The organism is Shewanella sp. 553 (assembly GCF_059338375.1).
On record NZ_CM181701.1, the window covers coordinates 3,920,168 to 3,977,838 of the forward strand.

Below are 57,671 nucleotides of genomic sequence, written 5' to 3' on the forward strand. Positions count from 1 at the left end.
CGGCCACAGAAAATGCCGGGGGTCAACTAACGGCGGTTAGTCATACAGATATTTGGTAAACAACATATTGACCACCAAAGGCTTACCCACCTCTTGTTGCAAGAGACGATTAACAGCCTCATAGCACTCACGGCGGATCTCTTCTTTGCCCACTAATGATTTCACCTTGTCTTCTGTTTGGGCACCTAATATTTCCAAAATTGCCGCGCGCAGTAAGGGATCATGATGTTGCAACACCACTAGGTCCTCAGGAGCTTGAACCATCAGCTCGACGCTAATTTTTACAAAGCCGAGTTTCTTTCGATTGGAGATGTAATTGGTGACGATATCGGGGGTAAAGCCGTAATAAGCATAAGTATCGACGACATCATCTTTGGCGGCAAAAGCGCCATGGCTCATGCTACAGCTCGCCAACAGTAACAGTAGCAATGCAAACTTTTTCATTTTTGGTGGGTACTCCCTAATTATTTAAGCTCGCCATTGTTAGCTTAAGCGGTTTCATATTGATTCAATTGATACTCAATTATCGCCACCTTGTGCCAATACTTTAATTACCGACATCATAGTAACAGCATGATAAACTGCAGGCGTTTGCGAGTATAGTACCGAGAATTTAATGAGCGTAACGAAATTAAGCTTTCCCTATGGTGAATCTCTTCACTGGTATGAAGCGGATCAGATACCGCAGCTACCACCGTCTCCCCTCAAGGATTGGCTACTCGCCCCAGGTAGTTTAACCCAAAAGCTTAAGTCTCACTGTGGTCAATTTGAAGTAAAGGTCTTGGGTGAAGATATTCTTAGCCCCTTTGCCAATGAGATGCCACAACAAAAACAGGCCTGGATTAGAGAAGTACTATTGTGCCTCGATGGTCTGCCTTGGGTCTTTGCCCGTACGTTAGTGCCCGGCAGCATGCTCGACAATGCTCAGTCAGACTTTTTAACCTTGGGTAATCGCCCCCTTGGCGAACTGCTGTTCAACAGTGGCGAGTTCATCCCAGGCAAAATTGAAGTGGGCCAGTTTAACGCCTGCAGCACCTTAGCCAAGCTTATCGAATCCTTACACCAAAGCAGTGAGCAGACGCTCTGGGGCAGAAGGCGTTATTTTAGCCATAACGAGCAGCAGCTTATCGTCAGCGAAATCTTTTTACCGGCGGCGCAGCGACTTATCGAACAACATCAACTCGAATGACCCTTATTGCTGCTTATGCCAACGAAGACGATGATAACCGAGCAAGAATAACAACGACAGCGTCATCCAGCCCACACTACCACCACCGCCAGAGTCTGAGCTTGTGTCAAGATCACGGGTCGTGGCTACGATAACCGTTTGCGTCGCGCTCGATTGCGTATTGCTGCCATCGGTGACCGTTAATGTCACCAGGTAACGCCCAGCATTGGCGTAGGTGTGAGTTGGCGAAATGTCGCTACTGCTACTGCCATCACCAAAGGTCCACACATAGCTAAACGGCCCGCTCCCTCCCGATGTGGTATTGCTAAACGCGACCCTTAACTCGGTCGCCACATAATCAAAATTAGCACTGGGCAGATTGACCGATTCACTGCGGTATTCAAACCGCACCGTAGCAACGCTAGAATCCGCTTGCTGCTCTATAACCTCCATAGTGAGCCCTAATACTGGTAGCAATACACCTGATTGTGGTTGTAAGGGCGCACTGTAATCACGGCGATCATCGAACAAACTGATAGCCGATAGGTGATTGTCATTAAAATAGCGTGATTGATTAAACATGCTGAAAGTCGCATCGCGGATCTGCACTTGCGTGGCGGCGTTGCCAATTAAGTTTTGATCAGCGTCCACCACACCAATCAAGCCTCTGCCCGGATGATTGCTGACGTTGTTATCGACCTCACTCAAGTTTTCCAACCATAACAATACACCGGGCTCATAATCGCGGCTGGCCAAGCCGGCATCGAGACCGTTATGGCTGCGTAGCTGCACTAAGTAACGGCGCTCACCACCGGGACGATTGTTATCAATTCGCACAAAACCACCGGTTAACTGCATCACTCCGGCAGCTTCTGCGCCATCGAAATAGAGGCGATTATTACCATCAAATAGGCCAATGTCGTCAACCACCAAACCATATCCACCCACCGCCTCATCGGTGCGGTACACAATACTCAGCTGCCTGCCCGTAGTGCCAGCGTATCCAGAAACATCAAACGTTAAGTCGACCCAATTATCCACGCCCTCGGCTGCGCCAATATCCGCCGACGTGCCAGTGATAATATTGGTGGCACCATTAACGCCATTACTGGCTCGAGTGTAATTGCCCTTAAGCACCACACCATCGAGCATCACCTGAGCATAATCATAATTGAGTTCAATATCCCAATGCGCCTTCATCTTAAGGGTCAAATTATTGCTTGCTGGAAAATCGATATTCACCGCTGCCGCGGTACTCAGTAAATTGCCTTGATTGGAATAGTATTGATAAGCGCCAGAATAGGGCGCCTTAAAGGCAATATCGACCGAGGGTAATCTCAGGGACAGTTGATTGACTTGGTCATAATTAACTGCCTCGACAAGGCGCACCTCTTGGCCGCCAATAGGGATACGGTCGAGATCGACTTGTAACTCTCTCACCCAATTCCCCCGATATTTACCCTGTAGATAAGAGCGAGCATAGGGACTAAACCCCACCGGTTGGGTACCAGCAAGTTCACCCGACCAGCTGCCGCTAGACATAATCGACCAATCTCCCACTGGCGAACCATCGCCGCGGTTGGTGGTGTCATATTCATCTGGCAAACCCAGTGCATGGCCAAACTCATGCACCACAACGCCAGCGGCGGCATCTATGGGCTGAATAGTGTAGCCAAACACTTTCTTGTTAGTGCCCGCAATAGCGTATCCTGGAACACCGTCTTGATAGACAAAATAACGATGCGACCAAATGGCATCGCGCCCCAGCACACCACCACCCGCCTCTTCACCAATACTGGAATGAAACAGCATCACATGGTCGATATCACCATCGGCTTCATTCACATTACCATCGCCATCGAGATCGTAAGGGTCTTCCACGTCATAGGTGTCGATTTCGGCTTGAGTCATATTAGCTAAGGCTTGCGTCACCGCCTCTTTAACCAGTTCGGGCACGGCTTGATCGTCATCACTGTTATTAGGGTTATTTTCACCATAGTAAGCCGCATTTTGGCTAGCGGTATACCAGCCCTTAACGTTACCCGTAAAAAATAAACTGCCGCCAGAAGCCGCTTGATAATATTGATAAGCACTGATGAGGTTTTGCCCCTGCGGCCCAGCAAAGCCCGAGGTGGAAAACATCAGATCTTGATAATGAGCGCGCGGATAACTGGGATAATACATGCTGGTATCGCCAGCAGATAAGCGATTGTTGTCGTGGGGTAGATCGGGGAAATCAATTAAGATAGCCAGCACCTTAACAGTTTTACTGATATCGGCGTCGGCGCGGGCGGCGGCAAAACTCATGGTGCGAGTGGACGGCAGACTCTTAGCCCGCAATCTTTGCTGGCGCTCAAGGCGGCTCAAGATAATAGCCGTATTCTGCGGGTAGCCCTTAGCTCTGGCGGTAAAGGCCGCAAGCGCATCACGACGCTCGGTGTCGCTGGCATCACTGGCCAGTTCGCCTCGTTTGACCAACCAATAGAGTATACGCTGCTGATTAATCACCCCCGCATCGGCAAATCCACCTGGTTCATCACGCGTTAGGGGGGCGGCGAAAGCACTTGAAACCAGCCAAAGCCCTGACAATAGCAACGCCAATAGCCTTGTTGCAACACATTGATATTTCATCGTTCACCCTCATACGATCCAGTATCAAAACTGCCGTACTCAACACTTACTACACGTCAGCAGATACGTCATATCGATTGGTCTATAGTGTTTATTCTAGTCTGCTAAGCACTAAAAGGATCACTATCACAGTCGAACCACCACAGTCACGCGGCGGCATGAACAAGAGGAATAAATAGACAAATGAGGGGGGGTAAAATAGTCAGAACGATCACGATAGCCTTTAACACAAGGCTTACCACATTTGCTGGTAAGCCTTGATACTACAACTAGTTCGCTTGCCCCGTGTGCGCCATATAGTTGGCGATGCCATCGAGGAACATCTGCACCGAAATCATCACCAGTACCATTCCCATCAGGCGCTCTACGGCTGTTAAGCCTTTGTCACCCAATAGCTTAGTAAACCCTTTATAGAAGAGTAAGATAACGGCACTGGCGCCCCAAGCACCTAACAAGGCGAGCGTCCAATCCATCATACGGGTGCTATCGGTATGGGCTAACAAAATTAAGGCCGCTAATATCGACGGCCCAGCCATAAGTGGAATCGCCATTGGCACGATAAATGGCTCTTCACCCGCTGCCAATCCCACCACGCCACCGGGTTGGGGGAAAATCATTCGAATGGCTATCAAAAATAAGATGATGCCGCCAGCGATGCTGACCGACTCAGAACGCAAGTTAAGGAAGTTCAATATGGCTTCGCCTGCATACAGAAACAGCAGCATGATGATCAGGGCGAAGAGTAGCTCTCTGATCAAGACTCGGCGCCGCTTCTTCGGCTCAATATGACGCAAGATAGAGGCGAAAATTGGCAGATTGCCAAGCGGATCCATAATCAGAAACAACATTACCGCAGCAGAAAATATGTCCATAACTCAAATATTGGTCAAAAATGTAGGCGTTATTGTACAACTTATTCTCAATATTTATCAGTCAATAGCACAACAAATGCCGGTTTTAAACAACATCTTTACCCCATGAGCTGCGACGCTTATCGCCTTGGCAATGTAAATTAAATGATGCTGCGTGCTAATTATTCGATTGGACAGCATAACACTGGTATACTATCTGGCTTTCTAGACTCCCTTGTTAACACTAAATATGTACTATCTCGTCGCCAGTTGTATTGCACTCCTGCTAGGCCCACTGTTCTACCGTTTCTTTACCACGGGAACAGGCCTGCAAAAAGGCTTAGATGGATTTATCTTTGTCTCGCTAGGTGGCTTAGTGTTAATCCATATTTTGCCTGAACTATTAGAGCACGGTGGTTTCTTAGCCATAGTGTTTGTGATCATAGGCTTGTGGGGCCCTACCCTGAGTGAGCGCCTCTTCCATCGCTATTCTGAAGTAACCCATAACCTCACCCTAACGCTGGGGATCACCGGTCTATTACTGCACACGATGACTGATGGTGGCGCCATGGTATTAGCCCAACAAGAGGGCAACTCGGCGCTACTGGCCCTAGGCGTGATACTGCATCGGCTGCCAGTCGGTTTGGCCATATGGTGGTTACTCAAACCCCAAGTCGGCAACCGCTGGGCCATGGCGGTATTGGCTAGCATGATGCTACTCACGGGTATCGGCTACTTCGCCGGTGAACAACTGCTTAATCACCTCAGCCTAGATAACACTGTTTACCTGCAAGCCTTTGTCACCGGCTCAATTTTACATGTGGTACTGCATCAGCCTCATGGCAACAATATCAGTGATAAACAAGGTAAATATGAATACCAGGCCGGCATTGGCAGCCTGCTCGGCATTGCCTTGCTGTTTATTCTGCTCGCCATGGATTCGGGTGGACACGAGCATCATGAGCACAGCCACAGCACAGAACAACTGATGCAATGGTTACTGACCTTAGCGCCAGTGCTTATTCTGGCCTATGTTATCGCCACCGTGCGCTATCTGTTTGGTTTATCGCCACAGCATCCTCAGCTAGGTAAACGCTGGCTGCAACGACTGGCAGGCCCAGAAGCACTAGTGATCACCCTGTTATTGCTGGGGCCAAGCTTGGCAATGATCCAACTGATCGGCCTAACCCTTATCGGCCTATTGCTCACGCTAACCAGAGTACAACTGACCGATCCTCATCAAGGGCTGCCTATCTCAGCATGGCGTTTTGGCTTCGCCCATTTAGTGGATAGAAGCGCGCCGTGGATCATCCTCAGTTTAATTTTGGCCAACCTTATCGGCCATCCATCAGTGCCGCTAGAAAGCCCATTGGTGCAAGTGATGGTGCTAATGGCGCTGTTTTTACCTATGCGTTTTTGTAATCTTGGCGGCGCCGTCTTAGCCTTATCGCTGGCCTACAGTGGCTGGAGTATCGAGGCTGTCATGGTCGCACTGCTCGCCGCACCGGTATTTAATCTAGCGCAGCTAAAGCTGATGAACTGGACCCAAAGGTTACTATTAGCCGGGCTCATTATTATCTGCCTGTTGGGCACCCATTGGCTTATCCCACAGTGGAGCACCATTATTGCCCTGCCGCAAAACCTGAATACCGCAGCCTTAGCCGTTATTGCCTTCCTGTTTGGCGCCAGCTTACTTAGGTTAGGGCCACGTAAATTTATGGCGCGCATCACCTTGTGGACACCAAAAGTTCACGACCATCATCACCATGATGATACGGCTCATGCACACACTGATGACGCCATAACCGCAAAACCTGAGCAGCACACTCACAAACATCATCACCATTAGTCAGACGATGATGCCCATTTAGATGGCTTTTATGACGCGACAAAGCTAAATTAAAGCCATCATTTACCCTGTGAGTTTGAGCTAATGTGCATTCTCTTTGTCGCGCTCGACGTACATCCTGACCATCCGGTTATCATCTGTGCTAACCGCGACGAGTTCCATGTGCGCCCCACAGACCCCGCCCACCTCTGGCCGAGTAAGTATCATGTGCTGGCAGGTAAAGATCTCCAAGCAGGAGGCAGTTGGTTAGGCGTCAATCAACAGGGTGATATTGCGGCGCTGACCAATATTCGTGCGCCAGAGCAACTGCATGCCGATAGCCGCAGCCGCGGAGAATTAGTGATCAAAGCGTTAAATGACCCAGGCAGCATTACCCATGAGTGGCTGAATGAGCATTATCAGCGCTACAACCCATTCAACCTATTGTTTGGCCGCCACAACCAACTCTATTGTTACCACAGCTTAGATAACAGCCTTAAGCAACTCACGCCCGGCTTTCATGCCATCAGTAATGGGGCGTTAGATGATATTTGGCCAAAAATGGCTAAAGGTACCCGCGCCTTAGAGCAACAACTGTCGCAAACGACGCCCCCAGATATCGATGCCCTGCTCACCATCATGACCGACCAAAGCCAAGCTCAAGACAGCGAGCTGCCACAAACTGGCATCGCATTAGAGTGGGAAAGATTACTGTCGTCTATCTATATTAAACACCCAGAATATGGCACGCGCTCGACCTCGATTATCTTGCAAGATAGCCAAGGCAATAGCGAGTTTATCGAGGTGCGTTACGATGGCAAGGGGCGCAACCTAGGGCGGCAGCGCTTTACCCTAAGCCCAGAGAAAAGCGCTTAATCGGAGGTATGATCGTGGGTAATCACCCACTTATCATCAATTTTTTCGACTAACAGAGTAAACACACCATTAGGCTGATCTTTCGCCCGCGTCAACTCCCAGCGCCCGACCACTAAGGCCGCATAATTGCTGAGCATTTTGATCTCCTTGATGGTGAATTTTAGCGTGCCTAATGTCGCCTTGTCTGGGTAGTTTTTCTTATAGGCCGCCAATGTCTCTTCCCAGCCATAGCGAAATTTATTACCCGAGACAAACCGCACCTTGTCATTGTGCCAATAACCCTGCATATACGCATCTAAGTCGGCGCGATTCCATGCATCTTGCTGCTCGGTGATCACCTTGGTGATCTCATCGGTTGGCACTGCCTGCGCCGGAAAGACCAACAGCAGTACCAGCATTAACCATCCATTTTTAATCATGATGTACTCCAGCGGGAGAAATTAAGGTGTAGTATATAATAAACCACTGTAAGACATTATCGGTTAACTAAAAAAACACCCAACTGCATTATTAAAAGAGCTTAAATTATGCTGCAAACCCTGTGTAAAACACTACTCAAGTTAATGGGCTGGAAAATTGATGGCGCCTTACCGACCACGCCGCAATACCTTGCCATTGTGGCGCCCCACACCAGTAACTGGGACTTTATTATCGGTGTATTGGCCCGTGGTGCTCTGGGACACAACATCCACTTCCTCGGAAAACATCAGCTCTTTATTCCACCTTGGGGCTGGTTGTTCAAGGCCATTGGTGGCACACCAGTGGATCGACGCAAGAGTAACAATCTGGTGGATGCCGTGGCGCAACTGTTTAAGGCCGATGCCCACTTTAAACTGGCCTTAGCACCCGAAGGCACCCGTAGCCCTGTCACGCGCTGGAAAACTGGCTTCTACCATATTGCACTGGCTGCCGATGTCCCTATTGTGACGGTCGCATTGGATTTTGCCCATAAAACCGTGGTGATCCCACCCGCCATAAAAGTCAGTGGTGACATAGCACAAGAGATGGGGGCCATCTTAGATTTCTACCGCACCATCAAAGGACGCCACCCTAAAACCATTCCCAATTACAGCGCGCAAAAATAGCCGCTAGCGGGTTTGCCAAAGCCGGTCGCACTGGTTATAGTGCGGCCACCGCCCATTTTATCTACCTGCTTTTTTTATGACTTTAGATACCTGGTTACTGTACCTGTTTGCCGTCTTATTGATTGCCATTTCACCTGGCACCATGGCGGTACTGTCGATGAGCCATGGTATCCATTTCGGGAAGAGCCGCAGCTTGGCAACGGCGTTAGGCAGTGTCAGTTCGGCGCTGCTGTTGATGTTAGCTTCCGCCGCGGGGCTGGGCGCACTACTCAGTGCCACCGAGCATGGGTTCGCGCTACTGAAATACTGCGGCGCCGCTTATCTGTTGTTTCTTGGCGTTAAGCTCATCATGACCAAAGCCAGCGCCCAAGGGCTGGATCTGCAATATATCAAAGGTAAAGGCTCGCCTAAGCAAATGTTTAAAGAGGCATTTTTAGTGGGGATCAGTAACCCCAAAGATCTGCTCTTCTTCGGCGCACTGTTTCCACAGTTTATCGACATCAGTCAGCCCCAAATCCCCCAACTGGCGATATTGGCGCTCACTTGGGCGGTGATCGATTTTAGCTTTGTGATGATCTACGCCAGCATGGCCAACATGTTGGCTCCCAAACTCAAATCCAGTAACCGACTGCATTGGTTTGACAGAGTCAGTGGCGGCGTGTTTCTTAGCCTCGCCGCTATTTTAGTCACCAGAGAGTGAGCTTGAGAGCTAACTTTCAACCGCTCTCAAGCCGTCCCCTTAACGCTAATGCTCGCCCTTAAGGCTGCGAATATCGCCTCCGGTAGGTGATTGGAACGCTCGCAGATTGAATTGCGGTAGTACAGCATAAATATGATCGAATATATCCGCTTGAATATCTTCATAAATAGCCCAGCGGGTATCGTTAGTGAAAATGTACACCTCTATCGGTAACCCCTCAGTTGTCGGCGCCAATTGACGCACTAACAGTGTCATATCTTGATGCACTTTTGGGTGCTTGTGCATATATTCCAGCAGATAAGCCCTAAAGGTCCCCACATTAGTTAGATTACGACTGTTGACTGGCATATCGCCATCTTCGACTTGGGCATTAAATTCAGTAATTTCAGCCTCCTTGCGAGCCAGATATGCTTTTAGTAAATTAATTTTACCCAAGCGTTGCTTCTGCTCTTCGCTAAGAAAGGCTATCGAGTCGATATCGATATTCACTGCGCGCTTAATCCGCCGTCCACCCGACTCTTGCATGCCGCGCCAGTTTTTAAAGGCATCAGACACCAACGCATAAGCGGGGATCATGGTGAGTGTGTGGTCCCAATTACGCACCTTAACCGTGGTTAATGACACCTCCTCGACCGCGCCATCGGCGCCATATTTGTCCATCTGGATCCAATCACCCGGGCTCACCATACGGTTAGCGGCAAGTTGGATACCCGCGACAAAGCCTAAAATGGTGTCACGGAACACCAACATCACCAAACCGGTGGCCACACCTAAACCGCTGAGAAAATACACCGGAGACTGCTGCGCCAACACCGAGATTGAGATGATGATGGCCACAAAGAACATGAACAGTTTTAACAGCTGCACAAAGCTCTTAATGGGTAAGCGGCGACTGATAAGGTTTACATCGGCAATCTCATTCAGCGCATCCAGCGCACAATATACCCCGCGCACAAATAAAATGACGATAGCCACATCAAGCAGGCGATCGACCAAACTCCCCAGTAGAGGGTGCCCCACCAATGCCAGTGGCAGCAAGATATTTAAAGCCAACGCCGGCACCAGTAACGCAAATTTTTCCAGCACCTGATGGCGCATAAAAATGTCATCCCAGGTCACTTTGGAACGCTGGATCACTAGGTTCATAGCACGCACGACACCACGCTTAACAATAAGATAGCCAATAAGCGCAATCACTAGGCTGACCAGCAACATGATCCCAGTAGAAACGCCATCGGCGGGGGTATCGATACCAAAGTGTGCCAGCCATTGCGACACCTGTGCGCGTAATTCTTGATCCAAAATATTTATCTCCTGAGGCGAAATCACTCGCGCCACTAAACCATCGACATCGCCATCACAGTGGCCAGTCACTTGCCCATATCAACTTACCTACAAACACATGACAAATCGTTATTTTTACAGCTTTTTTAACCAGATTGCTCGACTGTAATATAAAGCCAAACAACAATCCATTTATCAGCCATAAGAATTGATCCCTCTGACCAAAAACTTACTTTCATCGCTTATCAAATCGATGATACTGGTTAATTACGGCGATTATCACCTCGCTTTACCCCAGCGAGCGCTCCCACCTTGCGACAAACATCCAATGTGGGCCGATTGGTATATGAATTATCTTTCAGTTTGTCTATGCTAACCAACTTGGCAACTCTAATGAATCGGTTTAACTCCATGTATAAAGCACTACCCTATTATGCCGCCTTGGCCATGATGCTGATATCGCTATCGACGCTGGCTAAGGATGTGGCGCCAGAACCTGTGGCCATTGTCACCCTTGAAAATGGCGCTAGCGTCAAACTCAACGATGACTTTACCTGGGAATATCTGTTTCTAGACAGCCAACCCACAGCACAAGCCGCAAAAGATACGCCTCTAAGCCCCGCATCGAGTGCGCCAGTGGTCATTGCCGCTGCACAAGGGGAAGGTGCTGTCGCCGTTACCACCACCGCCGCCGAGGTTGCCAATAGCTTAAGCCGTCGCGCCATTGAGCAGTCAGAACTGCTTAAGTCTACGGCTAAAAATGGGGTTAAAATTAGCTACCTGAATAGTCAATGGGACAGTAAGGGACGGCTAGGGCTTAGCTTCGAGCTTAGCAGTACCAGCCCAGAAAGTTATGTGATGATCGAGCTAGAAATAGGCTTATTTGCCGACTCTGGACAGCAACTCAAGAAGGAAACAGTTGAAGTGTGGCAGGCCATTTTCAGAATGCCAGAGACCTACCTTCGCCAAGGCCAGATCCGCAAGAGCGACACGTTTTGGATTGAAGGGGTAGACAAAGCCCAGTGGAGCAAACAGTTACTAACACTCAACATTAAAGAGATGGATTCACGCTAAGCCCGGCTTGTTAACGCTCCCATTAACATCACAGGACTCGTTGTTGATAAGAGCAAAGTGGCGCAATCATCCGTGATTGAGGCACTTTGGTTAGCACTTCACATTAAGATGCGATACTGCCAGTCATTGACTTCATGGTGTCGGGCATCTTAACCGCCACCATATGACCTCTAGCACAAAGGATCCCACCAGCAGACAGTGAAATATCGACCACCACTTTGCGCGGTTTCACCTCTTTAATCTCGCCCACAAGCACGAGTTCTACCCCCATTGGCGTTGGGGATAAGTAATCGATATTCAGCGCTGCGGTGACAAATCTTGGTGGTTCTTCATCCGAATCCCCCGCCTGTTGCATTGCTCGCTGCGCCGCTGCACTGGCACTGCCGGTACCATGGCAATCGATAAGCGAGGCAATAAGCCCGCCGTAGACAAAGCCTGGGATTGCAGTATGAAACGGCTCGGGCATAAAGTGGGCGACGGTCTCCTCCCCACGCCAGTAGCTCTTAAGCTGATGCCCCTGACTATTATTACGCCCACAGCCATAACAGTGACTTAAATCATCAGGATAGACATCCTGAAACGCGACTCCTTGCAGCATCTACACATCCTCTATCAATTATGGCAAGTTACCACGCTATATCGATTCCCCCCCTTGAACAATACCAACTTAAGACTTAATCCTAACTACCTATTGTCACCAGTTTCGATGCTCACAAGTGCAGATGTTCAAAGAGTATGAAGGCGTATTGACTGCTTCCAACTAAACGCCATCCAATAAAAAAGGGCCATTAGGCCCTTTCTGCGACAACTAAAGCGATACCATTAAAAGCTTGGCATAGTGCCCGCTGGCAGGTAAGCATTGAAGCTTGCGGTCAATAGCAAGCCTGTCGCCGCTTCGATATCTGGGCCAAAGAAACGGTCTTTATCGTAGTAAGTGACTAACTCACGCAGTTCCGCCTTGGCTTTGGCTACCGCGACACTGGGCTGCAATGGCGCTCTGAAATCAAGTCCCTGCGCCGCAGCGAGTAACTCAACTGCCAACACACCACGGGTGTTCTCTGACATATCACGCAGACGACGGGCCGCAAACGTTGCCATCGATACATGATCTTCTTGGTTAGCCGACGTCGGTAAGCTGTCAACAGACGCCGGATGCGCGTAAGTCTTGTTCTCTGAAGCCAACGCCGCTGCTGTCACTTGCGCTATCATAAAGCCAGAGTTTACGCCGCCATTCTCAACGAGGAATGGCGGGAGTTTTGACAGGTTTGAGTCGATCAGCAGCGCAATACGGCGCTCGGCAATCGACCCAAGCTCAGCAATCGCTATCGCCAAGTTATCGGCAGCCATTGCCACAGGTTCGGCGTGGAAGTTACCGCCAGAGATAATGTCGCCGGTATCTTGGAACACTAACGGGTTATCGGTCACGCCATTAGCCTCAACCGCCAGCACATCGGCAGCATGTCGAATTTGGGTCAAACAGGCACCTAATACCTGCGGCTGACAACGCAGAGAGTAAGGATCTTGCACCTTCTCACAGTTGACGTGATCTAGACTGATCTCCGACTCATCACCTAATAGATGACGGAAAATTGCTGCCGAATCGATCTGGCCTTTTTGGCCACGCGCCGCATGAATACGAGGATCGAACGGACTACGACTGCCCATTGCCGCTTCGACACTCATGGCACCAATCACCGAGCTAGCGGCAAATAGATCTTCTGCGTTAAACAACCCTTCCAGTGCTAATGCGGTCGACGCCTGTGTTCCATTGAGTAGCGCCAAGCCTTCTTTGGCCGCCAACTCAATGGGTTTAAGACCTGCGATTTCAAGACCTTCAGCAGCTGAAATCAGCTCACCACGATAACTCATCTTGCCTTCACCAAGCAGCGGCAGACACATGTGTGACAGTGGCGCTAAATCGCCAGATGCCCCCACCGAGCCTTTCTCAGGCACACAGGGGTAAACTTCGGCATTGACCAAGGCGATAAGAAAGTTAATCACCTCAAGTCGGATACCAGAAAAGCCACGGCTAAGGGAATTAATTTTGAGCACCATCATCAAGCGCACAGTCGCATCGCACATAGGTTGGCCGGTACCCGCTGCATGAGACAGCACGATAGAACGCTGCAACAACTGCAGATCATCATTACCTATTTTGGTGTTGGCCAGCAGACCAAAACCTGTGTTGATACCATAGACAGTGCGACCTTCATCGACAACTTGCTGCACCAGACTGGCACTGGTATTGATATCGGCAATGGCACTTGGACACAGCTCAAGGCTCACTTTGCTGCGGCTAATTTCGCGCAGTTGTTCTAGGCTAAGGGTGCCCGGTTTTAATACTAAATGATGCATAAATACGCTCTCTTATTATTGTTATTATTTATTTGCTGTGGTGAGCATGGGCAGATCTAAGCCCTGCTCGGCGGCGCATTGCTTAGCAATATCGTAGCCGGCATCGGCATGACGCATCACCCCTGTTGCAGGGTCATTCCACAATACACGGCCTAAACGCACGGCGGCATCATCGCTACCATCGGCCACAATCACCACACCCGAGTGCTGACTAAAGCCCATGCCGACACCACCACCATGATGCAAGGAGACCCAAGTGGCGCCACTCGCTGTATTGAGCAATGCATTCATCAAGGACCTAATCCGATACCGCATCGCTGCCATCAAGCATAGATTCGGTTTCACGGTTAGGGCTGGCAACAGAGCCTGAATCTAAGTGATCGCGACCAATCACAATTGGCGCCGATAGCTCACCATTTTTAACCATCTCGTTGAACGCTAACGCTAAACGCGCACGGTCTTTTAATCCCACCCAACAGATACGCGCAGGCAAACCTTGAAACGCAATGCGCTCGCGCGCCATATCCAGCCAGTTATGCAGCTGCGGGTTATCAGGAATAAGCTCTTTGACCTTGGCATCGGTTTTATAGATATCTTCTGGATCGCCAGACAGTGCCGCCCAACGGAATGGGCCAATACCTTCACAAAACAGCGGACGCACATAGGCAGGCACGAAACCGGGGAAATCAAATGCGTTCGCTACGCCCTCTTCGAACGCCATCTGACGAATATTATTGCCGTAATCGGTCGTCGCAGCACCTGCCGCTTGCAGCGCTAACATGGCCTTAACTTGTACCGCCATCGATTGCTTAGCCGCCTTAACTACCGCAGCTTCATCTTTTTGACGCATCTTAGCAGCCTGTTCTAGAGTCCAGCCTTGGGGTAGATAGCCGTTAAGTGGGTCATGGGCAGAGGTTTGATCGGTCACCACATCAGGGGTAATGCCGCGCTCGACCAACTCGGCAAACACATCGGCAGCATTAGCAAGTAAGCCGACTGATACGGGAGTGCCCGCTTTGTTCGCTGCATCGATCATAGCTAACGCTTCATCTAGGTTAGTGGCCTTTTTATCGACGTAGCGGGTACGTAGGCGGAAATCGATACGCGTCTCATCAACCTCACAAGCCAGCACCGAATAGCCCGCCATGGTGCCAGCTAAAGGTTGGGCTCCGCCCATGCCGCCAAGGCCGCCAGTTAAGATCCATTTACCCTTAGCGTCACCGCCAAAGTGCTGCTTAGCCATAGCAACGAAGGTTTCATAGGTGCCCTGCACTATGCCTTGGGAGCCTATATAGATCCAAGACCCCGCGGTCATCTGGCCGTACATAGCCAAACCTTTTTTATCTAGCTCGTTAAAGTGTTCCCAGTTAGCCCAATGCGGTACTAGATTTGAGTTGGCGATGATCACGCGAGGCGCGTTGCTGTGGGTCTTAAATACGCCCACTGGCTTACCAGACTGCACCAACAAGGTTTCATCATCTTCTAGCCTCTGCAGTACTTCGATGATCTTGTCATAACACTCCCAGTCACGCGCCGCTCGGCCAATGCCACCATAGACCACGAGGTCTTCTGGACGTTCGGCCACATCGGGATGCAGGTTGTTCATCAACATGCGCATCGGCGCTTCGGTAAGCCAACTCTTACAGCTTAATGTTGTGCCGTGGGGCGCGATAATGCGACGGCTTGGGTCGTGTCTATTGGTCATGGGTTTTCCTCAATTTGTGTTATCTCATCGCTTAACGCGATTGTTATATTTAATATTTTTGGTATTACGCTCATTTCATCAGGCAGGCGTTAACGGTTAAAGGTCAAATGACCACCTAAACGGAAACGACTACCGGGGTGGATAAGCCGCGCAAAACTCACCACACCTTGGCGTGACCAGGTGCGACGTAAGATCTGCAAGCAGGGCTCACTGCCTTCAATCTGCAATTGTTGTTGCTGTGACGGATTGGCAAGGATCGCCTCGATGGTGTGACGTGCCTCGGTCAAGGGCGCCACAAATGACAGGTACTCATGAGGCGTTTGCAAAGTGTAATCTTGCTCAAGGTAATCAGGCGCCAGTTGCGGATTAACATAGCGCTCCTCAATTTGCAGCGGCAGCGCCTGCTCGCAGTGCACTAACAGTGAGTAAAACACAGGGCTACCCTCTTCGAGCCCCAAGGCTATCGCGGTCTGCGCTTGCGCCTGAATCTGTTTTAGTTCAAGTTGCTGCACGCTATAGCCATGACCGCGGTCTTTGATCTCATCGGCGATATTGCGAATCGCCAGCATCGACGACTGCGACTTTAGCCCAGCCACAAAAGTGCCTAGCCCTTGAGAGCGCTCGAGCACGCCCGATTCAGTGAGCTCTGTTAACGCCCGTCTGGCCGTCATGCGACTACACTCAAACAGCTCGGCTAACTGATTTTCAGACGGCACGCGGCTATGTTGTTGCCACTCACCGGTTTCAACCTTGGTCAGAATGAATTGTTTAATCTCAGCAAACTTAGGCGTAGCCATCTAAGCTCCTTAGGCTTATGGTGATGACCCCATCATCTTGATGCAGACTGTGATAGGGCAATATCACTTTAAAAGTGATTAAATTAACCGCTATAATCCTAGCTTGTATATACAAGCAAGCACAAGCTAGCTCACACAAATTAATGATCGCGACATGTTTAGGTCGCACCTTGAGGGAAATATTATGTCTTGGGATCAGGTTTGGATTGACGTCAACATTGCGACAATGGATCCAGATATTTCAGTGCCTTACGGTGCAATCACCGATGCGGCTCTGGCGGTAAAAGAGGGCAAAATTGCTTGGGTTGGCCCACGCAGTGAGTTGCCACAATTTGACGTATTGTCAACGCCAGTTTACAGAGGTAAAGGCGGCTGGCTGACCCCGGGCATTATCGATGCCCACACTCATTTAGTGTTCGCGGGTAATCGTGCCAATGAGTTTGAACTGCGCCTGCAAGGCGCCAGCTACGAAGAGATTGCGCGGGCGGGCGGCGGTATCATCTCGACAGTCAAAGCCTGCCGTGACGCATCAGAAGCCGAGTTATTTGACCTTGCAAGGCAACGTCTCAATGCCCTAGCTAAAGAGGGAGTAACCACGGTCGAGATAAAATCAGGCTATGGGCTGGATACCGACACCGAACTCAAACTGCTGCGCGTTGCTCGTGAGCTTGGCAAGCATCATCATGTGGATGTAAAAACCACGTTTTTAGGCGCCCATGCGATCCCGCCAGAGTATAAAAATAATAGCGACGCTTATGTGGATCTCGTTATCGACGAGATGCTACCCGCGGTGATAGCTGAAAACCTTGCCGATGCCGTCGATGTGTTTTGCGAAAATATCGCCTTTAGCCTAGCGCAAACGGAGCGCGTACTCAGCGCCGCCAAAGCGGCTGGGCTGGATATCAAGCTTCATGCCGAGCAGTTATCTAATTTAGGCGGCTCGGCTATGGCCGCCAAGCTGGGCGCTAAATCGGTGGATCATATCGAATACTTAGATGAAGCAGGTGTAAAAGCCCTCAGTGAAAGCGGTACCTGTGCCACCCTGCTCCCCGGCGCATACTACTTCCTGCGTGAAACCCAGATGCCCCCCATCGACTTGTTGCGCCAATATCAAGTGCCTATGGTGCTCGCCAGCGATTACAACCCCGGCTCATCACCGCTGTGTTCGAGCCTATTGATGCTCAACATGGGTTGCACCCTGTTCCGCTTAACGCCAGAAGAAGCCTTAGCCGGCATGACACGCAATGCCGCCAAGGCGCTGGGTATTGAAGAGAGTGTCGGCGTATTGCGCGCTGGCATGCAAGCCGACTTCTGTCACTGGGATATCACCACCCCAGCCGCACTGGCCTATAGCTATGGGGTTAATGTGTGTAAGGATGTGGTGAAAAAAGGCCGATTAGTGCATCAATAGCCTTGGCTTAGCCTAAGCGATGAGGCTAATTCATCGTTTAGGTTTGTTTACCCCAAAGGGATTTGATACTTAACCTGCGAATTTAATTACCATAGTTTTATGGTGTTCAATTGCTTGCCGCAGGTGCAGTATAGGGACATACCAATGTCGTGATCACATGGACGTGAAAGAACGACCTCATGCGCAGATACCGCCTCGACACGGTGAGAGAAGCGCAGCTTCTAGCTCACGAACGAGAGGCATGGATGCCGAACTGGCAGTTAAACAGGGACGTTGTTCAAGCCCTTCCCTAGGCACTCTGCGGTGGCATCTGATGTGGATTCACAAATGCAGCGATGACATGGATGTCAAGGAGCTGCCATGCCACCGAAGGCCAAAAGCGTGCTTACACCTAGTCATCAATCTCTTCGATTGGACTCTTTGTTCAGCACACAGCTATTTCGTATACTTAACACCACTTGAATGACTTAATGATTAACTCAACTCATCAATTTTGACTCTTTGGCGAATATGAGTATGTGCTGCCTCTGAAATATCGCACCCTATCGACTTCCGCCCCAAATTTTTTGCAGCGATTAAAGCAGAACCAGAACCAAAAAATGGGTCGGCGATTAACTCATTGGGGAGAGAACTTTGCTTTATCAAAATTTCTATCAGCTCGACAGGCTTTTCAGTCGGGTAGCCCCGATGCACTCTTTTACATTCCAAAACATCGGGTATGCCGAGATCGTTTAACTTACGCTTACCCTTCTCAAAAAAAAGAATAAACTCATATTTAGCTCGATAGTGATAGCCCATACCAATCGCGAGCTTATTCCAAACTATTGGTTTCCAGAATTTAAAACCAACTTTCTCAGCTATTGGCTTCACATAAAACATAGTTTCTTGATCGCAAAACAGATAAAAATGAGCGTTTTTCTTTAATACACGATAAATTTCAGTGAACAGCTCCTCAAAGCGTTGATTAGGAAAAATATCAAACCATTGGTTACTCGAACCATTACTGACTTTTAAACGAGTCGTGGTCCCTATTTTCCTATGTTTTTCAAGAGACTCATATGGTGGGTCAGTCACCATAAGATCAACGCTCGCATCGGCGAGCGTTGATAACCAACTTATAGCGTCATCACGAAATAACTGCATTAATACCTGCTAAAAAGTACTACAAGAACGTCCATGCGAGTGTACTGTTGAAACAATGCCTTTGTCTAACCCCCGACAATCAATGCAATAACTTTGATGTCCATCAGGATTTCTTGCCGTTACACGAGCAGGAGTTTTGCCAAATTGAGCAGGATATGGATGAAACACATGCTCCTCCCATTGGCAGCCGAACAGTGCGGGCATGACTTAAATTTTTGACCAGTGTTGAAATCAATTTTAGTCAACATGCCACTATTTAACTTAGATCCACAGCAAGCACATCCCATATAAAACTCCTTTTTATATTGAACTTTTAAATTATTAAATCAACGTGATACAGCGAATCGCATAACGATAAGAAAAACGCAGATTGCATGTATCTATACATAAACCTGTTCACTATTTAGGCTGGCAGTAAGATTGAGACCAAAAAAGAATCAATGGAAATGATTTCTAACGTCGACACTGATTTTTATGAAATTTCTGCTAGTGCTTTTTAACAAACCAACTTTCTCGACCTCAACGCCCCTTGATCTCACGAAACAGAATATAGAATAAAATAAGATAAATTAGTCGGTTATCTATAAACACAAAGGCTCATAACCAATATATCTAGCTTCGCCGATACATTGACATGCACTGATACCCACAATATTTATTTGGCGGCATTAACCCAAAAAGGTTAATCGAAGAGACGTTGGACATACCTGCACATAAGCCCGCTACAGGCGATTAACCTCGATGAAGGAAAGACCCGCATACATCTAAGCCAATATTATTGCAGTCAGGTATGTCTAAAAGTGTTGAGAGTCAGCCCACTCCTTCGCGGCCTATTACCTCACAGCAATCAGACCGCAACTAACAACTGAACAACTGAGTCTGTTAGCCTTTTCCCTGACAACAGCCGCTACCTTGCTGAATCGGCGGACACTTCACTGTGCCGTAAGAGCAGAACACGCAGCAATCACCCGCAAGCGGCTTAAGCAGTTGGTGACAAGCGGTGCACTCATAGAAAAACTGACAGGCATCGGTTGGCATGATTTCTTGTGCATGCTTACCACAGTAAGGGCAGGTTATTTCAGAAACTAACGCTATTGGGCTTGGTATCGGGTTCATCATGCCTCCACTTTTTATAGCGCACATATAGCTCACATCGGTGTCGATAAGGTAAAACCCTATTCGAGTAAACTAAATGGCTTAGTTAAGGTGATTCGAGCTGTGCTGGGTAGGTTTGCCTACCGACTAAGCAGCCTCATTTGCCGCAGCGCTCGAGGCTAACTCATCATTACGATCTTGAATAAAATCTTCCATAAACCAAGCACAGAAGGTGTGGCGACCATCGACATCGGCCTTGCTGTAAATAGAGGAAGCCTGCTGGCGTACGGTTTTCTCTTTGGTTTGCCGCACCTCGGCAATCTCTTTAAAACTTAAGCCTTTTAACAAGAGAAAAGCAACCTGTTGCTCGCTCTTAGTGAACCCCCAGGTCGTAAACTGACTAGAGACTGCCTGGCTATATTCTTGCCGAGCGGAGCGCATCTGGCTGGTCATGTTATCTATCTGCTTATCGGCTTTGGCTAGCCGCTGGGCTAAGGTTTTCACCTGCCGCGAACGGCGCATCAAGTCATGACTTAAATAAACGGTCGCGATGACAGTAAGCAACACTAAAATCCCCTCTTGAGCTATATGCCAAGCAGGGATATCAAGCTGAACGTCGGCGACAATATCAAGCAATTTAAACAGCATGATCAGCACCAACAACACAATAATGACGACATCCTTTTTCATGGGAACTTCTACTCCATCAGCAAGATCAATGACACCTAATAAGTTGATTTGATATCACATCTATTTAGGCTCTATTTCGCTACGAGCTATACAACTTTCAACCTACCAGCAGCATAATGAGGCCTATGATGATAACCAAGCGCCTTATCGATGCAATTTGGGCACCACAAGGAAAAACAAATAAAATCATAAAATTAACTTATGGGGCATATGTACCATAAGCGTTTTTATGATACATCTCCCCCAAGACATCAGTGTACCAAGCCTTAGACTAACAGCACACTTTAAAAGCAAAGAAATCGCGTATGTCTGTTGTAAAGTCTTGTATCAAGATATGTCTGTTAAGCGTGTTAAGTTGCACGAGTATTCTCGGCCATACGGCCACAGGCGACACCCCACCCGAGCGCCCATTGTCCCCTCTGCTCCAGTTAAGCCAAACCAGATTACAAGCGTCACAGCTCAATAGCACAACGCTTAATGATGAGCGCGCACTTGAATTAAGCGCATCTTCTTGGCTAAGCGGCCTACCTAGCATCAGCTTGAGCCATTTGGGCAGCCTAGATAATGGTAACAGTTACGAGCAAGAAGTGTCGCTCAACTTACCCCTTAAATCACCGGGGCAACACGGAAGTGATAAACGCTTAACGCAGCTGAGCCAAGCGATTCAGAGCCAGCAATCAGCCTTACAAAGTTTGTACCTATCGGGATTACTCAGGCAAAGCCTGTGGGCGCATCGCATTGCCTCTGTAAAGCTTAAGCAGTTAGCGCGAAAAACAAACTTACTGCAAAAGTTACACGCCCAGCAAAAACGGCTTACCGATGTGGGCGAGTTACCGCTGGCGAATCTGCTACTGCTTGAGCGCGAGCTGGTTGATATTGAGCTTGAGCAAATTGATATTCAGCAGCAACAAGATGAAGCCCATGCCCTCTATCGCCAACTGACAGGACAAGATGAGGTTCCCACCCAGATAGCCGAAAGCCAGCGCCCACTAGCCAATGGCAATTCAGATTTAGCCCAGCATCCTCTATGGCAACTGCAAACGTTACAACAGCAGCAACAGCTGTTGATCATCAAAAGCCAGCAAGCGGGTGAACAAGACCCTTGGACTGTGTCGCTTACGGCAAAAAACACGTCTGACGCTCAAGTCGATGACCAGCAATTGGGGTTAGGTATTACAGTGCCACTGGGCTTTAGTTCGGCGCTGTCACAAGGTGAGCTATCACAATGGCAGCAAGCACACACAGAGCAAAATCTGGCTCGCGATCGCACCTACCTAGAGTTAACGACCCAAATCGACAAGCTCACCCAGCAGCAAGGTAATTTACACCAGCAACACGCCCTTTTAAGCCGTGGCTTGTCATTAAGCCGCACCATTACCGAAGAGCGAGCCAAAGTAAAAGACCAAGATCAGGTGAGCTACGAGATCTGGCTGCGCCGTTATGTGGACGCTCTCGATACTGAGTCACGCTTAACGCTCAACCAAGTGATGCAACAACAACTTCATTCTCAGCAACTGCAAGCCTTAGGAATTTCATTATGATCGCCAAGTATGGCGCAAGCCTGTTATGTTTATCTGCCTGCCTATCCACCAGCTTGGTACAAGCCGAATCGTTAGCCCTAGCGGCTTTAGGCAACTTAGAACTGAGCTATACCCAACCGCAAAAGGTCGCGAGCTATGAAGGTAGCCCGCTACCGGCACAAGTTGACCGTTTACCGGGTAACGATTACTGGGTGAGCACCCCTGAAAATATCCAACAGGTCACTTTCTTGGTCGGTCAGGGACAGATTGTCACCAAAGGACAAGAGATTGTCAGGTTAACAGGGCCAGAAGTGTTTCATTATCTTGCACAATTTGAGGCCACCAGCAGTCTGTATCAGTTGGCTAAGCAGCGCTATGACCGTAATAAGCCGCTATTAAAAAATGGCAGTATCAGCGCCGAAAAGTGGCGTGAGATCAGCCAAGATTACTTTAGCAGCCACCTCGAATTTGAGCATATGCAACACTTTATGGAGATGGTGCACAGTAAAGATGCCACTACCGAGTCGTTAGTGATCAGCGCCCCCGTGGCCGGTATCGTTAAACTAAACACACTCAACAGTCCCTATATGGCTGACTCACAGCTGTTTTCACTGGTGCCAGCAGACAGCATTCGTGTACAAGTTAATGTACCGATGAGCCAGTCGACGTCACTCTCGGCCATCAATATTAACCAGTGCCATATCGCCATCGATTCGATGTCAGCCATCGCCGACGGTGCATTTGTGGGCGCATGGTCAATGCCGGTACCAACAGAGTGTAACCTGCTGTTAGGCCAACAAATCACTGTGATACCCGAGTATCAAAAAGCGGTATATTTACTGCCGAAAAACAGCGTATTTAGCTGGCAGCAAGAGACCCAAGTGTTTACTCAAACCGCAGAGACACTCACGGCCATCAATATCGATATATTAGGCTCAACCCCACAGCAATACATAGTCGCCAGCGACCAAGACTTGAGCCAAATCCAAGTGTTATCTCAGTCGGTTGCCGCAGTAAAAGGCATAATGCTCGGCCTAGGAGGCGAATAATATGCTGACCTCTGTGATCCGTTTTTCGCTGACTCAGCGCCTGTTTGTGCTGATTGTGGCGCTGATCTTAATGTTAGCCGGTGCTCGCGCCTGGTTTGCCATTCCGCTCGATGCTTTTCCCGATATCTCGCCGACCCAGGTCAAAATAATCCTCAAAGCGCCAGGCATGACGCCTGAGGAGATAGAAGCCCAGATCACCGTGCCCATTGAAACCGAGTTATTGGGTATTCCTAATCAGGCGATCTTACGTTCGACCACCAAATATGCCATCAGCGATATCACCCTAGATTTCACCGAAGGTACCGATATCTACTGGGCACGCCAACAGGTGAGCGAGCGCCTTGCCGCGGTATGGGACAGCTTTCCCGAAGGCGTCTCTGGCGGCGTAGCGCCTATGAGCACCCCGCTGAGCGAGATTTTTATGTTCTCGCTAGAAAATCCGAATCTGTCGCTGATGGAACGCCGACAACTGCTTGAGTGGGAAGTGCGTCCGCTACTGCGCACTGTGGCAGGCGTGGCCGATGTGAATATTCTGGGCGGATATGCTAAAAGCTTTAGCGTCAACCCCAATCCTGCGGCGATGGCAGCAGCAGGAGTCAGCTTTGCCGCCCTGCAGCAGGCGATTATCGATAACAACCATAATGAAGGTGCGGGTAAGCTTACCATAGGCACAGACACCATTATTGTGCGTGCCGAAGGGCGTATCGACGATATCGACGAACTGGCACAACTGGTGATTAAGGCCGACGATGCCAAGGTTTATCGCCTACAGGATTTAGCCGATATTCAGATAGGTCACCTTGCCCGCTATGGCGCAGTGACCAAAGATGGTGAAGAAACGGCAGAAGCGCTGATCATCGCGCTAAAAGACACTAACACCGCCGACGTGGTCAACAATATCAAAGCGAAGCTGGAGCAGATCAGTGCCAGCTTGCCCGAAGGGAGCGAGATCAACACCTTCTATGATCGCGCCAACCTGATCAACACCGCTATCGATACCATTTCTAACGCACTGTTCGAGGCGGTCATTTTAGTGATTGTGTTGCTGGCGCTATTTTTAGGTAATGTGCGCGCCGCGCTTGTTGTGTCGCTATCTTTGCCACTTGCGGCTTTAATGACCTTCTTGATGATGGACTTTTTCAACCTATCAGCCAATCTAATGAGTTTAGGCGGCTTAGTGATCGCCATCGGTATGTTAGTCGACTCCTCTGTGGTCGTGGTCGAAAACATGGTCAACCTTATCGCCACCAAACAGCGTTTACCTCGGCTGCACCTCATCTTTCGTGCCACCAAAGATGTGGCGATCCCAGTGGTGTCAGGAACGGTTATCGTGATGATCGTCTTCTCGCCGCTGCTCACTCTTACGGGGCTTGAAGGTAAACTCTTCACTCCAGTGGCTATCACCATAGTGTTTGCCATGCTCTCGGCGCTGGTCTTGTCGCTCACAGTGATCCCGGTTATCGCCTCTTACTTAGTTAACGAAAAAGCGGCGCAGGAGCCCAAGGCGATCGAAAAGCTCAAAGCGGCTTATCTTGCCAGCCTTAAGAGCACGATTGTCTACCAAAAGCCCTTTATGATTGTCGCTTTTAGCTTACTCATCATCAGCCTAGGTCTATTTAGTCTGGTGGGTAAAACCTTTATGCCAACCTTAGATGAGGGTGACATCATCTTACAGTTAGAAAAATCACCGTCGATTTCGCTCGAGGCCTCTATCAATATCGATAAACAGATAGAGCACACCCTGCTAGCCAAGGTGCCCGAGATCAAGCAGATGGTGGCCCGTACTGGTGCCGATGAGATAGGTTTGGACCCTATGGGGCTTAACGAGACCGATGTGTTTTTAGAGCTAGCGCCGCGTAGCGAGTGGCGCTTTGACACCAAAGAGCAACTTATTGATGCTATTCGCAGCGAACTACTCAATTACCCAGGGGTAAACTTTAACTTTACCCAGCCCATTCAGATGCGGGTATCTGAAATGCTGACCGGCAGCATTGGCGATGTGGCAATTAAGGTCTTTGGCAGTGATATCGACACACTTGGCCAGCTAACCGGTCAAATTGAGCAGTTAGTCAGCGCCACCAACGGCAGCATAGATGTCAAAATGTCGATGATTGAGGGCAGCCCCTTTATCAACCTGACCTTAGACAACGAATTGGCCCGAGGCTTCGGCATGAGCACCATGGAGTTTGCGCGCTACCTTAAGAGCCAGCTCGAGGGCGTTATCGTGACCGAAGTGCTGCAAGGTAAAAAACGCACTCCAGTGTTGATGGCCAATAATCAAAGCAGTTTAAGCAGCATTAATGAGTTGCAAAATCAGCTATTGGTGATGCCAGATCATTCGCTTAGACGCCTGACCGATGTGGCGACACTAAGTTACAAAGAGGGGCCCATTTTAATTGAACGCGAGCAAGGCGATCGCTTTTCGGTGATTACCACCAATGTACAAGGTCGCGATATTGTCAGCTTTGTCGAAGAGCTGGACGCTAAAATCGCCGAACAGGTTAAACTTCCCAGCGGCTACAGCGTCAACTTTGGTGGTGAGTTTGAAAACCAGCAACGTGCCACCAACAACTTATTACTGGTGATCCCCATTGCAATCGCCTTGATCACCTTAATTTTATTTACCACCTTTGGCTCATTGGCAAAATCGGGCTTGATCCTCGCTAACGTGCCGTTTGCCATGATGGGCGGTATTGTCAGCCTGTATCTGTCGGGTGAATACCTGTCGGTACCCGCCTCGGTTGGCTTTATCGCACTGCTGGGGGTGGCGGTGCTCAACGGGGTCGTGATGGTCAGTTATTATGAGCAAACCAAACACCAATTTAGCAGTCTGTTAGTGCGAGTAGAGCAAGGCGCAGCGCGGCGCTTACGCCCGATCTTGATGACAGCAACGACTGCTATGTTTGGCTTAATGCCATTAGTGTTTGCCTCTGGGCCCGGCGCTGAAATTCAAAAACCCTTAGCCATAGTGGTGATTGGTGGCTTGCTCACCTCGACGATCACCACCTTATACCTATTACCAATCCTCTATTACTGGCTGGAGAAACGTCAATGAGCCCGAAGCAGATGTTAGTGCTGATCGCCCAAAACGAGATAAAAGACGATATCGTTGATACCTTGATTGAACTCGATTTTTTATCCGGTTTTAGTTTGGGCACTATCTGCGGTTTTAGTCGCGAACACAGCCACTTTAATATTAAGGAGCAGGTGGAAGGTTATCGGGAGTTTTGTAAGTTTGAAATTATGCATCCCAACGAGCAACAAGAGGCACTATTGGCGGCTATTACCTTGGTATGCAAACACAATCCATGCCGCTACTGGATAATGCCCATAACGCACACGGGCACCCTGTGCTAAACCAAGCTCGCCGCCCACGTCAGCTTAACAAAGCCTGCGTGGGCGGCAAGTCCCCAACTCACTAAACACTATGTGTTGCCAGCTTAACGTTAACAACGCTTAAGGCTTAGCGCTACCTTGCTTGAGCAATAGCTCGGCCTTAGCCCCTAGGTACACATAAATCCCCAGCCCCACCAGCAAACCAACCACAGCAAACATCATCCAGATAGCGGGTTGAACATATTTCATCTCACCCAACGATGCCTTAAACATGGTCAGCAAGGCCTCGATAGAAATAGCAATTAAGATGGTGGAGATAAAACGGGTGATGGTGCGCCGCGTCGAGCTATGACGGAAGATATCTTTGTGCATCAACACCTCCTCTTCCAATATGGTTTTGCCCAAATCAAATACCGCCAGCGCCAAGGTGATAAAGATAATAATGCCAAAGGGTTTAATTGAGCCACTGGGCACTCGCCCGTCAGCTAACAGCGAGGCAATGTCCACCGCAGCCATACTGATCAGCACCATCACCATAATAAACAGTCCCAGCACTAGGGCGCAGTAGACACTTTTAAATAAAGGGGTCGCCTTACGACGAGCGCTATCGCCCATCATAAATTCGATCAATTGAGTCAGATTCACATCGACCACGATATAACCTTGCTCGCCATTATCGCCAATTCGGTAGGAGGCCGACAAACATAATTTACCACTGGCATTCGACAAGTAAGGATGGGTGATATTCAGCGTCTGGAGTGGTTGCGCCTTTGAAAAATAGGGCCGATGACTGCGGTTTAAGTTACGCCCCACGGGAATAGCCTCCACGACTCGATTAACAATGGCGACGTTATCACTGATCTGTACCCCATCGGCATCTAAGATATACAGCAACTCGATAAAGGGGTAGCTGTTGGCCATTTCGGCCATAGCCCGCACCCGCATCCGCATCCCAGGGTCCGACAGCATCACAGGATCGCTAATCCCCACTAAAATCGACTCCAGCAGCTCTTTCACCAACTGCTCATGTTCATGGTATCGCTCTATTACACTCAAATAGCTCATGGCTGCCATAGGTTGCTCCAATAATGACCACAAGCAAGGCCTTTGCAACTATGACGCCAATGACAAAGCGTCGACCATAACCATATGCGATCGTCAGCGCCCCCCCCCAACAGGGGCGCTAGGCAGAGGGCCGCCAATCATCAGACCCAACCAATAAGGCAGCTAATCGCGCCGATACTACTCCTCGAAACGCACCGACTGAGCTCGTGCGCACCAAAATAGAGCATGGTTAATAGATGCAGCCTCGCTGACCACTAAGAGAAAAATGAGCAATTAACGCCGAGCACAGTTCAAAGGTTTGGTCGCTGCGAACTAAGTGGGTCAATGACTTACACTGCAAGCTGATTTTACCTCTTGGACTCGCAGCGCTGGCCAAATAAGCTAGCCAAATTGGGGAAATCAGCTTAGGATCGGGGTAGCTATTGAGGCGATTAATTTTAATGCAATGTGGAGTAAGCCAACATTATGGGTATTAGAGCCATAGTTGTAGATACCGCGGGTACAACAACCGATCTTAACTTTATTAAAGACATCCTTTTCTCTTATTCTGCGAAGGCGCTTCCCGATTTTATTAAAGAAAATCAAAACAATGTGTTAGTTGATAACTGCATTAGCGATGTAAAAGATATCGCCTTAGAACCAGAAGCATCTCTGGATCGTGTCGTCGAAATTTTACAGCAATGGATAGATGAAGACCGTAAAGCAACGCCACTAAAAACCCTGCAAGGCTTAATCTGGAAACAGGGTTACGATAAAGGCGAGTTTAAGGGCCATATATTCCCTGACTTTATCGACGCCATTAAGCAATTTAAAGCCGAAAACCTGCGCGTTTACAGCTTCTCCTCTGCCTCGGTAGATGCACAGAAATTGCTTTTTAGTCATAGTGATGGCGGCGATCTGACCGAATATTTCAATGGCCATTTCGACACTCGTACAGGCCATAAGCTCTTTAAGCAGGCCTATAGCAATATCATCAACACCATCAGCTTAAAACCCAAGCAAGTGCTGTTTATCTCTGACTTGTTAGAGGAGTTAAAAGCCGCCGAACAAGCGGGGCTTCGCACGGTACAGATGGTACGCGACACCACCCAGCGCACTGGTGAGTACCCACAAATCACCAGCTTTGCCGAGCTAAAACTGCAAGACTAAACAGTGATTTTACCCAGCAAAAGGCATCGTTAACGATGCCTTTTTTGATCCACTCACTCCCCCTTGTTGCTGACTAAACATGCTGTTATGCTCAATTAAACGAGCGTTTTAATTTGAGTCCCAATAACAGCAACAGGAAGTAAGCCAAGTGGAACAATTTATCAAACAGTACCCCATTCGCAGTCAAATCAATGTCGCCTGGGGAGAGATGGATGCCCTACAACACGTTAATAATGTCGTTTATTTCCGTTATTTCGAAACCGCTCGAATTAACTTCTTTAATCGCTTTTTTCCGCTCGATGAGATGTATAAATCGGGGGTTGGACCTGTGATCAGCGACAATAGCGCACGCTATAAGCGGCCGGTGACCTTTCCCGACACCTTGCATGTTGGTGTGAGCATTAGCGATATACAAAGCGATAGATTTACCATGCATTACCATATTTACAGCGAGCAACAACAAGCGATTACGACTACTGGATCTTCAGTCGCTGTGATGTTTAATTTTCATAGTCAAACTAAAGCCGAGCTCACCCCTGAGTTACTTGCCGTGTTGCGTGAGCACCAACAAGACGCATAACACAACCACAGGCGCCTCAGTCGCAGCGTTAGTTTCATTTTCACAAACTAAAGCCGAGCTCAAGTTAAGCGAGCCCCTGAGTTACTTGCTGTATTGCATGAACATCAACAAGACGCATAACACAACCACAGGCGCCTCGGTCACGATGTTGATTAGGCGCCCCGCGTGTAAATGAGCCGTTGATATTCATCCCATTTGGTCAGTGATTCATGTATTGAGACTCACAATATGGTGGGTTTATAACGGCTCGTTAAACAGCAATATCAAGCCACCACCACTTAAGCCACTGTTAATATTAAGTGTGATGCCTAAACCGATATTATCGACCCAAGCCGCCAGTGACGGGGTTTCGATTATCCAGCCAGCCCCCAGCTCATAGTAATAACGCGTGCCCATTGGGTCGACCACATCACCACTTAAGTCAACCCGCTTAACCTGCAACACCAGTTCATTACGACGCGACCATACACTGGGTAATCCATAATGGAACACCAGTGTATTGCTAAAACGACTCACCTCGGGTGACACTGACTGCGCGCCATTATCGGTCAATACTGTGCGGCCATAGGCATAACGAAACGCACTGATAAACTCCCATTTGTGGCCAAATAAGTCACTGGTGTAAGTCAATTCAACATTGGGGTCGACCATCACCGCGCCATAACGGGTATTCACTATCACGCCATCCAACTGCGACCGCTGTGCGGCCAAGATAGGATCGCGATACTCTAAACGGTTTTCTAACCACAATAACTGTCCACCTACACCGAATACCACCTGCCAACGAGGCGTGAACAGATATTGCCAGCGGTACTCGGCCGCTAATAGATAACTGGTATCCTCTAGGGGACTCATTAACGACTTATCATCAATACCCAAAATATCTTCTGTGGCGTTAACATAGGAGAGTCGCACCGCACTCGATACCTGCCAGTCGCGATTAAACTCACTGGGCTTGCTTTCCCAGGGCAGAGAATAGTTGCGCAACTGACTGCGCCGGCGCAGAGAATCGGCATCACCGGCATTAATATCGCCAATCCCCCCTAAATCGATAAATGCATTAGGATCGAAGTCGACAATACCTAAGGTGATCAAATTCGCATCGGTGAGCACAATTGCGCTAGTGACATCGCCTTTGACCTTGGTTTCGACAGCCTGTCGCAATGCATCCTCAACCGCCGATACAGGGAGACTCCATCCGATCAAAACCAAACCGAGCGCCGATAAATAACGCAACATAATGCCCCCAGTTAACCATCGATGAATCAATTGCACCTCGCTAACTCTAACGCCATATAACTTTCTATTGATGAGATATTGCTCTCAGGCTCATACTTAATGAACCTGCACCATGGTAAGAGATAGCATAACCTTAGATAAAGTAGCCGCTGTGCAGTGATGACATCTCAAACTTGTCCTTGATGTTATTAACAAGGCAAACTCACACACAAGTAAACAGTGCATTTTACTTTTAATACAAAAGGTTAAGTATTGATGACAGCTATTTGAGATACCTTGGTTATCCTGAGTTCAGATTACATAGCCCGATCGCTAAATACAACCAAGGCTCCCATGAAAAGGGATCGCCCAGATTGATAAGCACAACACAGGCATCACAGCACTAAACGTGCTAACGTCAGCAGAGCCAAGATATCAAGGGAATACACATGAGCCAGTCAACCATTTTACATCAGGCCGATAAACAGAGATTTGTGATTTTAATCGATGACCAGCAAGCACTGCTTGAATACCAGATTGAGGACGATCATATCGATTTTAATCGCACTTACGTACCCGATGCATTGAGAGGGCGAGGACTAGCCGAACGTTTAGTGCGCCATGGGCTAAAGTGGGCCAAGGCACAACCACTCACCATCAGTGCAAGTTGCTGGTATGTACAAAAATTCTTGCGCTAACCTAATGATGATAAATCGCCGTCGTGACCGCATAACCCCACTCGCAACGGCTATTTAAATCGCTTAGTCTCCAGTGCGCTGCGCTAAGGCCCTGCTTAACCATGTCGGGGATCGGCACGCTCTGATTAGCGCCATAATCATAATGCACCAAGGTGGTTTGAGCCTCAGCGGTCATTTTCCCCGCCTGCCAGCACTGCTGCGTCACCTCAAAGCTACTGTTACCAATACGGCTCACCCACGTTTTGACCTCAACAGGCTGACCAAAGAAGGTGGGCGAGGTATAGGCAATGGTGAACCCTGCCACAATCAAGTTCCACTCATCAAGATTCAGGCTAGGATTAAACAAGCTAAAAATAGGCTCACGCCCCACCTCAAACCAAATGGGGATCACGGTATTGTTGATATGCCCCAAGCCATCGGTTTCATTGAAACGTGGGTTAAGGGTTGTGCTAAAAAATGTCTCAGCCACTGAAGTATCCTTGTAAAGGTACGCTTATTATTGTGCTGCTGACGTTAACTGAGAAGATTGAACGATGCAATATGAACTTTAGGCTTGAGGGCTTGAGGGCTTGAGGGCTTGAGTAAGATTATCACCTCAACCTTGCATCAAGCCCCTCTTTCGCACAAAGTCTTTAGCTATTTACCGTACATGGCATTAATTTCGGTAGAGTATTTATGATAAATCATCTTACGGCGTAGTTTCATGGTGGGGGTAATAAGCCCTGCTTCCATAGAAAATGCCTCGGGTAACAAAGTGAACTTTTTGATCTGCTCAAACCCTGCCAACTCAACCTGCAAATGCTTTAACCTTTGTTCAAAATGCTCAATCACATGACTATGACGCAACAGTTCAATAGGCGACTCATAATGCAACCCTTTGTCTTTGGCCCAAGCTTCGAGCGAGGCAAATGCCGGCACGATTAAGGCGGTCACATAGTTTTTAGCATCGGCAATAATGGCCACCTGTTCGATATAAGGACAACAGCCCACCTTACCTTCGACACGTTGCGGCGCAATATATTTACCATTTGAGGTTTTCATCAACTCTTTAATGCGATCGGTAATAAACAGATTACCTTGCTCGTCGATATAACCTGCGTCTCCGGTTTTTAACCAACCATCTTCAAAGCTGGCTTCAGTCTCTTGCGGGCGGTTGTAATAGCCACGCATCACAGTATCACCGCGAACTAAGATCTCATCATCTTTACCTAACTTGATCTCCACTTCAGGTAGCACCTTACCGTTGGAGCCCGCTAAGCGATTGGCCAAGGTATTACAGGTGACGGTTGCCGTGGTTTCTGTCATGCCATAGCCACATAAAACAGGAATATCAATAGCATGGAAAAAGCTCGCCACCGTTTTGTCGAGTGCCGCGCCACCACAAGGCATAAACTTTAAGCGCCCACCCAGTACTTGCTGCAACTTGCTAAACACTAATTTGTGCGCCAGTTTATGCTGTAAACCTAACCACACCGTGCCTTTAGCGCGCCCTTGGCTGACTTCAAACTGACGCTCACCGACTGACATCGCCCACGCAAACAGTTTTTGCCTTGCCGCTGGCGCCTTCGCCACTTTATCTTGCACTGCGCTATAGACTTTTTCGAGGAAACGCGGCACCACACACAGGGTATGGGGCTTCACGTCGGCAATGGCTTCCTTGACCATCATAGGGTTTTGCAGGTAAACGTTGTGACCGCCACGGCATAGCACGTAGAAGCTCCAGCCACGCTCAAATACATGACTTAATGGTAAAAAGGCCAGTGACACATCGCCGGGAGTAAAAGGCAAAATGGTGTCATGTTGACGGATAACCGAGGCGATATTGCGATAATCGAGCATCACCCCTTTAGGGTCCCCCGTTGTGCCTGAGGTATAGATTAGGGTTAATAGATCATCGAGACTGGTCTGGCTCAGTCGTTGCAATAACTCAACTTCAATCGCGGGATCTACCGCCGGATTAAGCAAGCTATCGAAATGATAATGCGCTGGGTCAATCAGGGTCACATCTGAATCAAACACCACTATATGGGTCAGCGTGGCACAGCGCTTGGTGAGCTCGCAAGCCATCAGGTATTGCGCCGCATCCCCCACAAAAATCAGTTTTGCCTGCGCATCATCTATGATGTAAGCCGCTTGTTCTATTGTACTAGTGGGATATATAGGCACCACAACCGTTTTGGCTTTTAAGGCTCCCACATCGGCGCAAGTCCATTGTGGAGAATTTTGTGACAGGATAACGACTCTATCTTGTAGCGCTAAATCGAAACGGATCAGCGCCTTAGCTATAGCATCACTGATATTATCAAATGCAGACCAGCTGATCTGATGCCAAGGTGCTGCACTACCATAGCCCTCGAGCGCAATGGCATCGCCGCGTTTAAGGCTCTGCTCCTGGATCAGGCGTATTGGATGATATTGCTCGAGTGACATAAGTTTTATAACCTTTTTAGCGTACAGGTGTACCTCTTTTAGCGCATTTTACTTTAACCTTGCCTAAAAAATAAGAGCTTTTGCTCCAACACTGTTAATTGGCGCACAAAACGGTAGCAAATGACACATGACTCACCCACTGTGATTATATTATTTTTATTTTATTACAGTAAGTTAGACGTAAAAACCAGACTCATCAGACCTCTTATAGATAACATAATTTAATTGAGCTTCATTCCATAGGCTGGCTGCTATAACGAATCAGTCTGTTGACACAATGTCGTTCTCGCATTAGCCTTTCAGCAGCTTATTAACCTATTGATAAAAAACTGAATTAACATTGTCGCAATATGCGCATTCAAGGGATGAATATCATGCCACAAGCCAACATTATGCACACGGCAAGCGATAAGGAACGTCAGACTCAGTTAGCACTGTGGCTGTTACTGCCGCTGGCTGCCATGCTATTTTCTCTTACCAGCCATGCCGAGACAGAGACCGCGCCCACCAACGACACTTGTTATGTCGACGGTCTGCCAGATAGGCTGCGCTGCGGCTTTGTCACAGTGCCTGAAAATTACGCTCACCCCGAAGGTCGGCAGCTCAACATCCATTACTCGGTACTGCCAGCAATAAAACCGAGCTTTACTAACGAAGCCTTGCTCGCCATTGCCGGCGGCCCAGGGCAATCGGCAATTGAAAACGCGCCGACGTTCGATCGCATGTTAAGTAAAGTCCGCCAGCAGCGCGATATTCTGCTGATAGACCAAAGAGGTACAGGGCAGTCCAACCTATTACAATGCGAGGGCGAAGGCTTTGAAGGGGCGTTATCACTCAACGAGGATGATTTAGATATTGCGAGCGAAACTCAAAAGTGCCTCGACGGACTCGATGCCGATGTCAGCCAATATGGCAGTGAAATAGCGTTAAAAGATTTCGAAGCAGTTCGAGCCCACTTAGGTTACGACAAACTCCATGTCTATGGCATTTCATACGGTACGCGTATGGCGCAACTGTACATGCGTCATTACCCGCAAGTCTTGGCCACAGTCACATTAGACGGCGTAGTGCCGATGCAGCAAAGTGTGTTGCATATTGGTGATGCGATAGACAGAGCCATCAGCTTACTGATCGATGACTGCAGCAGTAATGCCTTATGCCATGGGCAGTTTGCCGACCTTGAACAGGACTTGCAGCAGGTGAATACGCGCCTCGCCCAAGCCCCAGTGAGTAGCCAAGTTCGCGACCCGTTAACCAACGAGCCGCTCACGCTTGTGATGACCCGCGCTAAGTTTATGGGGGCGCTGCGTATGGCCATGTACACCCCGAATATCAGAGCGCTATTGCCCCACGCGATTCATCAAGCCGCGCAAGATAACTTCCAAGCCATTATGGGCTTATATGCTCTGACGATAGACAGCACAGGCATTGCGACTGGCATGCACTCATCAGTGGTGTGTGGTGAAGATTGGCAGCGCTTTAGCCAAATCGAGCGCCAGCAAGCCGAGCAAAGCTACTTCACCCGCGAAATGGTCAATGCCTTCGATCTTTACTGCCCGATTTGGAATGTACCCGCTGTTGACGCCGAGTTTTCAGCCCCGATTGCCAGTAATATTCCCACCTTGGTGTTATCGGGACAGTTAGATCCCGCGACGCCTCCGAGCTGGGGCGAGATGGCGATGGCGCAACTGAGCAATGCCAAGCATTTTATCGCCCCCTATGCCACCCACGGAGTAGCCTACCAATCCTGTGGCAACGATCTCATCGCCCAGCTTGTCAGCAGCAACAGCCTTGATGACATATCCGATGAATGCCTAAGCAAAGATGTTAGCCGTAATTTTTACCTCAACGCGAATACTGTCGAAGCGCTCCCTGCAGCCAAACAAGCCCGTTCATCGACATCCCATACTAAGGCACAAGGAGTGCGTCATGATTAAAGTAGCTAATCTTTCTAAGCGTATTGGTGACGTACAGGCGCTTAATGACCTGAGTTTTGAGGCGCTCGATGGCCAAATAACCGGACTGCTCGGCCCCAATGGTGCGGGTAAAACCACCTGTTTGCGTACCGTGTTTGGTTTACTTAAACCCGATAATGGCATCGCCGAAATTGACGGTATCGATGTGGCTAAGTTTCCGGTCAAAGCCAAGCAGCAACTGGGGTTATTTCCCGATCCCTTTGGCCTGTATGAACGCCTTACCCCCAGAGAATACGTGAGCTATTTTGCCGAGCTCAACGGGTTACCGCGTGCACAGGCCAAAGCAGCGGCGGCAAGCGTGCTCAACAAATTACATATGGATGATATTGCCGACCGCAAATGCAAAGGCTTTTCTCAGGGACAACGAATGAAAACCGCCCTAGCCCAGGCCATAGTGCACGAACCTACCAACATCATTCTCGATGAGCCCACCCGAGGCCTAGATGTGATGAGCACGCGAGTACTGCGCGATCTGCTAAAAGACCTTAAAGCGGCCGGCCACTGCGTGTTGTTTTCTAGCCATGTGATGCAAGAGGTCGCCGCTCTGTGCGATAGGGTGATAGTGATGGCACAAGGCAAGGTGGTTGCCATCGGCAGCCCAGAGCAGTTGTGCCAACAAACAGGCAAGGCCTCATTAGAAGATGCCTTTATCGCATTAATTGGCACCGATGAGGGGATTGCAGCATGATCAGCACCATTATAGCCATGGTTCGAAAAGAGCTGATCGATGCCGCCCGCGATAAACGCTCGGTCATGGCCGGCCTCTATTATGCTATCGGCGCGCCGCTGATGATGTGCGGCATGTTTATGCTGCTGATAGGCCAAATAACCAGCCCCGAAGCACTTAATATTACCATCACCCATGGCGAACGCGCCCCCGATCTGGTTAAGTTTCTTGCCAGTAACGATATTAGCCAAGGCGATAAAGCCGAGCGCAAAGAGATAGAGCTGATAATTAGCCAAGATTATGCCAGCAATATGGCCAAAAGCCGCACGGCCGAATTAACCCTTATTGCCGATAATTCCAATGAAAAGTTGCAATCCTCTATTCGGCGCATTGAAAAAAGCTTGCAAGAATACAGCGCCGAAATGGGTAGCCTACGCCTAATAGCCAGAGGGATTGACCCTAAAGTGGTGCAGCCGATAAAAGTGACGGTAGAAGATCAAGCCACCAGCGATTCTAAAGGCGGCATGATCTTAGGTATTGCGATATTTATGATGGTGTATGCGGTATTTATCTCGGGCATGAACCTAGCCATCGACACCAGCGCTGGAGAGCGCGAACGCAACTCGCTGGCGTTGCTGCTGAGCCATCCGGTATCGACGCGTGACATAGTGCTCGCCAAGGTCGCCGCGGTCACCATATTTGCCATGCTGGGATTAGTGTTGACCTTACTCATCTCAAAAATTGCCTACGGCTTTGTACCTTGGCAAGAGCTGGGCTTTAGCGTCAATATCACCCCTGATTTTATTGGGTTAATGCTGGTTATCGGCCTGCCGATCGCACTTATGGCCGCTTCATTGCAGTTATTTGTGTCATTTATGGCAAAGTCATTTAAAGAGGCACAGTCTTACCTAACGATAGTGCTCATAGTGCCCATGATGCTGTCAATGGCGGCCAGTTACAACATAGCGCCAGACACCTTACAGTGGCTACCCGTGTCCGGACAGATGCAGGCACTTATCGCCTTTATTAAAGGCAAAGAGATACCGCTAATGCAGCTGCTACTGTCGAGTGCTACAACCTTAGCCATCACCTTTGCCCTAATGCTGGGCATGGAGCGCTCCCTCAAGAGTGAAAAGATTGTCTTTGGCTTGTAACGCCAAAAGGCGCTGAATGCATAGGCTGTAAAGCGCTGGTCAAAGGTGCTTTACTGTTTAACACCGCGCTGAGTATTTGCCATTAAAAAGAGCGCCTAATATGCGCTCTTTTTACATCAGTAAAAGGTCGACTGATATGGCTTATTTAGCTTTGGGTCTAAATGGCTTAATCACAGCTTCATCACACTCTAAGAAAGGCCCGTCCATCAAATCGATACAATAAGGGATAGCAGGGAATACCGCATCGAGACATTCACGAATCGATTTTGGCTTGCCGGGTAAATTAACTATCAATGAGTCACCGCGCAGGCCAGCGGTTTGACGCGATAAAATGGCGGTGGGCACAAATTTTAATGATTCGGCGCGCATCAGCTCACCAAAACCAGGCATCATGCGATCGCACACCGCTTCGGTGGCTTCTGGCGTCACATCGCGCTTTGCAGGGCCTGTACCGCCAGTCGTGACGATAAGGCTACAATTTTGCTCATCGGCCATCTTAATTAAGGTCGCTTCAATCACATCCTGCTCGTCAGGGATCACCTCGTAAACCGGTTGCCACTCAGAGGTCAGGTATTGGTTTAGCACCTCAATAATGGCCTTACCAGAAATATCTTCATACACGCCCGCACTCGCTCGGTCACTTACGGTCACTATGCCAATTTTTGCTATTGCCATTACACTTTCCTCTTTTAGCGCAGTCGATTGAGAGAATGCTAACCACTCTCGTTTAGCCGCTAAAATAACACATTTTACCTTGAGCTTGGCATCTATCGCACCAAATTGAGACAGCGGATGTAAGCCTCTGTCCCGCTAAGCCTGACATAAGCTTGCTCTGCGCATGCTAAAGAGCAAAAACACACTTAAGGGCATGATACGGTTGGAGTAAATGGAATGACGTAGCCTGATAATAGGCCTGTGACATAAAAATGAACCACCTGCGTAGGACAATACCTATGCACCTTAGCCAACGGTAATGTATTGACCGTCATCATAATAGACAAGGCAATTACGCCCATCAGCTTTGGCTTTATAAACGGCTTCTTCGGCTAATACCAACAGATGAGAAAAGTCGGTCATTTGCGCATTGGCGACCAGTAAGCCAAAACTTCCGGTCACCATTATCCCCATCGGCTTTAGCTGCTGTAGACGTTGGCGCACACTTTCAGCTTTCTCACGAGCCTCTGTCATGCCAGACTCCATCAAAATAATAAACTCTTCACCGCCCATCCGCGCCACCATATCCTCCTTGCGAAAGCTATCTTGCAGTAGCTTAGACACGGCCTGTAATATTTTATCGCCAACATGGTGACCATTAAAGTCATTAATTTTTTTGAAGTTATCCAAATCTAACATCACCACAGACAGTTCTGTTTGGTGGCGAGCCATACTCGACAGACTCTGAGCTGCCCACTCGGCCAAGAAGTGACGATTGTAGAGACCGGTCAACTGATCGTGCAACGCCATAAACTGTAACTTGTCGCTATGCTGTTTTAATTGCAAATGAGTCGCGACTCGAGCACGGACAATCGCAGGGTGAATAGGCTTGTTAATGTAGTCGACGGCACCTAACGCTAAGCCTTTTTGCTCATTATCATCGGCATCTTTAGCGGTAACAAAAATAACCGGAATATGGGCCGTGTCGGTATCAGCCTTCAACTGCCGACACACCTCATAACCGTCCATATCGGGCATGTCTATCGTTAACAAAATCAAGTCGGGTTGCTGCTTAGCCAAAGCTAAACACTCTTTGCCGCTTGCTGCGGCCCAAATTTGATATTGCCCTTTTAAACATTGCCTCATGATGAGCACATTGGTTTTTACATCATCAACCACCAGCACAACAGAAAGCGCTTCCATACTTTCCCCTAGCTTTCATCAGTCAATTAGATACAACTATTCAAATGGATAGCCTCAATTTAACAGTGTAGCAGATGCACCACCATTCAAAGGGTTGGGTAAAAAGTACAATAAAAACAACAATAAAAAATAATATCGTGCGATAGCAATCACCTTAATATCCATTTAAATGGCACTAGAGACAAGTTGAGATGAGAAACCGTGTAAACTAACATCCTTGTTCACCGCTACCAACAAGATAGCCGTGTGCAATACAAGATGATTGTCGTGATGCAGCAGAGACTCTAGATATACCAGTAACAGGAACAACCCATGCCTAATATCGGCTCGCCGACTGATACCAGCTTTGACGATTTTATCGCACCTAAGTGCGATGATGTGGTCACGATTTTATATCAAGATGATGATATCTTATTGATCAATAAGCCCAGTGGTTTACTGAGCTTGTCAGGCAAACATCCCCTTAACCAAGATTCAGTACACTACCGCTTAGTCCATGGTCAGGCAGGAGTTAGCCCTGCATTTCCTGAGGCCAAATTGCCACATCGATTAGACTTTGGCACATCGGGCATCATGGTTGTGGGGCTGCATGCAGAGTCGACCCGACACCTCAATAAACAGTTTCAAGCGCACACCATTAACAAGCGCTACATGGCACTACTACAAGGTTGGGTTACAGATGATAATGGCCAGATCACCGCGCCAATAGCAAAAGATAGGGATCACTTTCCACGAGTCAAAATTTGCTCCACCACAGGCAAGCCGGCCATCAGTGAATACATTGTCTTACAGCGCCTTGAGCAGCCCTGTCGCACCTTAGTGCAATTTACCCCAGTTACCGGCCGTACGCATCAACTGCGAATACACAGCTTGACCATGGGCCACCCCATTCTTGGGTGCGATCTGTATAACAGCAGCCAAAGTGAACAACTGGCAGAGCGCTTACAATTACACGCCAGTGACCTGTATTTTGAGCATCCAACTCTTGGCGAAACCTACCATGGCCAATGCCCTTGCCCGTTTTAAACCGCTTAATACTCGCAATTACACCGTAAGACCGGCGGCCACGCCGGATGACCATGCCCACTGGAAATTAAACCCACCGAGCCAGCCGCTGACATCCATGACTTCACCGACAAAAAATAACCCTGCGACCTTTTTACTTTGCATATCTTTAGACGATAACTCGTCGGTATCGACGCCACCTAGGGTCACTTCAGCCGTGCGGTAACCTTCGGTTCCGTTCATCAACAATTCCCAGCGATGCAAGTCGGCAACCACTTTATCACGCTGAGCATGCACCAATTGATTCAGCGCCATATTGAGTAACGCCTCATCGAATAACACCTCAATCAGACGCTTAGGTAACCACTGGCTTAAGGTATTGCGCAAGCTTTGTTTCGGGTGCTGCTCGAGTGCCTCAGACAAGCCCTGCGCCGCATCCATGTACGGTAACAGGTTGATAGAGATAGTTTCGCCCGGCTTCCAGTAATTCGATATTTGCAACACCGCGGGCCCTGAAAGCCCCCGGTGGGTAAACAGCAACGCTTCACTAAATTGTGTGCCATCCTGAGCGGTGATGGTACATGGCACAGCGATGCCAGATAATGGCTCAAACTTTTGCTTTTGCTCACTGTGCCAAGTAAAAGGCACCAACCCTGCGCAGGTGGGGAGTACTTTAAGGCCAAACTGTTCGGCCAACTGATAGCCCAATGGCGTCGCGCCCAATTTAGGCATAGACAATCCGCCGGTGGCCACCACTAACGAATCACAACTGTATTCGCCTTTAGAGGTGCGTAATACAAATAGGCCGCTGTCATTTTTGCTCACAGAGATGATGTCGGTGCGCAGCTGGATGCGCGCGCCGGCCCATTCACACTCGGTCAGTAGCATGGTGACTATCTCTTTAGCCGAATCGTTGCAAAATAGCTGACCATGATCGCGCTCATGGTATTCAATACCATGACGTTCAACTAGTTCAATAAAGTCTTGCGAGCGATAGCGAGCCAATGCCGATTTTACAAAATGTGGGTTTCGGCAGATAAAGTTAGCGGGCTCAACCTTTTGATTGGTGAAATTGCAGCGTCCACCGCCACTGATCAGAATTTTACGTCCCGCCTGCTTAGCATTATCGATAACTAAGACATCACGACCTCGATATCCTGCGGTAGCCGCACACATAAGCCCCGCTGCGCCTGCGCCGATAATGATCACATCATGATGTTCCACTTAGATTACCTCTTACTTTGAGTCATGGTTACGCGTTGCATGGAGCAAATGCCAAAAAGGTATGAAACATGTTAGCCCCAATATCACTCTCCTTCACTGCCATCCATGCGCTTCGGAGATAAATACTTATTGCATAAAAAAGGGCGCTATTTTAGCACCCTTTTATTATTTAGTATCACACAGCCTAGGCTTTAATCGCTTTCTGCCGTCTCTGATTTTTTCTCTCTACCCAGCAAAGCTTTTGCAGCTTCGTGAGGAGTGCCACCCTGATACAAGACACGATAGACTTGCTCTGTAATAGGCATTTCAACCCCTAAGCGTTTCGCTAAGGTGTAGACCTCTTTCGTATTGCGGTAGCCTTCAACCACTTGGCCAATCTCAGCTTGCGCTGTATCGACATCTTTACCTTGGCCTAATGCCAAGCCAAAGCGACGATTACGCGACTGGTTATCGGTACAAGTCAACACTAAGTCACCAAGGCCCGCCATCCCCATAAAGGTTGAACCTTGGGCACCTATGGCTTCACCTAGACGCGTGAGCTCAACAAGCCCGCGCGTAATGAGTGCGGTTCGAGCGTTGGCGCCAAAACCGATACCGTCAGACATACCAGCGCTGATGGCGATCACGTTTTTAACCGCACCACCCAACTGCAACCCGATAAAGTCATCATTGGCGTAGACGCGCAAACGACTCGGGCTGTGCAGCAGTTCGACCAGATCGTTAGTAAAGGTGTCATCTGTGCCCGCCACCGAGATGGCTGTAGGCATGCCCGCAGCGAGCTCTTTAGCAAATGTAGGCCCAGACAACACCGCCAGCGGATATTGGTCACCGAGCACTTCGCGTGCGACTTCTTGTAGCAAGCGGCCGGTTTCAGGCTCTAAGCCTTTGGTCGCCCAAACAATACGCGCATCTTGGCGCAGTAAAGGTTTAGCCTGCTTCAACACTTGACCAAATACATGGCTTGGAACAACCACTAGCACATTGTTAGACGCGGCTAATGCCGTGGCTAAATCAGACTCGGGAATGAGTAAATCGGGTAATGCAATACCGGGCAAAAACGCTTCATTAGCGCGATCGCGCTTAAGGTTTTCGATATGCTCAGGGTCATGTCCCCAAAGCAATGTTTTATGACCGTTACTGGCTAAAGAAATAGCAAGGGCGGTGCCATAAGAGCCCGCCCCCAGTACCGTAATATCGGCAGTATTTTTCATGCGTGATTAAGCGTTCGCTTCTTCTGCAGCAGGAGCGGCTTCGGCAGCTGCTTGACGCTGTTGCACGTATTGTGCAAATAGCGCATCAAAGTTAACTGGTGCTAGGTTTAGCTGTGGGAAAGTACCACGAGCCACTAGGCTGCCAACGGTTTCACGCGCGTATGGAAATAGTACGTTAGGACAGTATGCACCTAGAGAGTGAGCCAGTTGCTGCTCTGTTAGGCCGCTGATAGCAAAAATACCCGCTTGCTGTACTTCACATAAGAAAGCTGTTTCTTCACCGTTTTTAGCAGTAACAGTTAGCGAAAGAACCACTTCATAAACGTCGTCAGCCAATTTAGCGCTGCGAGTATCTAGATCTAGCTTAACTTCAGGGCTCCACTCTTTTTGGAAAACAGCTGGGCTATTTGGTGTTTCAAAAGAGATATCTTTAGTGTAAACACGTTGAATGTTGAACTGTGGACCCTGTTGTTCGTTATTTGCTACTTCAGCCATAATTTCCTACCTAATCAATTTATGTGATCTTCCAAACAGAAGAATCATCTTAGGGCTTTTGTTACTCGAGTCCCAATAAGACCTCAGCCACCATCCCGGTTTTAGTTTTGCTTGAAGGATTAACTGGTAATCCTTCAAGCCATTTTTTAAGAGATGACACTCTACTCAAAGTCGCCTTAAAAAAGCAAACACTGAGTGGGTAGAGTTAGCGCTTAGCCTTAGCAACAGGTAAGTTACTTTGTTGCCATTCACTCATACCGCCTTTGAGATTATACACAGATTCAAAACCTGCTTTTACCATCAACTGAGCCGCTTGCGCCGAGGTCATTCCTGCGTTGCATACCATTATAATGGGACTGGCTTTAGCGTTTTCAAGTGCACTTAACTGATTATTTTTAATTTCCGCTAACGGGATGTTAACTGCATCAACAATATGACCTTTTTTGAACTCTTCTTTAGAGCGCACATCGACAATTTTGGCGTTTTGTTTGTTAATTAACAAGGTTGCCTGTTGATGATCAACTGTTTTCACTTTAGAAAGACTAGACTTAAAAACGCTCACTAAAAGCGCAACAAGTAAACCAATCCAAGCAAGGCTAAGCATGGGATTGGCTTTTAAAAATTCGATATATTCTTGCATAATTTACGGCCTACTTCTGTGGCTGGAGGTTCTGTCAGGGCCAAGAGTATAACCGATTGTCGCCGCAGATTGCAGCAAGTTGTTAACCCTTAACGGGCTGACAGATGGTGACAATCGCGCCATCGGTCCAATGTTCGATAACCGCTATCGGAGTAAATCGCTTTTTGATCGCCTGCGTACGTAGTAATATTTAACCAATTTCGAATTGTAATCTTTGTTTCTTAAACTTAAAGGTACCACCATGACGACACGCAAACGCCCTCTGGCACTGCTGATCCTTGATGGCTGGGGTTATCGTGAAGACACCCATAATAATGCGGTATATCACGCCAACACCCCAGTGCTCGACAGACTCAACCAACAGTATCCCAACAGCTTAATTTCAGGCTCAGGCCTCGATGTCGGACTGCCCGATGGTCAAATGGGTAACTCTGAAGTGGGCCATATCAATATCGGCTCCGGCCGTGTGGTTTATCAAGAATTGACCCGTATCGGCAAGGCTATCGAAGACGGTGAGTTTGACACCAACCCAGCCCTCGTCGAAGCCGTAGATAAAGCCATCGCAGCCAATGGTGCTGTGCATATCATGGGGCTATTATCACCTGGTGGCGTGCACAGCCACGAGAATCACATCGAAGCTATGTGTAAGATGGCGGTTAAGCGCGGCGCAAAACATGTTTATTTACATGCTTTTCTCGATGGCCGCGACACCCCACCACGCAGCGCAAAATCGAGCCTTGCCCATTTCAATGAGCTGTTTAACACCTTAGGCACTGGCCGTATAGCCTCTATCATTGGTCGCTACTACGCCATGGACAGAGACAACCGCTGGGATAGAGTGTCTCAGGCTTATGAGTTGATCACTCAAGGTAAAGCACAATACCAGTTTGCAGATGCTGTCGATGCCTTGGCCGCCGCTTATGCGCGTGATGAAAATGATGAGTTTGTCGCCAGTTCGACGATCACCGACGCGCAGGGGCAAGTGGCAACCCTTAACGACGACGATGCATTGATCTTCATGAATTTCCGCGCCGATCGTGCCCGCCAAATTACTCGCAGCTTTATCAATGCTGATTTTGATGGCTTTACCCGCGAGGTCATGCCTAAGGTCAACTTTGTCACCTTGACTGAATACGCCGCCGACATTAAGGCGCCTATCGCTTACCCCTCGGTAGACTTGGTCAATACCTTAGGTGAAGTGTTACAAAACAGCGCTAAAACCCAGTTACGTATATCTGAAACTGAAAAATATGCTCATGTCACCTTCTTCTTCAATGGCGGCAAAGAGGAACCATTTGAAGGTGAAGACCGTATTTTGGTGCAATCACCTAAAGTTGCCACCTATGATCTGCAGCCAGAGATGAACTCTGCCGAGTTAACAGATAAATTGGTCGCAGCCATTGAGTCAACGAAATATGACGTGATTATCTGTAACTACCCTAACGGCGACATGGTAGGCCATACGGGTAACTTTGAAGCCGCCGTTAAGGCCTGTGAGGCGGTAGACGCTTGTATTGGCCGCGTGGTCGAAGCCTTAGCTAAAGTGGATGGCGAGTGTTTAATTACTGCCGACCATGGTAATGCCGAACAGATGACCGACGAGCAAACCGGTCAAGCACATACCGCGCATACCAGCGAGTTAGTGCCATTTATCTATGTGGGCCGCCCGGCAACAATTGCCGACAACGGAAGATTAAGCGATATAGCCCCAACCATGTTAACCTTGATGAATCAAACGGTTCCACCCGAGATGACAGGACGCTCTCTCATCACTCTAACAACCAACTAAGCGAGTAACGATTCATTGCTTAAGCGATACGGTTTTCATAAAGCCAGCATAATTGCTGGCTTTATCATGTTATCTTTTACTGTGCAGGCTTCCGATCTGACGCAGCGTCAATCGCAGCTAGAGGCGATACAAAAGCAGATCAGCAGCCAACAGTCGGCGCTCAAAGATACTAGCTCGCAGCATGAAAAACTGATCAAGCTGCTAAAAAAAGATGAGCAGGCTATCGCTGACGCGGCCAAAAAGGTCAATAACACTAAGGCCTCCTTGGCGACAACCGATAAACAACTCGCAGCGCTAGAATCTCGCCGAGTCACACTCGATAAACTGAAAAAAATTCAACAGCAAACCCTATCAAATCAGTTGGCCAGCGCCTACCTTGCAGGCAATCATGATTACACCAAAATGCTACTTAATCAGCAGAGCCCTGCAACCATAGAGCGCCTGCTGGCTTACTACCAATACCTTAATAAGGCCCGCATCGACTCGATCAATAAGTTGCAGCAAACTATCACCGAATTAGACAGTGTCGAAGCAGAGCAAAAGCAGAAACAAATCCGCCTCAACCAACTGGTGCTCGAACAACAGCAGCAAGCCAAAAATCTAACTCAAGAGCAAGCTCAACGGCAACAAACGCTCAAACAACTGCAGCGTACGCTTAACTCTCATGGTGCCAAACTTGAACAGTTACAAATTGAAGAAGCCAGTTTAAAGCGCGTGGTAGAACAAGCGCTAAAGGCGATGAAAGACAGCCCTGTAATGGAAGGGTTATCACGCCAACATAAGCTCAATTGGCCCACTCAAGGCCGCATTCGTTCAGGCTTTGGTAGCCAACGTTCCGGTGAAGTTAAATGGAAAGGGGTGATCGTCGCCGCTCCTGAAGGGCAATCAGTTAGTGCTATTGCTTCAGGTAAGGTGATCTATGCCGACTGGTTACGAGGCTTTGGTATGGTGATGGTAGTCGACCATGGCAAAGGCTATATGAGCCTATATGGTCACGCCCAGACCTTACTTAAAAACGCCGGTGATGCGGTCGACAAAGGTGAAACCATTGCCCTAGTTGGACGCTCGGGTGGACAAACCGAACCTGGCCTATACTTTGAGGTAAGGCACAAAGGGCAGGCTATCGACCCAGCACTCTATTGTAAGCGCTAGGACAACAGCAACCCTTTTATAGAGGGTTGTTTATGATAAAGTTTATTCGTTACTTTGCCTGCGTTATTTTAGGATTAACACTCGGCTTATCCATCACATTATCAGGCACAGAGCACACTGCGCAGCATCACTCTAAACTTAATTATCCATTACTCATCGATATCATTAGTACCGTAGAAAGCTACTATATCGACAAGATCCCCCAAGAAACTTTAATACAGGCAGCCATTGACGGAGTGTTTAACTCTCTCGACTCTTACTCTAATTTTCTCGATGCAGAAGCCTTCTCAGACATCAGAAATGCCAATAGTGGCGAATATTTTGGCTTTGGTATCGAGATCGCTACCGAGGAGAATCAGGTCACGATTATCAGTCCATTTCCACACTCTCCAGCCGCAGCAGCAGGTATATTACCTGGCGATAAAATTGTTAAAGTCAATGATAAAGCTATCGATCCTAGCCAATTAGATAACGTGCTGCGGCAGATAAAACACCATAGCAAACACAATTTAGCGATTAACTTATCGTTACGTCGGCAAAATTCTGAAAACCTTGTCAACGTTACCCTCAAGCCTTCCCTTATTGACGTAAACTCCGTTAGCGCCACACTACTCGCTAATGATATTGGCTATATCAAACTCAGCAGCTTTCAAGATGACTCGACTCGAGATATGGTCAACCAGCTCAACCAGTGGCAAGACCTGCCCATGAAAGGGCTTATTTTAGATGTGCGTAATAACCCCGGAGGCTTACTGGACCAAGCCATAAAAATTGCCGACCTATTTTTAGCAAAAGGGCGCATAGTATCGACTCGAGGACGATTTTTTGATGCCAATAGTGACTACTTCGCCTCGCCGAAAAATATGTTTTCTAAATTGCCAATAGTGGTCCTCATCAACAAAGGATCCGCATCGGCATCAGAGATCTTAGCGGCAGCCCTGCAAGAAAACCAAAGAGCTATTTTAATCGGTGAAAAAAGCTTCGGAAAAGGCACGGTTCAAAGTCTGATCCCTACCCTAATTGATGGCCATGCAATCAAGCTCACTATCGGCCACTACACCACACCAAAAGGTAGGGATATCAACACTATTGGTATTGAACCTGATATAAATATCACTAAAGACGCTATGACTGGAATTAAAAGTATGCCTATAATCGCTGAGCTATCGCCCCATGATGATATCGCTCAAGACAGGCTGATTAATTCGGCTGTCACATGGATAAAAACAAACAGCTAAATACCATGAAATCATAGTGCGCTTATTACTTTTATTGATTGTTACTTTTATTGCTAACTCTGCAAAGGCCGCTCAAGTCGCTATCATCATTGACGATATTGGATATCGTCAAACCGATGAGGCCGTACTGTCTCTCCCTATTGGCGTTACCCTGTCAGTACTGCCTAATACTCCGCTAGGCAAAAAAATTGCCATTGCCGCCCACAATAGAGGTCATGAGATCATGCTGCACATTCCGATGCAGGCACTCAATGGTAAAAAACTCGGCCCGGGGGGATTAACAAATGACATGAATGAGCACACTTTTAAACAGACAATATCCAGTGCTTTTAACAGTATTCCCCACGTAAAAGGGGTTAATAATCATATGGGCAGCTTGCTAACCCAGATGGATAAACCCATGTTATGGCTAATGGAAAGCTTAAAACAACAAGATAATTACTTTGTTGACAGTGTGACAACCCGTTATAGCAAGGCAGCGGATAATGCCAATAAACTCGGTATTCCATTACTAAGAAGACAACTGTTTCTTGACAATGATGTCAGAGAAGAGGCATTAGAAAAACAGTTTCAACAATTAATCCAATTAGCTAATAACCAAGGTAGCGTGGTAGCGATCGCGCACCCTTACCCTGAAACGATTCGCTTTTTGCGACACAATGTAAGTAGACTGCAGCAAGAAGGCATTACTTTAGTTCCAACCTCTACACTGCTTCCTTATCGCCTAGCACAGCAACCTAAGTTGAAATCGACAGCAAGCCCTACACGATTAAGGTAGGCCAACTTAGTCTTTATTCTGCGACTTTATAACTCTAAGATAGGAATTGAAATATCAGTTAATAACCCCTTAAGCTCTTGGCGGTTACTGATAATATCGGCGAGAGTATAACGGTCTAACACCGCAAGATAAGCCTCAACCGCTTCTGCCAATACACCTTTTAATTGGCACGAGGGAGTAAAACGACAATAGGGCTTACTGCAATCTATTGGGGCCAAAGAGTTTTCTAAAATCCTCACCAACTGACCAATATTGATATCTTCAGCAGATTTCCCCAACCTAAAGCCACCACTCTTACCACGAATAGTCTGCAAATAACCCTCTTTACCTAAATGATGCACAATCTTTGATACATGATTAGGGGAGAGATCAAACACCTCTGTAATTTCAGCAATCCTGAACAGCTGCTCCCTTTCAGGAAATAGTGCTAGATACATCAAAGTGCGGATACCAAAATCTGTATAACGAGTTAACTGCATAAATAACCTTCTAGGATTGTGTCGCTGCTTCTAATGAAGTGATAAGCCAAAGGGCCTCTTCGTTTGTGTTGCCGCAGACATCTTCTGTAGCCGCAAACCGAGCACACAGCTCAGGTCGCTCAGACTGACCGAAAATTTGACAAAGATTATCATCATTGAGTTGGATACAACGCACACCAGCAGGCTTACCGTTAGGCATTCCTGGTATTGGGCTGGTTATTGAAGGCGCAATACAACATGCACCACATCCTAAACGACAATTCATACCGCATTATACCTCTATTCACGTTGCATGTTAGCCATAAAGATCACAGTGCGCTGCAGATAACATATCAAATACTAATAATACATTAACGTCCAAACGTCATATTTTTAAGCGGTTAAACGAAAAAATCCCCAACACGAAGTGCTGGGGATTTATCGATTCTCTTACGAGAAGTATTAGGCGCCTGTTATGGCCAGCTACGCTAAAGCTTCGCGCTCATATGCACATCGCTTACGCGATATTCGCCCTACTATCACATGGGTTACACCTCACTACGTTCGGACTTTTTATTTCCCCATGTTCGAGTGGTTATCTCCAGGCTAAAACGAAAAAAGCCCGTTGCATTAGCAACGGGCTTTATCGTATTAGGCGTCTGGAAATGACCTACTCTCACATGGGGAGACCCCACACTACCATCGGCGCGATTGCGTTTCACTTCTGAGTTCGGGATGGGATCAGGTGGTACCACAATGCTATGGTTTCCAGACAAATTCGGAAATTTGAAAAGCTGCTCTCAATTCTGTATTTCAAGAAGCAAGAGATATTAAATTTGAGTCACACTAAATCAAGTGTCGGTATTCTTTCGCTAAGTATTCACTTAGTTAGAAACCCTTTTGGGTTGTATGGTTAAGCCTCACGGGTCATTAGTACAAGTTAGCTCAACGCCTCACAACGCTTACACACCTTGCCTATCAACGTAGTAGTCTCCTACGGCCCTTTAGAGGACTTAAAGTCCTAGGGATGACTCATCTTAGGGCTCGCTTCCCGCTTAGATGCTTTCAGCGGTTATCGATTCCGAACGTAGCTACCGGGCAATGCCATTGGCATGACAACCCGAACACCAGCGGTTCGTCCACTCCGGTCCTCTCGTACTAGGAGCAGCTCCCTTCAATCATCCAACGCCCACGGCAGATAGGGACCGAACTGTCTCACGACGTTCTGAACCCAGCTCGCGTACCACTTTAAATGGCGAACAGCCATACCCTTGGGACCGACTTCAGCCCCAGGATGTGATGAGCCGACATCGAGGTGCCAAACACCGCCGTCGATATGAACTCTTGGGCGGTATCAGCCTGTTATCCCCGGAGTACCTTTTATCCGTTGAGCGATGGCCCTTCCATTCAGAACCACCGGATCACTATGACCTGCTTTCGCACCTGCTCGACGTGTATGTCTCGCAGTTAAGCTGGCTTATGCCATTGCACTAACCGTACGATGTCCGACCGTACTTAGCCAACCTTCGTGCTCCTCCGTTACTCTTTGGGAGGAGACCGCCCCAGTCAAACTACCCACCAGGCACTGTCCTCAACCCCGATTCAGGGGCCAGAGTTAGAACATCAACACTACAAGGGTGGTATTTCAAGGTTGACTCCACAAGAACTGGCGTTCCTGCTTCAAAGTCTCCCACCTATCCTACACATGTAGGGTCAATGTTCAGTGCCAAGCTATAGTAAAGGTTCACGGGGTCTTTCCGTCTAGCCGCGGGTATACGGCATCTTCACCGCAATTTCAACTTCACTGAGTCTCGGCTGGAGACAGCGTGGCCATCATTACGCCATTCGTGCAGGTCGGAACTTACCCGACAAGGAATTTCGCTACCTTAGGACCGTTATAGTTACGGCCGCCGTTTACCGGGGCTTCGATCATGAGCTTCTCCGAAGATAACCCAATCAATTAACCTTCCGGCACCGGGCAGGCGTCACACCGTATACTTCCTCTTGCGAGTTTGCACAGTGCTGTGTTTTTGATAAACAGTTGCAGCCACCTGGTATCTGCGACTCCCGTCAGCTTAGAGAGCAAGTCTCATCACCAACAGGAGCGTACCTTCTCCCGAAGTTACGGTACCATTTTGCCTAGTTCCTTCAGCCGAGTTCTCTCAAGCGCCTTGGTATTCTCTACCCAACCACCTGTGTCGGTTTGGGGTACGATTCCTGCTAACCTGAAGCTTAGAAGATTTTCCTGGAAGCATGGCATCAACTACTTCAGTTCCGTAGAACCTCGTCGTCAACTCTCAGTGTATGTGCACCCGGATTTGCCTAAGTGCACCACCTACAGCCTTAAACGCGGACAACCAACGCCGCGCTAGCCTAGCCTTCTCCGTCTCTCCATCGCAGTTAGCAGAAGTACAGGAATATTAACCTGTTTCCCATCGACTACGCCTTTCGGCCTCGCCTTAGGGGTCGACTCACCCTGCCCTGATTAACATTGGACAGGAACCCTTGGTCTTTCGGCGAGGGGGTTTTTCACCCCCTTTATCGTTACTCATGTCAGCATTCGCACTTCTGATACCTCCAGCGTGGGTTACCCCTTCACCTTCAACGGCTTACAGAACGCTCCTCTACCGCACTAGCGCAAGCGCTAGTACCCATAGCTTCGGTGTATTGCTTAGCCCCGTTAAATCTTCCGCGCAGGCCGACTCGACTAGTGAGCTATTACGCTTTCTTTAAATGATGGCTGCTTCTAAGCCAACATCCTAGCTGTCTAAGCCTTCCCACATCGTTTCCCACTTAGCAATAACTTTGGGACCTTAGCTGATGGTCTGGGTTGTTTCCCTTTTCACGACGGACGTTAGCACCCGCCGTGTGTCTCCCGAGTAGTACTCATTGGTATTCGGAGTTTGCAAAGGGTTGGTAAGTCGGGATGACCCCCTAGCCTTAACAGTGCTCTACCCCCAATGGTATTCGCTCGAGGCGCTACCTAAATAGCTTTCGAGGAGAACCAGATATCTCCCGGTTTGATTGGCCTTTCACCCCCAGCCACAAGTCATCACCGCATTTTTCAACATACGTGTGTTCGGTCCTCCAGTTGATGTTACTCAACCTTCAACCTGCCCATGGCTAGATCACCGGGTTTCGGGTCTACACCTTGCAACTAAACGCGCAGTTAACACTCGGTTTCCCTACGGCTCCGCTATTCGCTTAACCTCGCTACAAAATGTAAGTCGCTGACCCATTATACAAAAGGTACGCAGTCACGGTCTCAAGAACCGCTCCCACTGCTTGTACGTATACGGTTTCAGGTTCTATTTCACTCCCCTCACAGGGGTTCTTTTCGCCTTTCCCTCACGGTACTGGTTCACTATCGGTCAGTCAGGAGTATTTAGCCTTGGAGGATGGTCCCCCCATGTTCAGACAAGATGTCACGTGTCCCGTCCTACTCGTTTTCACGTAAAGTTAGTTTTCATGTACGGGGCTATCACCCTGTGCCGCTGTGCTTTCCAACACATTCCACTAACACCCTCTACGCTTAAGGGCTAATCCCCGTTCGCTCGCCGCTACTAGGGGAATCTCGGTTGATTTCTTTTCCTCCGGGTACTTAGATGTTTCAGTTCCCCGGGTTCGCCTCACAACACTATGTATTCATGTTGTGATACATGCTTATGCATGTGGGTTTCCCCATTCGGACATCGTTAGCTCAAATGCTTGTTACTAGCTCGCCAACGCTTTTCGCAAGTTACTACGTCCTTCATCGCCTCTGACTGCCAAGGCATCCACCGTATACGCTTAGTCACTTAACCATACAACCCAAATGAGTTTCACAAGGAAACAAACTTTATCAAGCGGGTAAGCTTGATGTTGTATCGCAACTAATGGTGTTTACTTTCGCCAAAAGAATACTCATGAATCATCATTACAATGATTCGGCACTTGATTTAAGTGTTTGAGAACTCAATTTTAATTTTCGCGTCAATGCTACAAATAATCACGTACAAGTACGTCACTATCCCTTTCACATTAACACTATCAGCTTTCCAAATTTTTAAAGAACAAGCATCGCCGTTAAGACGTGCCACCTGCTCTAACAAGAACAAGTTATCTGTGTGAACACTCAACAAACATTAAGTTAGTCGTATAGGTAAGGAGGTGATCCAGCCCCAGGTTCCCCTAGGGCTACCTTGTTACGACTTCACCCCAGTCATGAACCACACCGTGGTAAACGCCCTCCCCGAAAGGTTAAGCTATCTACTTCTGGTGCAGCCCACTCCCATGGTGTGACGGGCGGTGTGTACAAGGCCCGGGAACGTATTCACCGTGGCATTCTGATCCACGATTACTAGCGATTCCGACTTCATGGAGTCGAGTTGCAGACTCCAATCCGGACTACGACAAGCTTTGTGAGATTAGCTCCACCTCGCGGCTTTGCAACCCTCTGTACTTGCCATTGTAGCACGTGTGTAGCCCTACTCGTAAGGGCCATGATGACTTGACGTCGTCCCCACCTTCCTCCGGTTTATCACCGGCAGTCTCCCTAAAGTTCCCACCATTACGTGCTGGCAAATAAGGATAAGGGTTGCGCTCGTTGCGGGACTTAACCCAACATTTCACAACACGAGCTGACGACAGCCATGCAGCACCTGTCTCAGAGTTCCCGAAGGCACTAAGCTATCTCTAGCGAATTCTCTGGATGTCAAGAGTAGGTAAGGTTCTTCGCGTTGCATCGAATTAAACCACATGCTCCACCGCTTGTGCGGGCCCCCGTCAATTCATTTGAGTTTTAACCTTGCGGCCGTACTCCCCAGGCGGTCTACTTAATGCGTTAGCTTGGGAGCCCAGTGCTCAAGGCACCAAACTCCGAGTAGACATCGTTTACGGCGTGGACTACCAGGGTATCTAATCCTGTTTGCTCCCCACGCTTTCGTACCTGAGCGTCAGTCTTTGTCCAGGGGGCCGCCTTCGCCACCGGTATTCCTTCAGATCTCTACGCATTTCACCGCTACACCTGAAATTCTACCCCCCTCTACAAGACTCTAGTCTGCCAGTTCGAAATGCAATTCCCAGGTTGAGCCCGGGGCTTTCACATCTCGCTTAACAAACCGCCTGCGTACGCTTTACGCCCAGTAATTCCGATTAACGCTTGGACCCCTCGTATTACCGCGGCTGCTGGCACGAAGTTAGCCGGTCCTTCTTCTGCGAGTAACGTCACACCTAAACGCTATTAACGCTTAAGCTTTCCTCCTCGCTGAAAGTGCTTTACAACCCGAAGGCCTTCTTCACACACGCGGCATGGCTGCATCAGGCTTGCGCCCATTGTGCAATATTCCCCACTGCTGCCTCCCGTAGGAGTCTGGGCCGTGTCTCAGTCCCAGTGTGGCTGATCATCCTCTCAGAACAGCTAGGGATCGTCGCCTTGGTGAGCCATTACCTCACCAACTAGCTAATCCCACCTAGGTACATCCAATCGCAGAAGGCCCGAAGGTCCCCTCTTTTCCCCCGTAGGGCGTATGCGGTATTAGCAGTCGTTTCCAACTGTTATCCCCCTCGACTGGGCAGTTCCCTAGGCATTACTCACCCGTCCGCCGCTCGTCAGCAAATTAGCAAGCTAATTCCTGTTACCGCTCGACTTGCATGTGTTAGGCCTGCCGCCAGCGTTCAATCTGAGCCATGATCAAACTCTTCAATTAAAGTTTTGTTGAATCTTGCGATTCGGCTCAATGAATTCTGATTCCGTTTAAAAGACTCGGAAGAATCTTAAAAACGTTTGTACATATTGCTATGAACACTCATCGTTACATTGATTTAATTCTTTGATTGCCAACCCGAAGGTTAGGCAATTTCGATTAACTCAACACCTGTGAGTGTCCACACAGATTTCTTGTTTTATCTTGTTAAAGAGCGTTGCTAGCATGAGAGAATCAATCTTTCATTTAGCCGCCGTTGACGCTAGGTCGTTGGCTTAGGGATGCGTATTCTACACGCCCCGTTGTTGGCGTCAAGTGCTTATTTTAAGAAGTTTTCCAAGCGATGCTTTCTTAAACAGAAGTCATCAATCGAAGCCCTTAAAAGCGCTTATCACCTGAGTTAATCTCCGAAGAGTTCAACTCCTAACACCGCTGCAAGTCCCGTACTACCTAGGTAGTTGGCCTGCTGTGCCGTGTCAGTGGATGCGCATTATAGGCAGTTCTCGGATGGGCGCAAGCGCTTTTTGAAAGAAAGTAACACTTTTACTATTGAGTGAATACTTATCAAACGATACGTATAAAAAAGGGGCTAGTTAGCCCCTTTCTTGTTTGTGTTCGTACACTTGTTGGCGGTTATTGGCCGAAGAATCGCGATTCTTGTGTAGCCTCTACCTTTTCACCATCTAAGATGGTCGTCACTTTAAAGTCGATTTTTATCATGGGGCGCGAAAGCTCAACAGGATCGACCGCAATACTGACTGGCAGAGTTAACACTTCGCCACCATTAATGGTGACCGTTTGCGGGCCATACCATTTGTAATTGGGTAATCCTTCTACGCCCAACTGGTACTCATGCGGCGCTTCGGTCTTATTGAGTATCTTTAATGTGAAGGTGTTTTCAATTAATCCTTGGTTGTTGACTCTAAATAGCTGATTACGATCGCGGATAATATCAACACGAACAGGGGCAATGGTGGCACTGGCATAGACAAAGATAACGATCATGATGGCTAACACCGCACCGTAACCGACCAGCTTTGGTCTTAACACTTTCTCTTTTATCCCATCGAGTTTGTTTTCGGTGGTGTAAGCGATCAAGCCTTTTTGATATCCCATACGCTCCATGGTGTTATCGCAAGCATCAATACATGCTCCGCAGTTAATACATTCATATTGTAAACCGTTACGGATATCGATACCTGTCGGGCACACTTGAACGCATAAGTCACAATCGATGCAATCACCTAAACCTAGCTCTTTAGGGTCAGCTTTACGCGAGCGAGGACCTCGGGCTTCACCCCGTTTAGTGTCATAACCAACGATGTAGGTGTTCTTATCGAACATGGCCGATTGAAAACGAGCGTAGGGACACATGTGGGTACACATGATTTCGCGCATCCAACCAGCATTGCCATAAGTCGCTAAGGTAAAAAGCATGACCCAGAAGTAAACCCCGCCAGACGCGGTGCCACTGAATACCTCGGCATACACTTCTGTGCTAGGAACAAAATAGGAGACAAAAGTCATGGCTGTTAACAGGGACACTAGCAACCAAGCGAGGTGCTTTGCGGTTTTACGCCATACCTTATTAAGGCTCCATGGCATTTGGTCAAGCTTAATGCGCTTGTTGCGTGCACCTTCAAGCTTTTCTTCAAACCAAATAAAGATAAAGGTCCATACCGTTTGTGGGCAGGTATAGCCACACCAGACTCGACCAAGATAGGTGGTCACAAAAAACAACCCAAAAGCGGCTATCATTAATAGTGCAGCTAAAAGGGTTAAATCTTGCGGCCAAATGGTCAACCCAAAGATGTGAAACTTCTGCTCACCTAGGTTAAACCATACCGCTTGCCTATTACCCCATGGGATCCAAGGTAATATAAGGAAGAACAATATTGCGACCCAACCTAGACGGCGGCGCAGCTGGGTCCAAAACCCTTGTATTGCTCTGACATAAATACGATTGCGGGGATTGAAGCGGTCGGACTTATTTACATCAGGCTGGTGAATTTTGATCCGCTCAACCTTCGAATAGTCCTTTTTATTTGATTCTGCGTTCATATTTAACAGCCTTACAGCTTTAATATTCCATGAAAACTGGCTTATTATACCTTTTCTATCACAAATTGTTCATCATGGTTGGAGAAATAATGAGAGGCTGGATTATTTTAGGCGCAGGTGCAGGGCTACTCTATTACCTTGCAACCGAAACCAATAAGCTCGATGAGCCAATGGCTCAAGCCGATGCGCTTATGCAAAAAGCTGAGCGAAAACTCGACTCAATGACAGGCACGAAAATTATTAAAGTCGATAATCATTTATCTCAACTAAAAGCTGAAATCGCGAACCGACTCAACAAGGCGGAACAGGCCGCGTTAGAGGGTATTTTCGAATCAGAGCAATCTGTCATGGCCTATAAAGCACAATACTGCGGTGATAACGCCAGTCGTTTTACGATATTAAGCCGCGACAACCAATTATTCATATGCGATAAATTACGATAATTTCCCATTAGCGCCGATATCAATGCCGCGCCCAGCGCACGGTTTTTATATCCATAATTGACCTCTATAACGATTGAGCCTAGCCTTGGGCGACTCGTCTC

Annotated in this window: 47 protein-coding genes, 3 rRNA genes and 1 pseudogene; 23 read left to right on the forward strand and 28 right to left on the reverse strand. The window is 48.3% G+C overall.

Translation table 11 applies throughout. The features are described 5' to 3' along the window. Positions 1-36: 36 nt before the first annotated feature. Positions 37-444, reverse strand: a complete 408-nt coding sequence (locus AC5YBZ_RS17370) for a flagellar basal body-associated protein FliL (protein WP_494520492.1) — start codon at positions 442-444, stop codon at positions 37-39. Between the two features lie 172 nt (positions 445-616). Between AC5YBZ_RS17370 and AC5YBZ_RS17375 the strand changes: the two genes are divergently transcribed. Beyond that, the gene (locus AC5YBZ_RS17375; RefSeq protein WP_494520491.1) at positions 617-1,189 is read left to right on the forward strand and encodes a chorismate--pyruvate lyase family protein; all 573 of its coding nucleotides are present in this window, start codon (positions 617-619) and stop codon (positions 1,187-1,189) included. 3 nt (positions 1,190-1,192) lie between these two features. Here the strand turns inward: AC5YBZ_RS17375 and AC5YBZ_RS17380 are convergent, their stop codons facing one another. Both AC5YBZ_RS17380 and AC5YBZ_RS17385 read right to left on the reverse strand, forming a co-directional pair. Next, positions 1,193-3,799 (reverse strand): immune inhibitor A domain-containing protein, encoded by a 2,607-nt coding sequence (locus tag AC5YBZ_RS17380; protein WP_494543260.1) that lies wholly within the window; start codon positions 3,797-3,799, stop codon positions 1,193-1,195. Positions 3,800-4,068: 269 nt separating this feature from the next. Continuing rightward, positions 4,069-4,671, reverse strand: a complete 603-nt coding sequence (locus AC5YBZ_RS17385) for a YhgN family NAAT transporter (RefSeq protein WP_494520489.1) — start codon at positions 4,669-4,671, stop codon at positions 4,069-4,071. A 229-nt stretch (positions 4,672-4,900) separates the two neighbouring features. On the opposite strand from AC5YBZ_RS17385, the gene AC5YBZ_RS17390 reads away from it, so the two are divergent. Together AC5YBZ_RS17390 and AC5YBZ_RS17395 are read left to right on the forward strand one after the other, a co-directional pair. Beyond that, the gene (locus AC5YBZ_RS17390; protein WP_494543261.1) at positions 4,901-6,499 is read left to right on the forward strand and encodes a ZIP family metal transporter; all 1,599 of its coding nucleotides are present in this window, start codon (positions 4,901-4,903) and stop codon (positions 6,497-6,499) included. An 84-nt stretch (positions 6,500-6,583) separates the two neighbouring features. Further along, complete coding sequence (locus AC5YBZ_RS17395) at positions 6,584-7,354, forward strand: NRDE family protein (protein ID WP_494543262.1); 771 nt, start codon at positions 6,584-6,586, stop codon at positions 7,352-7,354. On the opposite strand, the gene AC5YBZ_RS17400 is transcribed toward AC5YBZ_RS17395, so the two are convergent. Continuing rightward, positions 7,351-7,773, reverse strand: a complete 423-nt coding sequence (locus AC5YBZ_RS17400) for a YybH family protein (RefSeq protein ID WP_494543263.1) — start codon at positions 7,771-7,773, stop codon at positions 7,351-7,353. The two genes, AC5YBZ_RS17395 and AC5YBZ_RS17400, sit on opposite strands and share 4 nt — an antisense overlap. A 108-nt stretch (positions 7,774-7,881) precedes the next feature. Between AC5YBZ_RS17400 and AC5YBZ_RS17405 the strand changes: the two genes are divergently transcribed. Next, positions 7,882-8,439, forward strand: coding sequence for a lysophospholipid acyltransferase family protein (locus AC5YBZ_RS17405; protein WP_494543264.1), 558 nt, complete (start codon positions 7,882-7,884; stop codon positions 8,437-8,439). Between the two features lie 76 nt (positions 8,440-8,515). Further along, the gene (locus AC5YBZ_RS17410) at positions 8,516-9,139 is read left to right on the forward strand and encodes a LysE family translocator (protein ID WP_494524161.1); all 624 of its coding nucleotides are present in this window, start codon (positions 8,516-8,518) and stop codon (positions 9,137-9,139) included. 45 nt (positions 9,140-9,184) lie between these two features. On the opposite strand, the gene AC5YBZ_RS17415 is transcribed toward AC5YBZ_RS17410, so the two are convergent. Beyond that, complete coding sequence (locus tag AC5YBZ_RS17415) at positions 9,185-10,441, reverse strand: mechanosensitive ion channel family protein (protein WP_494524847.1); 1,257 nt, start codon at positions 10,439-10,441, stop codon at positions 9,185-9,187. Between the two features lie 375 nt (positions 10,442-10,816). Here AC5YBZ_RS17415 and AC5YBZ_RS17420 point away from each other — a divergent pair, with 375 nt between their 5' ends. Further along, positions 10,817-11,497 (forward strand): DUF3157 family protein, encoded by a 681-nt coding sequence (locus AC5YBZ_RS17420; RefSeq protein WP_494543265.1) that lies wholly within the window; start codon positions 10,817-10,819, stop codon positions 11,495-11,497. A 103-nt stretch (positions 11,498-11,600) separates the two neighbouring features. Here the strand turns inward: AC5YBZ_RS17420 and AC5YBZ_RS17425 are convergent, their stop codons facing one another. From AC5YBZ_RS17425 to hutC, 4 genes and pseudogenes are all read right to left on the reverse strand, one after another. Next, the gene (locus tag AC5YBZ_RS17425; RefSeq protein ID WP_494543266.1) at positions 11,601-12,095 is read right to left on the reverse strand and encodes a PaaI family thioesterase; all 495 of its coding nucleotides are present in this window, start codon (positions 12,093-12,095) and stop codon (positions 11,601-11,603) included. A gap of 224 nt (positions 12,096-12,319) precedes the next feature. Beyond that, positions 12,320-13,852, reverse strand: a complete 1,533-nt coding sequence (gene hutH / locus AC5YBZ_RS17430) for a histidine ammonia-lyase (RefSeq protein ID WP_494543267.1) — start codon at positions 13,850-13,852, stop codon at positions 12,320-12,322. Between the two features lie 24 nt (positions 13,853-13,876). Continuing rightward, positions 13,877-15,557, reverse strand: a pseudogene (hutU, locus tag AC5YBZ_RS17435) (urocanate hydratase). 89 nt (positions 15,558-15,646) lie between these two features. Next, on the reverse strand, positions 15,647-16,354 hold the full coding sequence (hutC, locus tag AC5YBZ_RS17440; protein WP_494524166.1) for a histidine utilization transcriptional repressor HutC: 708 nt from the start codon (positions 16,352-16,354) through the stop codon (positions 15,647-15,649). 184 nt (positions 16,355-16,538) lie between these two features. Here hutC and hutI point away from each other — a divergent pair, with 184 nt between their 5' ends. Next, positions 16,539-17,765 (forward strand): imidazolonepropionase, encoded by a 1,227-nt coding sequence (hutI, locus tag AC5YBZ_RS17445; protein WP_475515337.1) that lies wholly within the window; start codon positions 16,539-16,541, stop codon positions 17,763-17,765. Positions 17,766-18,239: 474 nt separating this feature from the next. Here the strand turns inward: hutI and AC5YBZ_RS17450 are convergent, their stop codons facing one another. The 3 genes from AC5YBZ_RS17450 to AC5YBZ_RS17460 all read right to left on the reverse strand — a co-directional run bounded on the left by AC5YBZ_RS17450 (position 18,240) and on the right by AC5YBZ_RS17460 (position 20,693). After that, complete coding sequence (locus AC5YBZ_RS17450; RefSeq protein WP_494543268.1) at positions 18,240-18,908, reverse strand: DNA-methyltransferase; 669 nt, start codon at positions 18,906-18,908, stop codon at positions 18,240-18,242. Between the two features lie 882 nt (positions 18,909-19,790). After that, entirely contained in the window at positions 19,791-20,027 is a 237-nt protein-coding gene (locus AC5YBZ_RS17455; RefSeq protein WP_494524169.1) for a GDCCVxC domain-containing (seleno)protein, read from the reverse strand. 123 nt (positions 20,028-20,150) lie between these two features. Next, the gene (locus AC5YBZ_RS17460) at positions 20,151-20,693 is read right to left on the reverse strand and encodes a helix-turn-helix transcriptional regulator (RefSeq protein WP_494524170.1); all 543 of its coding nucleotides are present in this window, start codon (positions 20,691-20,693) and stop codon (positions 20,151-20,153) included. Between the two features lie 305 nt (positions 20,694-20,998). Here AC5YBZ_RS17460 and AC5YBZ_RS17465 point away from each other — a divergent pair, with 305 nt between their 5' ends. From AC5YBZ_RS17465 to AC5YBZ_RS17480, 4 genes are read left to right on the forward strand one after another with little or no spacing between them, the layout of a single operon-like run. Continuing rightward, positions 20,999-22,234, forward strand: coding sequence for a metal transporter (locus AC5YBZ_RS17465; RefSeq protein ID WP_494543269.1), 1,236 nt, complete (start codon positions 20,999-21,001; stop codon positions 22,232-22,234). Continuing rightward, positions 22,231-23,262: an efflux RND transporter periplasmic adaptor subunit gene (locus AC5YBZ_RS17470; protein ID WP_494543270.1), complete on the forward strand. Its 1,032-nt coding sequence runs from the start codon at positions 22,231-22,233 to the stop codon at positions 23,260-23,262. The genes AC5YBZ_RS17465 and AC5YBZ_RS17470 overlap by 4 nt, the downstream gene beginning before the upstream one ends. Position 23,263: 1 nt before the next feature. Further along, positions 23,264-26,317, forward strand: a complete 3,054-nt coding sequence (locus tag AC5YBZ_RS17475; protein ID WP_494543271.1) for an efflux RND transporter permease subunit — start codon at positions 23,264-23,266, stop codon at positions 26,315-26,317. Then, positions 26,314-26,619: a DUF3240 family protein gene (locus AC5YBZ_RS17480; protein WP_119979282.1), complete on the forward strand. Its 306-nt coding sequence runs from the start codon at positions 26,314-26,316 to the stop codon at positions 26,617-26,619. Before AC5YBZ_RS17475 ends, AC5YBZ_RS17480 begins: the two co-directional genes overlap by 4 nt. 99 nt (positions 26,620-26,718) lie before the next feature. Here the strand turns inward: AC5YBZ_RS17480 and AC5YBZ_RS17485 are convergent, their stop codons facing one another. Beyond that, positions 26,719-27,672 (reverse strand): PDC sensor domain-containing protein, encoded by a 954-nt coding sequence (locus AC5YBZ_RS17485; protein ID WP_494543272.1) that lies wholly within the window; start codon positions 27,670-27,672, stop codon positions 26,719-26,721. A gap of 456 nt (positions 27,673-28,128) precedes the next feature. Between AC5YBZ_RS17485 and mtnC the strand changes: the two genes are divergently transcribed. Next, entirely contained in the window at positions 28,129-28,812 is a 684-nt protein-coding gene (gene mtnC, locus AC5YBZ_RS17490) for an acireductone synthase (RefSeq protein WP_475515347.1), read from the forward strand. 148 nt (positions 28,813-28,960) lie between these two features. Next, positions 28,961-29,392, forward strand: coding sequence for an acyl-CoA thioesterase (locus tag AC5YBZ_RS17495; RefSeq protein ID WP_475515348.1), 432 nt, complete (start codon positions 28,961-28,963; stop codon positions 29,390-29,392). A gap of 237 nt (positions 29,393-29,629) precedes the next feature. Here AC5YBZ_RS17495 and AC5YBZ_RS17500 read toward each other — a convergent pair whose 3' ends face one another. Further along, a complete protein-coding gene (locus AC5YBZ_RS17500; RefSeq protein ID WP_494543273.1) occupies positions 29,630-30,631 on the reverse strand; it encodes a Solitary outer membrane autotransporter beta-barrel domain in 1,002 nt (333 codons plus the stop codon). Between the two features lie 428 nt (positions 30,632-31,059). On the opposite strand from AC5YBZ_RS17500, the gene AC5YBZ_RS17505 reads away from it, so the two are divergent. Beyond that, positions 31,060-31,308 carry a GNAT family N-acetyltransferase gene (locus tag AC5YBZ_RS17505; RefSeq protein ID WP_475515351.1) on the forward strand — a complete coding sequence of 83 codons (249 nt, stop codon included), beginning with the start codon at positions 31,060-31,062 and terminating at the stop codon, positions 31,306-31,308. Position 31,309: 1 nt separating this feature from the next. Here the strand turns inward: AC5YBZ_RS17505 and AC5YBZ_RS17510 are convergent, their stop codons facing one another. Both AC5YBZ_RS17510 and AC5YBZ_RS17515 read right to left on the reverse strand, forming a co-directional pair. Next, entirely contained in the window at positions 31,310-31,777 is a 468-nt protein-coding gene (locus AC5YBZ_RS17510) for an acyl-CoA thioesterase (RefSeq protein ID WP_494543274.1), read from the reverse strand. Positions 31,778-31,944: 167 nt separating this feature from the next. Beyond that, a complete protein-coding gene (locus tag AC5YBZ_RS17515) occupies positions 31,945-33,738 on the reverse strand; it encodes an AMP-dependent synthetase/ligase (RefSeq protein ID WP_494543275.1) in 1,794 nt (597 codons plus the stop codon). Between the two features lie 374 nt (positions 33,739-34,112). Here AC5YBZ_RS17515 and AC5YBZ_RS17520 point away from each other — a divergent pair, with 374 nt between their 5' ends. From AC5YBZ_RS17520 to AC5YBZ_RS17530, 3 genes are read left to right on the forward strand one after another with little or no spacing between them, the layout of a single operon-like run. Next, a complete protein-coding gene (locus tag AC5YBZ_RS17520; protein WP_494543276.1) occupies positions 34,113-35,675 on the forward strand; it encodes an alpha/beta hydrolase in 1,563 nt (520 codons plus the stop codon). Beyond that, positions 35,668-36,402, forward strand: a complete 735-nt coding sequence (locus AC5YBZ_RS17525) for an ABC transporter ATP-binding protein (RefSeq protein WP_494524178.1) — start codon at positions 35,668-35,670, stop codon at positions 36,400-36,402. The genes AC5YBZ_RS17520 and AC5YBZ_RS17525 overlap by 8 nt, the downstream gene beginning before the upstream one ends. Next, complete coding sequence (locus tag AC5YBZ_RS17530; protein WP_475517069.1) at positions 36,402-37,535, forward strand: ABC transporter permease; 1,134 nt, start codon at positions 36,402-36,404, stop codon at positions 37,533-37,535. The genes AC5YBZ_RS17525 and AC5YBZ_RS17530 overlap by 1 nt, the downstream gene beginning before the upstream one ends. Positions 37,536-37,676: 141 nt before the next feature. Here the strand turns inward: AC5YBZ_RS17530 and mog are convergent, their stop codons facing one another. After that, complete coding sequence (gene mog, locus AC5YBZ_RS17535) at positions 37,677-38,210, reverse strand: molybdopterin adenylyltransferase (protein ID WP_475515357.1); 534 nt, start codon at positions 38,208-38,210, stop codon at positions 37,677-37,679. Between the two features lie 285 nt (positions 38,211-38,495). Further along, the gene (locus AC5YBZ_RS17540) at positions 38,496-39,392 is read right to left on the reverse strand and encodes a GGDEF domain-containing response regulator (protein ID WP_494543277.1); all 897 of its coding nucleotides are present in this window, start codon (positions 39,390-39,392) and stop codon (positions 38,496-38,498) included. A gap of 312 nt (positions 39,393-39,704) precedes the next feature. Here AC5YBZ_RS17540 and AC5YBZ_RS17545 point away from each other — a divergent pair, with 312 nt between their 5' ends. After that, positions 39,705-40,418, forward strand: coding sequence for an RluA family pseudouridine synthase (locus tag AC5YBZ_RS17545; RefSeq protein ID WP_494520468.1), 714 nt, complete (start codon positions 39,705-39,707; stop codon positions 40,416-40,418). 18 nt (positions 40,419-40,436) lie between these two features. Here the strand turns inward: AC5YBZ_RS17545 and AC5YBZ_RS17550 are convergent, their stop codons facing one another. From AC5YBZ_RS17550 to AC5YBZ_RS17565, 4 genes are all read right to left on the reverse strand, one after another. Then, entirely contained in the window at positions 40,437-41,621 is a 1,185-nt protein-coding gene (locus AC5YBZ_RS17550; protein WP_494524181.1) for a BaiN/RdsA family NAD(P)/FAD-dependent oxidoreductase, read from the reverse strand. 191 nt (positions 41,622-41,812) lie between these two features. Next, positions 41,813-42,832 (reverse strand): NAD(P)H-dependent glycerol-3-phosphate dehydrogenase, encoded by a 1,020-nt coding sequence (gene gpsA / locus AC5YBZ_RS17555; protein WP_475515361.1) that lies wholly within the window; start codon positions 42,830-42,832, stop codon positions 41,813-41,815. A 6-nt stretch (positions 42,833-42,838) separates the two neighbouring features. Then, a complete protein-coding gene (gene secB / locus AC5YBZ_RS17560) occupies positions 42,839-43,327 on the reverse strand; it encodes a protein-export chaperone SecB (RefSeq protein WP_475515362.1) in 489 nt (162 codons plus the stop codon). Between the two features lie 205 nt (positions 43,328-43,532). Beyond that, positions 43,533-43,967 (reverse strand): rhodanese-like domain-containing protein, encoded by a 435-nt coding sequence (locus tag AC5YBZ_RS17565; RefSeq protein ID WP_494520466.1) that lies wholly within the window; start codon positions 43,965-43,967, stop codon positions 43,533-43,535. A gap of 241 nt (positions 43,968-44,208) precedes the next feature. On the opposite strand from AC5YBZ_RS17565, the gene gpmM reads away from it, so the two are divergent. The 4 genes from gpmM (at position 44,209) to AC5YBZ_RS17585 (ending at position 48,924) form a co-directional block, all read left to right on the forward strand. After that, a complete protein-coding gene (gene gpmM, locus AC5YBZ_RS17570; RefSeq protein WP_494520465.1) occupies positions 44,209-45,756 on the forward strand; it encodes a 2,3-bisphosphoglycerate-independent phosphoglycerate mutase in 1,548 nt (515 codons plus the stop codon). Positions 45,757-45,822: 66 nt separating this feature from the next. Continuing rightward, on the forward strand, positions 45,823-46,908 hold the full coding sequence (locus AC5YBZ_RS17575) for a murein hydrolase activator EnvC family protein (RefSeq protein ID WP_494520464.1): 1,086 nt from the start codon (positions 45,823-45,825) through the stop codon (positions 46,906-46,908). A 32-nt stretch (positions 46,909-46,940) separates the two neighbouring features. Then, positions 46,941-48,146, forward strand: a complete 1,206-nt coding sequence (locus tag AC5YBZ_RS17580; RefSeq protein WP_494520463.1) for a S41 family peptidase — start codon at positions 46,941-46,943, stop codon at positions 48,144-48,146. 16 nt (positions 48,147-48,162) lie between these two features. After that, positions 48,163-48,924: a divergent polysaccharide deacetylase family protein gene (locus tag AC5YBZ_RS17585; protein ID WP_494520462.1), complete on the forward strand. Its 762-nt coding sequence runs from the start codon at positions 48,163-48,165 to the stop codon at positions 48,922-48,924. Between the two features lie 26 nt (positions 48,925-48,950). Here the strand turns inward: AC5YBZ_RS17585 and AC5YBZ_RS17590 are convergent, their stop codons facing one another. The 6 genes from AC5YBZ_RS17590 to ccoG form a co-directional block, all read right to left on the reverse strand. After that, positions 48,951-49,403: an Rrf2 family transcriptional regulator gene (locus AC5YBZ_RS17590; RefSeq protein ID WP_494520461.1), complete on the reverse strand. Its 453-nt coding sequence runs from the start codon at positions 49,401-49,403 to the stop codon at positions 48,951-48,953. Between the two features lie 10 nt (positions 49,404-49,413). Continuing rightward, positions 49,414-49,668, reverse strand: a complete 255-nt coding sequence (locus AC5YBZ_RS17595; RefSeq protein ID WP_494520460.1) for a YkgJ family cysteine cluster protein — start codon at positions 49,666-49,668, stop codon at positions 49,414-49,416. A gap of 371 nt (positions 49,669-50,039) precedes the next feature. Continuing rightward, a 5S ribosomal RNA gene (gene rrf / locus AC5YBZ_RS17600) occupies positions 50,040-50,155 on the reverse strand. A 136-nt stretch (positions 50,156-50,291) separates the two neighbouring features. Then, positions 50,292-53,185 (reverse strand): 23S ribosomal RNA (locus AC5YBZ_RS17605). Between the two features lie 339 nt (positions 53,186-53,524). Further along, positions 53,525-55,069: ribosomal RNA gene (locus tag AC5YBZ_RS17610) — 16S ribosomal RNA — on the reverse strand. Together the 16S, 23S and 5S rRNA genes form the textbook arrangement of a ribosomal RNA operon. Positions 55,070-55,699: 630 nt before the next feature. Beyond that, complete coding sequence (gene ccoG / locus AC5YBZ_RS17615; protein WP_494543278.1) at positions 55,700-57,127, reverse strand: cytochrome c oxidase accessory protein CcoG; 1,428 nt, start codon at positions 57,125-57,127, stop codon at positions 55,700-55,702. 89 nt (positions 57,128-57,216) lie between these two features. On the opposite strand from ccoG, the gene AC5YBZ_RS17620 reads away from it, so the two are divergent. Next, the gene (locus AC5YBZ_RS17620; RefSeq protein WP_494520458.1) at positions 57,217-57,570 is read left to right on the forward strand and encodes a hypothetical protein; all 354 of its coding nucleotides are present in this window, start codon (positions 57,217-57,219) and stop codon (positions 57,568-57,570) included. The last annotated feature ends 101 nt before the right edge of the window (positions 57,571-57,671 follow it).

Coding starts and splice junctions, on each gene's coding strand:
- AC5YBZ_RS17370 (WP_494520492.1), bottom strand. CDS start 444: ATGAAAAAGTTTGCATTGCTACTGTTACTGTTGGCGAGCTGTAGCATG.
- AC5YBZ_RS17375 (WP_494520491.1), top strand. CDS start 617: ATGAGCGTAACGAAATTAAGCTTTCCCTATGGTGAATCTCTTCACTGG.
- AC5YBZ_RS17380 (WP_494543260.1), bottom strand. CDS start 3,799: ATGAAATATCAATGTGTTGCAACAAGGCTATTGGCGTTGCTATTGTCA.
- AC5YBZ_RS17385 (WP_494520489.1), bottom strand. CDS start 4,671: ATGGACATATTTTCTGCTGCGGTAATGTTGTTTCTGATTATGGATCCG.
- AC5YBZ_RS17390 (WP_494543261.1), top strand. CDS start 4,901: ATGTACTATCTCGTCGCCAGTTGTATTGCACTCCTGCTAGGCCCACTG.
- AC5YBZ_RS17395 (WP_494543262.1), top strand. CDS start 6,584: ATGTGCATTCTCTTTGTCGCGCTCGACGTACATCCTGACCATCCGGTT.
- AC5YBZ_RS17400 (WP_494543263.1), bottom strand. CDS start 7,773: ATGATTAAAAATGGATGGTTAATGCTGGTACTGCTGTTGGTCTTTCCG.
- AC5YBZ_RS17405 (WP_494543264.1), top strand. CDS start 7,882: ATGCTGCAAACCCTGTGTAAAACACTACTCAAGTTAATGGGCTGGAAA.
- AC5YBZ_RS17410 (WP_494524161.1), top strand. CDS start 8,516: ATGACTTTAGATACCTGGTTACTGTACCTGTTTGCCGTCTTATTGATT.
- AC5YBZ_RS17420 (WP_494543265.1), top strand. CDS start 10,817: ATGAATCGGTTTAACTCCATGTATAAAGCACTACCCTATTATGCCGCC.
- AC5YBZ_RS17425 (WP_494543266.1), bottom strand. CDS start 12,095: ATGCTGCAAGGAGTCGCGTTTCAGGATGTCTATCCTGATGATTTAAGT.
- hutH (WP_494543267.1), bottom strand. CDS start 13,852: ATGCATCATTTAGTATTAAAACCGGGCACCCTTAGCCTAGAACAACTG.
- hutC (WP_494524166.1), bottom strand. CDS start 16,354: ATGGCTACGCCTAAGTTTGCTGAGATTAAACAATTCATTCTGACCAAG.
- hutI (WP_475515337.1), top strand. CDS start 16,539: ATGTCTTGGGATCAGGTTTGGATTGACGTCAACATTGCGACAATGGAT.
- AC5YBZ_RS17450 (WP_494543268.1), bottom strand. CDS start 18,908: ATGCAGTTATTTCGTGATGACGCTATAAGTTGGTTATCAACGCTCGCC.
- AC5YBZ_RS17455 (WP_494524169.1), bottom strand. CDS start 20,027: ATGATGAACCCGATACCAAGCCCAATAGCGTTAGTTTCTGAAATAACC.
- AC5YBZ_RS17460 (WP_494524170.1), bottom strand. CDS start 20,693: ATGAAAAAGGATGTCGTCATTATTGTGTTGTTGGTGCTGATCATGCTG.
- AC5YBZ_RS17465 (WP_494543269.1), top strand. CDS start 20,999: ATGTCTGTTGTAAAGTCTTGTATCAAGATATGTCTGTTAAGCGTGTTA.
- AC5YBZ_RS17470 (WP_494543270.1), top strand. CDS start 22,231: ATGATCGCCAAGTATGGCGCAAGCCTGTTATGTTTATCTGCCTGCCTA.
- AC5YBZ_RS17475 (WP_494543271.1), top strand. CDS start 23,264: ATGCTGACCTCTGTGATCCGTTTTTCGCTGACTCAGCGCCTGTTTGTG.
- AC5YBZ_RS17480 (WP_119979282.1), top strand. CDS start 26,314: ATGAGCCCGAAGCAGATGTTAGTGCTGATCGCCCAAAACGAGATAAAA.
- AC5YBZ_RS17485 (WP_494543272.1), bottom strand. CDS start 27,672: ATGGCAGCCATGAGCTATTTGAGTGTAATAGAGCGATACCATGAACAT.
- mtnC (WP_475515347.1), top strand. CDS start 28,129: ATGGGTATTAGAGCCATAGTTGTAGATACCGCGGGTACAACAACCGAT.
- AC5YBZ_RS17500 (WP_494543273.1), bottom strand. CDS start 30,631: ATGTTGCGTTATTTATCGGCGCTCGGTTTGGTTTTGATCGGATGGAGT.
- AC5YBZ_RS17505 (WP_475515351.1), top strand. CDS start 31,060: ATGAGCCAGTCAACCATTTTACATCAGGCCGATAAACAGAGATTTGTG.
- AC5YBZ_RS17515 (WP_494543275.1), bottom strand. CDS start 33,738: ATGTCACTCGAGCAATATCATCCAATACGCCTGATCCAGGAGCAGAGC.
- AC5YBZ_RS17520 (WP_494543276.1), top strand. CDS start 34,113: ATGCCACAAGCCAACATTATGCACACGGCAAGCGATAAGGAACGTCAG.
- AC5YBZ_RS17525 (WP_494524178.1), top strand. CDS start 35,668: ATGATTAAAGTAGCTAATCTTTCTAAGCGTATTGGTGACGTACAGGCG.
- mog (WP_475515357.1), bottom strand. CDS start 38,210: ATGGCAATAGCAAAAATTGGCATAGTGACCGTAAGTGACCGAGCGAGT.
- AC5YBZ_RS17540 (WP_494543277.1), bottom strand. CDS start 39,392: ATGGAAGCGCTTTCTGTTGTGCTGGTGGTTGATGATGTAAAAACCAAT.
- AC5YBZ_RS17545 (WP_494520468.1), top strand. CDS start 39,705: ATGCCTAATATCGGCTCGCCGACTGATACCAGCTTTGACGATTTTATC.
- gpsA (WP_475515361.1), bottom strand. CDS start 42,832: ATGAAAAATACTGCCGATATTACGGTACTGGGGGCGGGCTCTTATGGC.
- secB (WP_475515362.1), bottom strand. CDS start 43,327: ATGGCTGAAGTAGCAAATAACGAACAACAGGGTCCACAGTTCAACATT.
- AC5YBZ_RS17565 (WP_494520466.1), bottom strand. CDS start 43,967: ATGCAAGAATATATCGAATTTTTAAAAGCCAATCCCATGCTTAGCCTT.
- gpmM (WP_494520465.1), top strand. CDS start 44,209: ATGACGACACGCAAACGCCCTCTGGCACTGCTGATCCTTGATGGCTGG.
- AC5YBZ_RS17575 (WP_494520464.1), top strand. CDS start 45,823: ATGTTATCTTTTACTGTGCAGGCTTCCGATCTGACGCAGCGTCAATCG.
- AC5YBZ_RS17580 (WP_494520463.1), top strand. CDS start 46,941: ATGATAAAGTTTATTCGTTACTTTGCCTGCGTTATTTTAGGATTAACA.
- AC5YBZ_RS17590 (WP_494520461.1), bottom strand. CDS start 49,403: ATGCAGTTAACTCGTTATACAGATTTTGGTATCCGCACTTTGATGTAT.
- AC5YBZ_RS17595 (WP_494520460.1), bottom strand. CDS start 49,668: ATGAATTGTCGTTTAGGATGTGGTGCATGTTGTATTGCGCCTTCAATA.
- ccoG (WP_494543278.1), bottom strand. CDS start 57,127: ATGAACGCAGAATCAAATAAAAAGGACTATTCGAAGGTTGAGCGGATC.
- AC5YBZ_RS17620 (WP_494520458.1), top strand. CDS start 57,217: ATGAGAGGCTGGATTATTTTAGGCGCAGGTGCAGGGCTACTCTATTAC.